A 57,671-nucleotide genomic window follows, 5' to 3' on the forward strand; every position below is an offset into this window, starting at 1 on the left:
TGCGAGTATCAATGAACCGACATTTACCTGGAACGGAGGCGATGTGGTTGATTCGCTGGATTTCAAACAGCATTGGGTAACCTTTTTATTAGAGACATTCGATAATGAAATTAGCCAGTTGAATAAATCGTTCGGAACTCGGTATCGCAGTTTCGAAGATGTAGCGTATCTTCCGCGCGTGGTTTATTCCGGTGCAAATCATACGCATTGGTCAGGCATTCCCGGGAAGGGATTCAATTCGAACTATGAAGTTATTAAAACTCGGTTTAAACATTGGCTAATGCGACTTTCATTTCAGCGGATGTATGAAGGGATTAAAGAGGTTTGTGGTGATTATCCCATCATGGTGAAATTCAACTGGCTCAATATAGATACGATGGCGAAACAAGGGTCCGGCGCATATCTCGCTGCAGGGTCACCGTGGATTGATATCATCGGCTGGGATATGTATCCGTTATCATTAGGCATATCCGGTATCCCAGCGATTTGCGGTTCGAACGAAGTTGAAACGAAAGGAACGAACCCTGCGGATTATGTCCCAGCAATGACCAGTACCGCAGCGTCAGTTGCTCTGCTTGGGAAAGCGTATGCTAAACCGGCATGGGTTGCAGAAACTGCGTGTGGTTGGCGGAAGAAAGATGAAAACTTAATCGCTCAAATTACTGCAGCGAGTTTTCCGCTGATACTCGATATGGGAATAGACCAGATTCATTATTGGGCGGTTGCACCGTATCAACGTCCATCAGGTTCACCGCCGTATAACATGCAGGAGAAAACGAAATCCGCTAGAATTCGACCGGTTGGGAAAGTACTGGCAAACATTACCAAAAGATATCAGAATAAGAAACGGAGCGAATTTCCGCAGTTCGATGTTCTGTTAGCGTATCTGGAAGATAATGTTTTTCTCTATAACGCTACGGATGATGGCGCTTCTTGGGTAATCTGCAGGACGATTTGTGAACGATGCCATCGTGTAGGAATATTTGCCGTCGATGAAATGTTAACTCCGACGTTATTACCGCATGTAAACGCGTTAATGTTTTATGATGGATATTATGTAAGTGAACAGGATAAAACGTTAATAGAATCGTTAGAGAAACCGATTTTGGTTCTCGGTCATGCGTTTCCAACCAACCCGCTATTCGGGATGAAGTATGATTCGAAACCAGAGAAAGGAACTGACCCATATCGCGTTGAGAAGCCCCAGATGGTTCATTTACCTAATGGAAAGAAATTGATAGCAACCGAATTTTCGTTAATTACGCCACCGGAAGGAGCCGTGAGTTATCTCCGATGCCGGTATCGAAATAAAACCTACTATCCTTTTTTCAGTCTCGGGAATCGTATGGTTTTCGGATTCAAACTCGCTAATCCGATGGAGTATGGAGAAGTTATCCGGTGGTGGTGGGAAAATATCTCGCAGTAATACTTCAATGGAATATTCATGGGAAAATAGTTCAATGAGTTCCAGAAGTTAAATAGAGAGAAAATCCATTTTCAGCTTTTATTATCTTAGTGGAGGTAACAATATGCTTTATCCTAAAAAAGAGGTTGTTAAACGGTATCCGAAGAATCCGATTCTAACCCCGGCAGATTTACCGTTCGCCTGTTCTGGGATTTATAATTCTGGGGTAACGAAGTTTAATGGTAAATATCTGATGTTATGTCGAGTAGAAAGTATTGATATCCAGAATTATTTTTTTGTTGCGCTGAGTGATGATGGATATACGTTTAAAATTAACGAGAAACCGATTCAATTGCCAGACGACCCGGAATTTAAAGAGTATACTGATGAAATGATATATGACCCGCGCATAACGTTGTTAGAAGGGAACTACTATATTTGTTTTGCATGTCATAGTTCACATGGAGTACGGATAGGGATGCTGAAAACCGTTGATTTTGAACAGTTCGAGTGGTGTGGGTTTATCTCCGAACCGGATAACCGGAACGCGGTGTTATTTCCGGAAAAAATTAATGGACTATATGCGCGCCTTGACCGACCGATAGTGCCGAACGACCATGGTGATATCTGGATATCATATTCGCCGGATTTAAAATTCTGGGGATTATCGAAATGCGTTGCGCGGCATGGAAAACATGGTTCATGGCATTGGCTGAAAATCGGTGCGGGCGCAGTTCCGATTAAAACCAAACAGGGATGGCTAGAAATCTGGCATGGAGTCCATATACTTGCCCGGTATCAGTATGTCTATCATCTCGGGGTGATGCTTTTAGATTTGGATGACCCGAGTAAAGTTATCGCTCGGGCAAACGCCCCGATATTATCGCCAACTGAACTCTATGAACGGGTGGGATTAACATCGAACGTGGTATTCACCAGCGGAGCTATTGTTGAAGATAATGGTGAAGTTAAGATATACTATGGTGGTGCGGATACGGTGCAGTGTGTGGCAACCGCGCAACTCGATGATTTAATTCAAGCTTGCTACGAACGATAAAGATAAAAATGCTTTTCTTGCAAAGAACTCCAAGATACCGTATATCGCATAATATATCTTTTTATGTTTCGATATAAATCGTTGTTAGGTATCCTAGTTTATCTTGTTTTGACCGGGTGTATCGCTGGGGTTAGACTGTATCCTGCAAGAAATCACTATCGCGTGCCGGAAATTGCGGTCTGGATGCCGTTCTGGGATTGGGAACGCAGTTATGCGACTTTGCGGAAACAAGCGCAAGCGATCGATATCGTTATGCCGTTCTGGTATGATGTTAGTTCAACGGGAAACATTATCCCGGCGCAGGGGATCGCGGAAATGACACAAGCTGGAAAACTTAACCTTGATATGAAGCAATTTACCCGCTGGGCGCATCAGCATCAGATTAAAGTTATGCCGCTGGTGAGCAACGAGTTTAACGGGCAATTAATTCATCAGATATTAAGCGATGAAACACTGCGGAGTCAACATATTCAATCTCTGCTTGAGTTAGTTAAACAGAATAAGTTTGATGGACTCGATTTGGATTATGAAGGGATGCTTGCGGTAGATCGAGAACTATACCCTGCTTTTTTACGGGATTTAGCAGCGGAATTGCATCGGGAAAAAAAGAAACTATCCGTTTGTGTTCATGCGAAAACGTCTGAGCCTGGAGGTTGGGATGCGGTAATTGCGCAGGATTATCAAGCGATTGGGAAATATGCTGATATCGTTCGGATTATGGCGTATGATTTCCATTATGCGAGCGGTGAGCCCGGACCGATATCTCCGCCGGATTGGATAACCAAAGTGCTCCAGTTTGCTGTGACCCAGATTCCGCGAGAGAAAATTTCACTCGGTATCGGCATATATGGAATCAACTGGGCGAGTTCACCAACCGGATTCCGTGAGAAACCTGAATTGAAAGATGAAGAAGCGATGTATCTCGATGCGAAAAACCTAGCGAAAAAAGAACACGTACAGATAAATTTCGATTCGACCTCGCAAGAGTGTTGGTTCAGCTATACCGATTCGAGCACCGGGGTTCAACGAACAGTATGGTTTCTTGACCATCGCGGGTTCAAATCCCGCTGGCAGTTAGCGAAACAATATCGAGTTGGTAGTGTTAGTTTATGGCGCTTGGGTGGGGAAGACCCCTATCTATGGCGATATATTCGTGCGGATAAATTTATTGGGTTTAATGATTCTAGCGAATTCTGGCTATTCGAAATGGATAGACCATCACATACCCGTTTCGGATTAGAAATCATCTTCGGGAAATAAGATTCGTTTCGGAATGCAAAAGTTATACCTGGCGTATCGTTAACAAACTCAACTCACTTCCGCTATGAATAAACTAAACTTGCTTATAAAATATACTACCCAATTTGAGTTTAATTATTTAACTATCATATTGTTCGGTACGTATACAAGCGCGGCCTTCAAGCAGGATGAGATATCGCTACTTGAGAAGGTAAATTTTCGAACAGTATAATATCCAATGGCAATACTATATCGCTATAAAACGCCTAAGGTTATATGGCTGAGCAATACCATTAAATATGTTTAACAGTATTATTAGGCTAAGTTGTATAATGTTAGCGGTTTGTATAGTTATTTCGTTTACGATCTGGTTAATCTTGCACGAGCAAAAAATTGTGCAGCTAGGTGATAAGTATGGTAAATTGCAAGATGAGATTGAATATATCGAATCGCTCCCTATTAATGATCCCCGATTAGCTGAAGTTAGCAAGTTACAAGATGAAATTATCGAACTAGAAGATAAATATATTGAAACGGAACTTCAATTCGATGAATTCCATATTCGCGGTAAAATTATCCGTCGTTATGGTAATACGTTAGAAATCAGAGGAACAGCGAGACCGTTTCCGACAACAGGAAAACCAATCAAGGGGACTCTTTTCCAAGAAGGAAATATTCTTGTCAGGAATGCTAAACAAGAATTTATTCATGGTTCTCGGTATTTCGGTATTTGGGAACATTATTTTGTTGGAGAAACATATACGACTAACTCCACCGGTGGTAAAACTACTTTCTATGTTTTCACTCCTGAAAAGCCGTATCAACTGAAGAGGATTCGTAAGCTGATTGATGAAAAATGGCATCAGGTAGAAAACCAAAAAAATATAGTTTACCAAGAATACCGTTTAGACCAAAAACTAGAAAAATTAAACCGTGAATTAGAAAATGTAGAGTTCCAATTACATCGAACATTACCTACACGTCTTTTTAGAGAGTTAAAGAAGAATGATTATGTATATCGTTTATACTATTATATAGATTATTATCGAAATTTGAATCAGGTTCCATATTTAAAGCCGATGTTTTTTGAAATATTTTATAAAGGAAAACTAATTTATTCAGAATCCGCAGAACCATTTGGATTTATGGAACCATGTGGACTATGTGAAGAAATTAGAGATATTAATAACGATGGTATCCCGGAACTTGTCCTAACTCAAACACTGGCAGGTAATCCTGGCGGGACAGTACTAGAAATATTTGTGTTAGGGAAACAGTTAGAAAAATTATCTTTACCGTATGATGGTATAGCAGCAGGTTTTGCTACTATTTGGCTTGAAGATAGAGATGGTGATAACATTGATGAAATAATTATAGATGATATCCCAGAACCTTTTACATTTTTCGGAACGTGTAGGGCAGACAGTATAGCAAAAGTGGAACAAGTGTTTCGATACAAAAATCATACGTATTGTTTAGCGCCAGAGTTAATGAAAAAACCACCGCCTACCGTAGAAGAATTTCAACAGCATCTCGATGCAATAAAAAAAGAAATGATTCAGCCATCATGTGATTACTCAATCGGGGGTGATATTCCCGGTGTTCCTACCCCGTTCTGGAGTTATGTGGTAGAACTCATATACTCCGGTAATTTACAGGCAGCCTATGCTTTTTATGATCTAGCTTATCCTTTTATGGGAGAACGCAAAAAATATAGTTGGTTATTTTTCAAAACACAACTTGCTGAAGATCCATATTGGCCTACTCTTTGGGAATATTTAATTAGGAATAATTATGGTATTCTGCAAGCTCGTATTGATAGTGGAGTAATATTGGATTAGGGTTAAGGTAATTGACTATTACGTTGATTCCTCTCCCAAACAGGTAAGGATATTGTACCGCTTAGAAATAATTCAGAAATAATTAGGATTCAACGGTTCTGTTCCAAGTGGTATCTTGCAGTAGGGATTTAGTTGAACAAACCCTGCCCATAATCACTCAACGTTTCACGTATTGACTTCATTTTAATAGATTTTACTTGCTAACTAGGGGTTTTTTATGCTATTGTATTAAGTGATTAAAATTATGGTTACTCAATAAAAGAGTGGGACCAGAAAACCCACTCTTTTTTTTGTCAAGAACTACGATAGCGATATTCTATATGCCCAAACCGGAACCACAAGAGCTTGAATCGTGGATAATCCCGTTGGTTGAAGATATGGGGTTAGAGTTGGTAGATTTAGAGTTTGCCCGAGAACCGAAAGGATTCATCCTACGGGTATATATCGACCGACCGCAAGGAGGTGTAACGATCGATGATTGTCAAGCGGTCAGCGAACAGCTGAATTTCCGGTTGGATACTATCGAAGAATATAAACGATATAATATCTCATTGGTAGAAGTTTCATCTCCCGGACTTGACCGCAAACTAGACTCGGAGAAAGATTTTTTGCGAGAACGAGGGAAACAGATTCGAGTGATTGTTAAAGAACCGATTGGTAAGCAGAACACATTTTCTGGTATACTAAAAGATTATCGAAATGGACAAGTTTTACTCATTGAGCAGAAATCGAACCGAGCTATTGAACTAGCGATAGAAAACATTGCGGTAGCTCAGCTGGAAGTAGATTGGCGAACGTTATTTAGAAAGAAATGATTACCCCGAGTACGTAAACCGATTAGAGCGAATTGAATCTGTGTAATCTTCGCTAATAAATCTGTGTAATTGTGAATTGATGAGGTAAATTATGGAAGGATTAGTACAAACGATACGACAAATCAGCGCGGAACGCGGTATCGATCCCGAGACCATTTTTGCCGCAATCGAATCCGCGATGGTAGCAACCGCGCGGAAAAGTCTGCCACGCATGCGGAATCTTCGCGTTTCCGTTAACCGGGAAACTGGAACCGTACAGGTCTTCTCGACGAAACGCGTCGTTGAAGAAGTGAAAGATTATTATACCGAGATAAGCGTAGCGGAAGCGAAGAAAAAACTCGGCCGGAAACCGAAAATCGGTGAAGAAATAGAAGATGAAGTAAATCCGGATGTGCTAGGTCGAATAGCCGCACAGACCGCTAAACAAGTGGTCATCCAGCGGATCCGAGAAGCACAACGGGAAAATGTTTATGAAGAATATAAAACCAAAATTGGAACCATTGTTAGCGGGGTAGCGCTTCGTTCGGAAAAAGAAGGGACTATTATTGATTTAGGCAGAACTGAAGCGTTGCTACCGATTAAAGAGCAACCACGGGGTATGCGGTTACGACAAGGGGACCGGATTCGATGTTTAGTGCTTGATGTACGTCCATCCGCTAAGGGACCGCAAATCATTTTGTCGCGAACGCATCCGGATTTGATTCTCCGCATGTTCGAACAGCAGGTGCCGGAAATTGTTGATGGGATTGTTAAAATTCGTGCAATTGCACGGGAAGCAGGCGATCGGACGAAAATTGCGGTTGAATCTACAGATAAACAGATAGACCCGGTAGGCGCATGTGTTGGAACGAAAGGCGTTCGAGTCCAGGATATTGTGAAAGAACTGGTTAATGAAAAAATTGATATCATTCATTATAGCGATGACCCGAAAGTGTTTATCACGAATGCAATTAGCCCAGCAAAAGTTATTGATGTTAAAATAGATGAAGTGAATCATACCGCGTTAGTCATCGTTGCGGAAGACCAGTTATCATTAGCTATTGGGAAACATGGGCAGAACGCACGGTTAGCTGCACGATTGACTAACTGGAAAATAGATATTATCAGTGATAAAACGTTGCAGGAACATCCGAAGTTTCTTGAACCATACGAACGACAACCAGTTTCTGAATCATCAACTAAATCGGTTGAAAATTCTGAGATTAACCAGCTTGTTGGTCTCGGACCAAAACTGACAGAAAAACTTATTGAAGCGGGATATACAACCATTACCCAGTTAGCTGAAAGTTCGGTTGAATCATTAGCGCAAATCCCTGGTATCGGCGCAAAAACCGCTGAAAAACTCATTGCTACCGCTAAGAAAGCATTGAAATAAAATAGTAAACAGGTTATACGGCAGGTATACGGAGATCATTCATCCGTTTATTCCTGGAACAAAGTATCAGAATCGTTTTCAATATGAGTGAGAAAATAAGATTGCATCAACTAGCAAAAGAGTTGGGAGTATCTAGTGCTGAAATTGTAGAATTTTGTCATAAACTCGGACTGAAAGATATTAAAACGCATGCGAGTACGGTTGATGAACAAACCGCAAACCAGATTAAAGCGAAATATAAAAAACCGCCGGTAAAAAAACCGTCGAAACCAACGGAACAACCGGAAAAAAAACCAGGTGTATCGCAGAAATCTGATAAAGTTAAAAAAGATGAAATATCACTCGCTGCACCACCAGTTAAACCTGTCGAGAAAACGATACCACCGTCGAAACCGACTCAACCACAATCTGAACCTTCCCGTGCGGAAGTTAAACCGATTTATAGTGCGAGACCGACATCTGTTCCGGAAGCAAAACCAGTGGTTGAACCGTCATCTAAACCACCGGTATCGACTCCAACACCACAGCTGACACCAAAGAAACCAACTCCAGCGGTTAAACCGAAGTATGTTCAAATCCCGAGAGCGGAAACGCCACGGACTGCGCGCAGAAAAGAACAGGTCAGAATTCTTGAACCCAAAAGACCGGTTCCGCCAGCCCCAGCTCCATCGCCAGCGCCGGTAATTACACCGAGTAAACCAGCGGTTGATGAGATACCACCAAAACCATGGAGAAAAGTACAAATCGGTCTATCGCCAACCTTACATCAACTCGCAACGAAACTTGATGTGAAAGTAAACGATCTGATTAAAAAAGCGATGCAGCATAAATGGATGATTTCGATCAACCAACGGCTTGATGAAACCACGGCGAAAACGTTAGCGAGTAGTTTTGGGGTCGAGTTAGAATTGATTGATACCGAAAGTGAAGATTATCTATTAACGGAAGAACTCGACGAAGCGGATGCGCAATACAGTGAACCGCGTGCGCCAGTCGTAACCATTATGGGTCACGTTGACCATGGGAAAACTTCGTTGCTGGATGCAATTCGAAAAACCAACGTTACCGAAGATGAGTTTGGTGGGATAACCCAGCATATTGGCGCCTATGATGTCAGTGTTTCCGGAAAAGATATTGTGTTCTTGGATACGCCGGGACATGAAGCGTTTACCGCGATGCGTGCGCGTGGTGCAAAAGTAACCGACCTAGTTGTGTTGGTCGTTTCCGCTGTTGAAGGAGTTATGCCCCAGACGGTCGAAGCGATACATCATGCCCAAGCGGCACAGGTTCCGATCCTCGTTGCAGTGAATAAAATAGATTTACCGGAAGCGAATCCGATTCGGGTAAAACAGCAATTGATGGAACATAATCTGGTACCGGAAGAATGGGGTGGAAAAACTATTTTTGTTGAGGTTTCCGCCAAGAAAAAAATCGGGATTGAGCAATTATTAGAAATGATACTATTAGAAGCAGAAATGCTTGAGTTGAAAGGGAATCCGCGTCGTCGTGCGGTAGGTGTTGTTATCGAGGCGCGGTTGGATAAAGGACGCGGGCCTATCGCGACGGTATTAGTCCAAAATGGAACATTGAAAATCGGAGATGCGTTCGTCTGCGGTCTGTCGCATGGTAAGGTGCGGGCGATGTTTAATGATAAAGGTCAGCCGATACATAAAGCCGGACCAGCGAAACCTGCGGAAGTTATCGGATTTTCTGCGGTTCCTGCAGCCGGTGACCGGTTCCAAGCGGTATCCGATGAACGAATTGCGAAAGCGGTCTGTGCGAAACGGTTACTCGAAAGACGAGAAAAAGAATTACACCAGCGGCATCATGTTACTCTAGATGATTTATATACCCGGGTTAAAGCAGGTGAAATAAAAGAATTATTGATTATTCTCAAAGCGGATGTCCAAGGGTCACTGGAAGCATTACAATCCGCGTTATTGAAACAAAGTACGGACGAAATTCAGTTACGGATTATTCACAGTGCGGTTGGTGCGATAACCGAATCGGATGTATTATTAGCCTCAGCATCCGATGCGATTATTGTCGGATTCAATGTTCGTCCGGAACCGAAAGCGGTAGAACTTGCTGCCCAAGAGAAGGTGGATATTCGCATATATCGGATTATTTATGAAGCGATATCCGAGATTCGAGCAGCGCTAGTCGGAATGCTTGAACCAGAATATCGAGAAGTAGTTCAAGGTCGGGCGGAAATTCGGCAGGTATTTAAAACACCGAAACTAGGAAATGTTGCCGGATGTTATGTCAGTAGCGGTAAAATTTCACGGAATGCAAAAATCCGATTGATTCGCGATAATGTGGTAATCCATGAAGGGAATATCGCATCATTACGCCGATTTAAAGAGGATGTACGAGAAGTAACTGAAGGATATGAATGCGGTATCCTGCTTGAGAATTATAATGATATCCGCGAAAAAGATTGGATTGAAGCTTTTGTTCTAGAAGAGATTCCGCGTAAACTTTAACGAACGGATGCAAACAGATACTCGCTGACGGAGTTCACGGCATAGAGGTCTAATCTGTTTGAATGAGTTTCCATCCGTTTGAGTCGTTTGTGATGCATATCGGGTTGCTTCGAGTAGAACTGTATCTGCCGGTAAACCATTCCCTGAAAGGTAAACGGCAGATACTCAAGAGTATTAAAGACCGAGTTCGTGCGCTAAATATCTCGATTGCAGAGGTAGCGTATCAAGATTCATGGCAGCAAGCGATGCTAGCGAGTGTAACCGTGGCAAATGACCAGCGATTAGTTCATCAGACGTTGATGCAAGTAGTGAAATTGATTGCTAGTGAACCGGACTGTGAAATCACCGCACAACAAATCGAAATGTTGTGAGGAACAGAGATACCGCGAGCTCGACCTAATCGGAATAAGCACAGGTTTGATACATTTGAATGTCGAGATACGAAATTAAATTATTATTGGGATTATTATGTCGCATCGTATAGAACGAGTTCAGGCAACGATTGCAGAAGAAATCAGTCTGATTGTATTAAACGAATTGAAAGACCCGCGGGTTGAACGCGTAACGATTCTTGATGTGAAAATAAGTCACGATTTACGCAATGCAACCGTATATTTCAGTGTGTTAAGTGATGAACGTGAAGATATCGAACAAGCGCAATTAGGTTTAGAACATGCCCGAGGGTATATTCGTCGGCAATTAGGTGAGAAGGTGCGATTACGGTATATTCCCGAGCTAATCTTTCGGTTTGATGATTCAATTACCCGCGCGGCACGAATAACAGAATTGCTCGAGCAGATTAAACACGACGAAGAACCATAGGTTGTCTACCTAGCTTTAGATAAGGGTTAATGGAACGTCAGTGGTTATCTGCGCAAGCGGCGTTTCCTTCAGCTGAAGTCGGGTAGAAAAAATTGAATGGCTACTCAGTTTGAATCGGTTCAGGATACAATCGTTCAGGTGTTCAAAGAGAAACAATCGTTTCTTATTCTTTCACATATTTATCCTGATGGAGATAGTCTCGGTTCCTCGCTGGGACTAGGTCTATTTTTAGCTGAAGGGATGAATAAACAGGTTGATATTGGTATTGACGGAGCGATCCCTCGGCAATATCAATTTTTACCAGGTCAATATTTATTAAAACAACATGATAATCTTCGCACCGAATATGAGACAACAGTTGTTCTCGAGTGTCCAGACAAATCCAGATGCGGTTCGGTAGCGGAGAACGTCCGTCGGTTCGGACTCACGATTAATATCGACCACCATGATACCAATGTAAATTTTGCTGATTTGAACTATGTGGATATTGCGGCAAGTGCGGTCGGTGAACAGATATATTATCTCTTAACAAAACTAGATAGAAACAAGATTTCACGCGAGGTAGCGATATGTCTGTATACTGCAATCGTGACTGATACAGGTCGGTTTAGTTATACGAACACTACCCCTGCTGCGTTGATGATCGTAGCGGAATTATTGACGTTAGGGGTTAGTCCTTTTGACATCAACCAGAAGATATATGAAAATCGGTCGTTAGCATTAACACAACTGCTCATACGAATGCTCGGTACTATAAAACTGGTTGACGGTTCGCCGGTAGCAATCGGCTACATTTCGCAGCCGATGCTCCAGGAGACAGGAACTTCACCCCGTGATACGGAAGGGTTTGTTGATTATCTTCGTGCACTCGAAAATATTGAAGTAGCGATATTGTTTCAAGACCCGGGAAACGGGAAAATTAAGGTTAGTTTTCGGTCGAAAGGAAAGGTTGATGTTGCCCGGTTAGCTGCAGAATTAGCTGGTGGCGGCGGTCATAAAGCTGCTGCCGGTTGTACGATTCCCGGTACCCTTGACCAAGTGATCGATCAAGTTGTCTCGTTTATTAAGTCGCGTCTACCCTTGCGATAGATACGTTACCAAAATGGTTATGTGATAGATACAACCATATTCTAGGTTTCGGGAGCGCCGTTCCCTCCCCGAAACTTGGATGATGGTGGATTCTCATAAGGAGGTGTACCTGATTTATGCCATTGCCGAAAGAACGGAAACAAGCGGTAATCGAGTCGAATAAAATCCACGAATCTGATACCGGTTCTCCGGAAGTGCAGATAGCGTTGTTGACCGAGCGGATTAATATGTTATCCGACCATTTTAAAGTCCATGTGAAAGACCATCATTCACGGCGTGGTCTATTAAAAATGGTTGGTAAACGGCGGCGATTACTGAATTATCTGAAGAAGAAAAGTCCGGAACGGTATATGAAGATTATCGATAAATTAGCGTTACGAAAGTAGTCAGAAGCAAATCAAATGATGGTGTATGATGGATTTTCTTCCTGCCTTTGTAGGAATGACCGTATTCTCGCAGAGGCGGGAATCGAAATCCCCTTTCGAAGAAAGGGTTGTATGGAATATAAAAGTTCAGTTTTACTCAATGGAATTGAATTGCAATTTGAAACTGGCAAAATGGCTAAACAAGCGGATGGCGCGGTAGTAGTTCGTTATGGCGATACGGTCATATTAGTCACGGCAGTTGCTGAAAAGGAACCTGCGGCGGACGTAGATTTTTTCCCGCTAACGGTTGAATATCGCGAACGGAGCTATGCTGCGGGAAAATTTCCGGGCGGATTTTTTAAACGAGAAGGGAAACCGAGCGATTTGGAAACATTAGGTGCGCGACTGATTGACCGCCCGTTACGTCCGTTATTTCCGGAACATTATTATTGTGAAGTACAGGTTATTGTAACCGTTCTATCGTATGACGGAGAAAGTGATCCGGCAGTGTTAGCGGTGAACGGTGCGTCTGCCGCATTATGTATCTCTGATATCCCGTTTTCGATTCCGGTTGGTGCGGTTAAAGTTGGACGAATTAATGGCCAGTTGGTATTAAATCCGACGTTTGCGCAGTTGGAGGAGAGTGACATAAATCTTGTGGTTGCTGGGACTGATACCGCGATTATGATGGTTGAAGGGAGCGCACGGGAAGTAGCGGAATCGGATATGCTTGCCGCATTAAAATTTGCGCATCAGTATATAGTGCAGATTATTGAATCGCAACGTGCGTTGATCCACCAGTGCGGGAAACCGAAACGAGAAGTGAAACCGATAGAACTCGACCCGGGATTGGTTGCTGCGGTGCGAGAAGTGGTTATTCCGAAATTGAATACTGCGATTCGAATTGCCGATAAAACGTCGCGAGAATCAGCGGTCGAAACAATCGTTAAAGATGCACTCGACCAATTTCTGCCCACTTATCCTGAGCAGGAGAAAGCAATTAAATCAATTGTTTATCAAGCGGAATACGAACTCGTTCGGAAAATGATTTTAGATGAAAAACGACGCGCTGATGGACGAGGATATACTGATATCCGTCCGATAACCTGCGAAGTAGGGATATTACCGCGAACCCATGGATCCGCATTGTTTACCCGGGGTCAAACGCAATCGTTAGCAGTAACTACGCTGGGAACCACCGAAGATGAACAGTTGATTGACGGGATTCTAGGCGAAACAACCAAACGGTTTTTATTCCATTACAATTTTCCGCCGTATTCAGTAGGGGAAGTGCGTCCGATTCGTGGGCCTGGTCGTAGAGAAATCGGACATGGGAATTTAGCGGAACGGTCATTAGAAGCGGTTATCCCCTCTGCGGAAGTATTTCCGTATACGATACGGATTGTTTCTGATATTTTAGAATCGAATGGGTCATCATCGATGGCATCAGTGTGCGGTGGGACATTATCACTAATGGATGCTGGTGTTCCCATTAAATCGCCGGTTGCTGGGATTGCTATGGGATTAGTTAAAGAGGGAGAGCGATATGCAATTTTATCCGATATTATGGGGCTGGAAGACCATATCGGAGATATGGATTTTAAAGTTGCTGGGACTCAAGCTGGCATAACTGGCTTCCAGATGGATATCAAGGTCAGCGGCGTAACATTTGAAATTATGGAACAAGCGATGGAACAAGCCAAATCCGGTCGGTTGTTTATCCTACAGAAAATGCTGGAAACGATTGCGCAACCCCGGCCGGATATTTCGATTTACGCACCACGAATTATCACGATGCAAATTAAACCAGACCAGATTCGGACAGTGATTGGTCCTGGTGGGAAAGTGATTAAAGATATCATCAGCAAGACCGGAACAAAAATCGATATTGAAGATGACGGAACTGTTAAGATTGCTTCCGTAGATGAAAAAGCAGCTCAGGAAGCAGTGCAGATGATTGAATATCTGACGGAAGAAGTTGAAGTCGGTAAAATTTATTTAGGGAAAGTAACGCGGATTCTTAATTTTGGCGCGTTTGTTGAAATTCTTCCTGGAAAAGAAGGGTTATGTCATATTTCGCAGTTAGATGATAAGCGGATATCGAAAGTTGAAGATGTAGTGCATGAAGGAGATACCATCCTGGTTAAAGTAATTGAAATTGATGACCAGGGTCGGATAAATTTAAGTCGTAAACTAGCGCTGCGAGAAAAAGAGAAATCCGGAACTCGCGGGGTCGAATCGCGAAAATAATAGCCATAATAATCACTACGTAATGCACGTGAACAACCGTAGCGCGTTCATCATTTACTACTAGTCATAACTATTTCGCTTCCTTTAAGATTCAAGATATAAAACGGGTAAGGGTTTCGGTTAGGTGACGTGCTGTCTAATATTCAATCATCGTTTAGTTTAGTTCGACTGCGATACCGTCATGATACCAACCTGCGATATAGTCGAATTGCGAAAACCGTTAACCGATATCCTATAGAATTGTTCTATGACTCGCGGGAATCAAACTATGTTCAATAAAACCGTGTTGGATAATGGATTGACGATTGTAAGTGAACGTATACCCCATCTCCGTTCGGTATCACTGGGGGTATGGATTCTTGCTGGGTCACGACAGGAAGAAGCGACTCAGAATGGACTTGCGCATTTTATCGAACATATGACATTTAAAGGGACAACGACGCGCAGCGCGAAACAGATTGCCATTGAAATCGAATCGGTTGGAGGAATGTTGAACGCATCTACCGACCGTGAATTAGCTTGTTTTTATGCGAAAGTTCTTGACCAGCATCTGCCGCTCGCGTGCGATTTACTGTCCGATATTGTACTCCATTCTAAATATGACCCGATAGATGTTGAAAAAGAAAAAAACGTTGTTATTGAAGAGATTCGCATGTATGAAGATGACCCGGATGAGCTGATTACCGATATTTTTGCAGCAACGTTATGGAAAGACCAGCCGTTAGGCAGACCGATTTATGGAACGAAAGACCTCGTTCGAACGTTTACCCAGAACGATATTTTCAATTATCGGAAACAACATTACCAGCCGGAAAATATGGTTATCGCAGCGGCGGGTAATCTTGACCACCAGCAGTTAGTTGATTGTGTCGCGACGCATTTTCATCTTATTCCGAATGGAAATAGTCCTGCCCCGAAGCTTTTAGAAAAACCGCAACCGTTCTATCAGCAAGTTACTATCGACCGTCCGTTAGAACAACTCCATTTCTGTTTAGGAACAGAATCTATTCCGCGGTCGCATCCGGATAGATATGCGTTAGGTATCCTCGGAACGATACTCGGTGGTGGGATGAGTTCGCGATTATTTCAGGAGATTCGCGAGAATCTCGGTCTGGTGTATTCCATCCATTCATTTGGAGTATATTTTCGTGATACCGGTTATTTTGCGGTCAGTGGCGCTACCGGACCGAAGAAATTAAACCGAGTTTTCCAGTTAGTGGATAAGGAATTGAAAAAAATGGTAGATGAATTGGTTACCGAAGAAGAATTCCGTAATGCGAAAGAACATTTAAAAGGTTGGATGATGCTTGCGTTAGAAAGCACGAGTTCTCGCATGACCCGAATCGCTGATCTCCAAATTTATTTCAATAAATATATTTCATTAGATGAAACTATCGCGCGGATTGATGCGGTGACCCCGGATGATGTAAAACGATTAGCGACCCAATTATTTGCGGATAGCAAACTGACTACTGTTGTCATCGGACCGATTGATAAAATCGAGTAAAATGGCTAACGTAAGCCTTAATAATGTCAAATTATAATATCCTAATGTCAAATAGATAACGTGGGAACGAAAGAATTGAAGAACCGCAACCTGTTCATGTATATATTTTTTGTTCCGTTTTTTCGTTCTTAGGTTGTTGTATTTGGCATTTGCGCTTTGACATTTGATATTGAACTCAGGGATTGCTCCTATATCTAAATCTCGGATAGTAGTATCTAAATCCGAGATCTATCTATTGATTCTCCTTATTCTAACGGTTTTCCTGCGTGTTTTTCTACTCCCAACGTATCCGCCTGGATTATGGTATGATGAAGCGATTAACGGATTAGATGCATTAACGATTTATTCTGGAAAAGCGTATCCGATATTTTTTGATTCTTACGGTCATCCGCGTGAACCGTTATTCCTCTATTTCATTGCAGTACTCTATTCGATTTTCGGAGTTTCGGCATTCACGTTGCGGGTCGCTGCCGCGATTATCGGTAGTATCACGGTTATCGTTTTCTACTATTTCATCCGCTATCTTTTTACCAATCGGATCGCGTTCATCGCTTCGTTTCTATTAGCGACCGCTAAATGGCATCTCATATTCAGCCGATTATCGTTTCGAACGATTCTAACCCCGCTGTTGCTCATTCTGGTTTGCTACTGTTTATTCCGCGCGTTCAATGAACGCAAACGAATCTGGTATATTTTAACCGGTATATTTTTAGGGATCGGAATGTATACGTATCTTGCGTTTCGATTAGCCCCGTTGTTCATATTGATAATTATTATGTATGCTTATGTTCAAGAGAAGAATACGATCGTACCTCGTAAATCTAACATTGCCATTATTTTCCTTGTCTGGTTTCTCGTCTTCCTCCCGCTATTGATAGATTATATCGTGCATCCGTTCCATTTCTTCGGAAGAACGGACGAAGTTACGGTTTTCCAGAACGGATTCGGTGAGGGAATTAAACATATTGTCGCGAATGCATTGAAAGTTGCAATGATGTTTTCGATTCCGGGGAAAGGCGACCCGGAACCGAAACATAATTTTCCAGGCGAACCAGCGTTACCATTCTTCTTATCAATTTTTTTGGTTATCGGAACCATCGTTGCGGTCAAAAAGATTCAAGATACTCGATACTTTACGCTCCTAGTATGGTTTATTCTTTTCCTAACTCCGAGTGTTTTCTCGATGGGTGCGCCGAATACGCTACGAACCACCGGCGCTCTACCCGCATTATATGCGCTGATCGCACTCGGGTTCGATTGGGTCTATACATTCGGATTACATAAACTCCTATCGCAAACGCATCGGGTGCTCAATATTATTGCAGTAATCATTTTACTTTATTGCGGGTCGGTTGGTGTATATCAATATTTCCGTTGGGCGAAATCTGACCGCACTTGGCTTGCGTTCAACACTGCAGAAGTTGAATTGGGTCACCAAATCAAATTATGGAGTTCGGATTCGAAATCCGCAATTTATCTTCCGAAAGTAGTTGCGGAACATCCGACGGTTATCTTCTCTGCATATCCATTTGATTATTTCTACTATGAGACCCTTGACCCGTTACCGAACACGATTTATATTATCATTGAACCGAGTATATTCGTCCAACTACAAACGCAGTTCCCAAACGGGAACATCATCCGCGAATTTAAACTGATTAACGGACAAACCTGGGCTATTGCATATAAAACCTAATCATTTTATTTTTGCTATACTCAAATGAATGCTCACATCAACCTTTGGCTAAAAACCTATCGAATTGAGTTCATACTTTTTTTCTTACTGTGGTTCACCTACGGCTATTTCATCCATCAGAACCCTGGATGGAATGTTACCACGCGGATGGATTTCATCTATGCCGTAGTTGACCAAGGGACACTTTCGATAGATGCTTATTACCATCAGCCGTCGAAAGAATATTATACCGGCGATGTTGCTGAATATAACGGTCAGCATTATTCGGATAAAGCGCCAGGACTCGCCCTGCTCGGCATTCCGGTCTATGCGGGATTTATCAACCTAGCCGATATAATCGGCTGGCATCCGAGTCCGTTAATTTCTCGATATATTGTCACCTTATTTACGGTCGGATTACTTTCCGCAACGCTTGGCGTAATCTTGTATCGGTTTCTAGCGGTTTTTGATGCGAATAACCAGAATCGGGTGATGGTGGTTTGCGCCTATGCGTTTGGAACCATTGCGTTTCCTTATTCAACCTTATTTTTTAGTCATATACCCGCAGCTGTATTTTGTTTTTTGGGATTCTATCTCATATTTACAAAAATAAGATATCAACCGGTAGAGGTTAGAAATCAGATGGGAGAAGCCAGAAAACAACAAAATCGAACTACTAGCTACTGGCTTCTAGCCTCAGGTTTTTTTGCCGGCTATGCGCTGATAACTGAGTATCCAGTCGGGCTCATCGTTTTCGGATTAGTCGTTTATTTATACCTCCAGCGGAAGAAAATACACGATGTTATTTTATTTCTTGTTCCTATATTTATTTGCTTACTAATTCCTGCGATGATCAATTATCTCCAGTTCGGAACACCGTTTGCGCTTGGGTATCAATATGAGAAACTGGATGAATTCCGCACCGGAATGAGTCGCGGATTGTTCGGGATAACTGTTCCCTCGTTAAAAACATTGTATGGGATAACCGTTCATCCGTTTCGTGGATTATTCTTCTGGTCGCCAGTATTAATCTTATCGCTATTCGGCTTCTATCATTTCTATCGGGAGAAGAAGTTCCGAAACGAGTTCTGGTTATTCCTTGTTATCGTCGTCGTATTTTTCTTGTTTAACATCTCATATTTCGCTTGGTGGGGCGGGTGGGCGACTGGACCACGGCATATCATTCCGATACTGCCGTTTTTAAGTATCCCGATGATCTATCTATTCTCTCGATTGAAAAAACTCAGTCTCGGATTGAGTTTGATTTCGATAGGTTTAATGATTATCGCTACTGCAGCTGACCCGCAGGTTCCACAATCCTATCTCTATCCGCTTTGGGAATTCGCGCTTCCTCGATTGATGTATGGTATTGTAACTCTCAATCTCGGTTCCCTCTTATTTGGATTACAAGGGTTAACAAGTTTGATTCCGTTACTTAGTCTCCTTATCCTCGGCATCGGATTACTCGTTAGAGTATCACAACAAGCATCTAAAACAACTTAATCGCAGAGAACGCAGAGTTTATCCTGCTTTTCATCCTCAAATAACTACTGATTATATTCCTTGCAGGGGAGTTGAATTAAATCGTATAATAATTAAAATCGAGTTTAATGAGTTAAATAAAATCATTACTACCAAGATACTAAGACATAAAGTTTTACAAATTCATTTTTTAGTGATTCGTGGTGGTTTTTGTGCCTTGGTAGCAGGTTTTGGTTTTCCAATTTAACCCATTTATCCATTTAACCATTTAACTGGGTTTAAGGTACGGAGAGATGTCCGAGTTGGTCGAAGGAGCACGCCTGGAGAGCGTGTAGGTGGGTAACTGCCTCGTGGGTTCGAATCCCACTCTCTCCGCCAGAGTACGCTAAACCTTTATCTAGCACAAGTAAAAGTTTGTTTTATATCGGGAGGGAAACAAAACAAACTGCTAAATAACCTAAACACAATATCAGTTCGAACTTTATTTTAACCAGCAGCGGTTTTATACTTTTTCATTGATTGATTTTATATTTTTTGTTAATATGAGAGAAGATGAAAATGCAAAAGTAAACAAAAAATATTGAGTGAAAATTTCGGCTTAACTCAAGACGATTTAGCCAAGAAAGTTAATATTAAATACACTACGCTTATAGAGCTCGAAAAGTGGAGCAGTTAATCAACCAAGTGTTTAAACAATGGCAAAAATTGACAAAACTCGCTGGGTGTTAGTATTGAGAAGTTAAATAAATAAACCTGGCCAAACATTATGCGATATTATATTGATTTATTTTCTCCAGAAACCGCAAAAGCTTTTGCAGATTCATCTCAAGATGTAACTGGGTTTCGTATTTCTCGAAAAACTTATGTAGAAAATCAAAAAATCGGCCTTGGCGACAGATTTATTTGTTATGTTACGAGGATACAAAGATTTATAGGTGTATTAGAAATACAAAGCGATCCTTATATTGATAACATACCAATACTTACTGCGGAAAACGATCCCTTTGTGTTAAGGTTCAAAGTAAAAACGCTTGTTTGGTTACCATTAGAAAAGTCTATACCTATCCATATTGATGAATTATGGAATAACCTTTCTTTTACAAAAGGGCTTGCTAAAGACAACCTTAGATGGATATTTATGGTTCGTGGTTCTCCTAAGCTTTGGCCGCAGAAAGATTGCGAGCTTATTGAAAAAGCATTGTTGGAACAATCTAAAATTCAGAAAGATTACAGCTTTTCCGAAGAAGAATCTAGTAAATTAAAACCTCAAAAAATAAGAGTAAGTGATAAAAAAGAAATAATAGTATCGGTACCAGAGGAAGAAGTTACAGAAGAAATTGAGATTAAAGAAGAAGATAGGAAAGCAATCGCTATTCAAGCTAAACTTGCGGAAATTGGAGAAAAACTCGGCCTGAAAATATGGTTACCAAATAGCGATAGAGTTAAAGTTTTAAGCATTTGGAAACCTAAAAATGAAGACATACTATTAAACGAATTACCCTTAGTCTTTGATGATACAACACTTAAAACAATAAGAAATATAGATGTTTTATGGATAAAAGGACGTTCGATCGTTAGAGCTTTTGAAGTAGAACATACGACTTCAATATATTCTGGGATTCTAAGAATGGCAGATTTATTGGCACTTCAACCTATGCTCAATATTAAAATTCATATTGTAGCGCCTTCTGAGCGTAAGGAAGCTGTTTTCAGACAAATAACAAGACCGGTTTTTTCTTTAATCGGCGAAAACTCTCTTTCGGAAGTATGCTCTTATATTTCATATGATTCGATTATAGAATTAGCTCAGGAAGAAAGATTAGAGTTTATGAATGATACAATTGTAGATGAGTATTCTGAGTTTTTTGGTGAACAATAATCTCGTTTTATCTGTGGCAAGTTTAACCGTTTATTTTATTCCGCAGAATTAACTTCTACAATCAATGCATCCTATCCCAGTTTTTGATGGGCATAACGATACGCTCTATCATCTTTTCCTGCCAGAAAAAAGTAAAGGACGGACTTTTTTCGTCGAAAGTTCGTTCGGGCATATCGATTATCCGCGCGCGAAAAAAGGCGGACTAATAGGCGGGTTCTTCGGGATTTATACTCCACCGCCAAAATCTACTTTGGAACCAGTCACGCAGTTCAACGCCCAGATGACCGAATCGGAATATAATGCCCCGCTACCACCACCGTTAAATTATGATTATGCACATACGTTTGTTCATTCAGTAATCGATTTCGCTGAACAGCTAGAACAGCTATCTGCTGGGAAAGTTAAAATTGTCCGGCGGTATTCCGAATTACAACAGTGGATTGAAAATGATATCCTTGCGTTCGTCCTCCATATCGAAGGAGCGGAAGCTATTAATCCGGATTTATCGGATTTACCGGAGTTCTATCAGCGTGGGGTTAGGTCGCTCGGATTAGTCTGGAGCCGGCCGAATGCGTTCGGTTCCGGTGTTCCGTTCCGATATCCGAGTTCGCCGGATATCGGTCATGGACTGACTCAGGCAGGGAAAAACCTAGTCGCAGCGTGTAATGAATTAGGGATTATCCTAGATTTATCGCATCTGAATGAACAAGGGTTCTGGGATGTAGCGAAACTATCGAAACATCCGTTAGTCGTCAGTCATACCGGCGTGCATGCGATATGTCCATCAAGTCGCAACTTAACTGATGAACAGATTGATGCGATCGCTGATTCTGGCGGAGTTGTCGGGATAATGTTCCAACCGGCACATCTGCAATTTAGCGGTAACAAGGACCCTATGCCGAATGATAATGTTGCAATAACCGATATTGTTAAACATATTGATTATATTAAGACGCGAATTGGAATAGAACATGTTGCGTTCGGATCGGATTTCGATGGCGCTCAAATGCCGAAAGAGTTAAACGATGTTTCAGGGTTACAGAAATTGATTGAGGCACTTCGCCAAGCGGAATATGCGGATAAAGATATCGAAAAGATTGCGTATAAGAATTGGTTTCGAGTTATTCAAGAAACGTGGATACGTGGATAGATGCGCAATAGCAAATGTCGAATGTATCAAATGTGATATCCCCTAATTTTCTGATAACAATATTGTACTTCACTGAGGCAAGCAAGTTCGCCATTGGAGAACTTGCTCCATCGTTTATTTCATTCGAGTTAGATTTGTTAACACATCGCTAACTTGTCGTTTCCAGTTAGCAGATAATATTTCATATAATTTACTGTTTAAAGAAGCATATTAGCAGATTCTGCATTAGAAAATCTGCTTTTTCTGATATGATATTATAAATAGTATCGTATGACGTGGCTCGTATATACTCTCATAGCAACGTTGTTAATTTCGATAGTAAATATTATTGATAAATATCTGATATCGAAACTAGGGGTTAAACCGCTCGTTCCGGTGATGATATTAGGATTAATCGGAGCGATTTCAGCGGGAGTCATTCTTGCGATTGAAGGGTTCGTCATTTTAGCTCCGGTTCATTTATGGTTAGCGTTCATTTGCGGGATTCTGTTCATCTTGAATGTTTATTTCTATTTTGAAGCGGTGAAAATTGAAGATATCTCTCGGATTGTTCCGCTGTATTATCTCTCGCCGATATATATTCTGGTTATCGCTTGGTTCTTTCTCGGAGAACGGTTCTCCGCATCGAAATATATCGGAATCCTGCTGATCGTTTCGATGGCAATCGTTATTTCGATGAAAGATTTTAAATCGTTCCGGATGAGTAGAGCGTTTTGGTATATGATCTTAGCATCGGTGGCGGTAAGTATTGTGCAAGTTATAACCAAATATCTCTTAAATTCAAACGAGTTCTGGCCGGTATTCGCATATATCCGGCTAGGAGCGTTTGTCGCATTAATTCCGGTATATTGGACGAAATATCCGGAATTGAAAAGGCAATATCAGACCGCTGGAAAGAAACCGTTTGGGATAATCGTTGTGAATGAAACCGTAACCTTATTTTCGTTAATACTCTACACTGCAGCGATTGCAGTTGGATTTGTAACTCTGGTTAACGCGTTATCCGCAACTCAACCATTATTCGTTTTAATGTTCTCGGTGTTGCTGAGTCTATGGTATCCGCAGATTCTCAAAGAAGAACTTTCTAAATCTGGGATATTGATTAAGCTGGTTGCGATCATCCTGATGTTTATCGGTATCATGCTCATCAGATGAAAAAAGAGTTGGTTTGTTCCGTCATTTAAGAAACAACTTTTTTAATTTGCTCTTTTTGTAGTACAATATATAGTTAAATAAATCAATGGTTATGGCGGCGTAGCTCAGATGGCTAGAGCATGCGGTTCATACCCGCACTGTCAGGGGTTCGAATCCCTTCGCCGCCACCATAGTCATTTCACATTGAGCAGATACAACGCCGGGATGGTGGAATTGGCATACACGTACGTTTGAGGTGCGTATGGGGAGACCCGTGCGGGTTCAAGTCCCGCTCCCGGCACCATATTTAATCTCACATTTCTTTCTCGTCATATGTTTCATCGTGTTCTCTTTCGTCTTCATCGAGTGAACCTCAGTGATGTTTCCGATTAAACGCCGGTTAATCAAACGCAATTGTTATCCGAACGAATGAAAACCAACCGAACGAGCATAAATTTTATTCGAAACAATTAGTTTTCCCCTTGACACTCTACTTAAATAGAGATACAATCGTAAGGCAAATTTATTTAACGAGGAGCCACATTATTGATATGAAACTCTTTATTTCTGCGGATATGGAAGGTATCTCCGGAATTGTGCATAACGACCAGCGGAATCGTGACGGTCGGGATTATGAGAAATCACGCAAATTGATGACGGAAGAAGTGAATGCGGCTATTGACGGTGCACTAGCTGCAGGAGTTAAAGAAATCGTGGTTAACGATTCGCATGATACGATGCGGAATATCATTCCGGCAGATTTACATCCCGCCGCTAGTCTCATCTCCGGAGATTATAAACCATTGTCAATGATGCAAGGGATAGATAGAACATTTGATTTTGTTTTTTTTATTGGCTATCATGCGAAACGTGGAACCGCTGGTGCGGTAATGGATCATACCTATACCGAAAGCGGGGTATATCGACTCCGAATTAATGGAAAACCTTACGGCGAAACCGGAATAAACGCTGCGGTGGCTGGATATTTTGGTGTGCCGGTTATTTTAGTTTGTGGTGATGATAAATTAGCGCTGGAAGCGAAAGAAACCCTTAAAAACGTGGTTACGGTAACCGTAAAATTCGGGCAAGGGAGAACATCAGCGCGGAATCTCCATCCGGAAAAGGTTAAACAACTCATTAAATCGGCAGCGATTGATGCGATTCAGCGCCGGAAAGAATTTCAGCCATTTAAATTTACTCCGCCAATCGTTATGGACCTCGATTTTGTCTATACGCATTACGCTGACCGGGCTTGTCGCATACCAGGGGTGAAACGGACCGGTGCAGCATCAATTCGATATATTAGCAGAGATTATCTAGAATTGTTCAAAGTTTTCCTAGCCGTAATGTAACCTAATAGTTGAATATTTGATTTTCTTATGTTATTCTTAAAGCTGAAATTTTAGTAATGCTGGATTCATATTATCGTTGAGGTGTGGTATAAGTATGAACTTGCGCTTGCCAAATTTCATCTTATTGTTAATAGTTTGTCTTTGTTTAGCAATACTTATTACCGGCTGCGCTAAAACCAGAGTCGCTAAAAAACCGATTATCATCGAACCAGCCGAACCTGTTCCGCCACCAGAACCTCCTCCAGCACCACTACCGCCACCGCCGCCGGAACCTGAATCAGTTACTCCAGCGCCGCCCCCGCCCCCTGAACCAGTTGTAGTTATCCCATCAGTACCACCATCACCGCCGCCCCCGCCACCAAAACCTGTTGCACCACCAGCAAAAAAACCAGCGCTACAATTCGCTACGGTTACCGTTCCCCCAATAAGCATTCTAGGCAAAAAAATATCTACCGTTGATATTCTAACCGCACCGGGACCAAATAATCCTGTAGTTGCTCAGGTTTCAGATAAAACTCGGGTACAAATTATTTCAAAAACCGCAAATAACTGGTATAAAATCAAATTGCCTGACGGGCGAGTTGGTTGGATTTCAGGGAATTTTCTAATCATCCCGGTTAAAACCAGTCCGTGATAAAGTGTATACTGGTATAATAACTTGGCAATAGGTTATCTTATGAAATCCTGTCCTGCGTGTAAATATCAGAATGAAGATGATGCAAAGTTCTGTAAAGGATGCGGTATTCCACTCAAATCCGCGCCGGTAACCGTTGCTGCGGAAGAGACAGAGAAACAGCCGATTAGTGCAAAGACGGTATTCCAAAAAGTTGACAAAGAAATTGATGGTAATAACATTGAAATAAAAACTATCCGATGCCCGAACTGTGGAAATGATACGCTGCCTGATTTTGAAACCTGTACGCAATGCGGGAGACCATTGATTCCGATTGCGGTTCAATCGTATATGCAATCGCAGAAACAAGAAGCATCGGAAAAATTCAATCTCGAAAAAAAACGTATCAATGGTAACGAAGAGATAAAAAATCAACCGCAACCGCCAGCGGAACCGTTCAAGGAAGAGTCGCCCGATGAATCATGGGAAGTGGTTTACTGTCCAGTTTGCGGAAGGAGAACGCGAACCAGTTTTGGATATTGCCTGAACTGTCGGGTCAGTTTAAGTCCACAATCGCAACTGGCAACAGGCTCTGATTCCGCTAGTATTACCAGCCGCCCAGTAGAACTTCAACCTACTGAAGCTAGAGGTTTACCACCGGCGGATATCGCCGGAGAAAAACCGAAACCAGCAATTCACAAGAATCGGTTACGAGCTATTATTCCGATAATTATTGTGATTTTTATTGTCAGTATAATATTCCTAGGGATACTGTTATTCGTTTATCGTTCGCATCGTTCAGAACGAATTGCACTAGAAGAAGAACTGGGTTCAGTTGCTGAAACAGGAATAACGGCGGAAATATCAGCGGTTGTTGCAGTTTTCGATACCGTCCGTGATGCAACGCTGGCGAAAGATACCGAGTTGCTCATGAGCTGTTATTCCGCTCAATTTCCGGATTATCAGCAAAAACTTAAGGATACTGAAGAAACGATTCGAACCTATGATATTGTTTCCTTAACCTATGTGATAGATAGTTCGGCGATAAAAATTACTCCGGATACAGCGGAACTACCGATACAATGGCAGATTAAATTGCGTAAATATGATGACGGGTCGACTATCTCCGCTACCGATTCGAATTATGTTGTTCTGACTAAAGAAAATAACCGCTGGAAAATTGTTCAAGTGTTCCAGCGGTAGACATTATACAAAATTGGAAATATGTTATAATTCCTGATTTGCAGATTTAAGTTCAGCGAGTTGTTCTTTTGATATTCCGGGGTAATGATAGATCACTACACCATCCGCTCCTGCTGCTTTCGCTGCTTGCATTCCGAGTCGAATCTCACCAGGTTTCATCTCTTCTATTGGATATCCGAATCCGGCATAATAGTTACATTTCCCTTTCATTTCTTTAAGTCCTAATTCGGTAGCTTCTTTAACCCAGGTGATAGGTTTACCCCACTGTTTTTGCGCATAAATCATCGTGCAAAGGTGGTCGAGTTGGTCTGCAAACGATGGCCAATCTTGCAGAACATTTTTTCGCGCAATATCCGGTGTCGGAAATACTGCAGCTGAAAGTTTTAAATTTGGCGGGATTTGGTTTCGTATCTGGCGAACAGTATCAGTTATCGTTTGATATCGCCATTGAGTCCACTGCTGATATAATGCTGACTTCGGGTCGAGCGGAACATCCACCGGATCAACCCCAGTTTCTTTCATATATCTTCCTCGACAATTCAAACAATAACAGAAACTATATTCTGGCACTTCATCACGCGGAATTGCTAATCTACCCTGAAACGCAAAAATATCTGGATATCGGATAAAATCTAGATGGAGTCCATCACATCCGGTTTCCGCAACTTTCTTTTGTACCCGCTGTAAATAATAGTTCAAATAATGCTTATTATCCGGGCACCACCAACTATGTTTACCCCAAAGTATCTTCTGGCGGGTATTATATCCTTCACGGCTGACCGCAAGCCAATATGGCCGTTCATTCATAGTTTTCCGGACTTCGTTATCCTGTGAAACCAAATTATTTATCATCCAAGCATGGAATTCAAGTCCAACTTGATGTGCCTGTTCAACGAGTTTCGATATTTCTTGCGGAGAAGCAGTTTCTACAAGAACCCAAACTTTTTCTGCACCGACCTCTTTCATTTCAGCACAAGACCGAGCGAAATCCATATCTGAGTTGTATATAACCCAAAATCCTTGAAGAATCATAATGGTGCACTAACGAAACTAGGTAAAACGAAATAAACGCAAACTCGTAGAAGGTGTAATTCTAACGTTCTTTCGTTTTTACGATCTTACGTTTTACAGTTACTTTTTCATCCATTTTTGGAGTTTACCTCCTAACGGACCGTAATCCATAATCAGAATGTATAGGGTATGTCCGTTATCGGTAAACGCTACTCCACGGGGATGCGTTACCGGCGGCGTTCCACCAACCAAATCAGCAATGTGTTGTTCATGCGTATTGAAAACATGCACGCAATTCAATCCATAATTGCTAACATAGATATTTCCCTGGCGATCAACATCGACGGCGCCGGAAGCATCCTGAACTTTAATTAAATCTTCTTTCTGTTCATAGTTAGCAATTCCTTTTTTTATTCCGCCAACCCATTTATGAATTGCGCCACTCGCTTCATCAGCAATATAAACCGTTTTCCCATCTCGAGTTACTCCGATTCCACGATTGATATGTATGGTTTGCGAAGTCACATCTCCAAACGGACTCCCTGGAACTTCTTTTCCCTCTGGAGTATAGATATGCCATCGGTTATGCAGTTTTTCCACCACATAGAGATATCCCGCATCAGAGATATCCAAATCCCCAGGAACATAGGGTAACTCAAATCCGGGGAATGGTTTTCCATCTTTCGCGCGGAATTTTAGAATCCGACCGGTAGTATCGCAAGATACATAAACGTATCCTTTCCGGTCAACATCAATTCCAGATGGATTCAGTATCGGGACTTCTCTTCCGTGCGAATCGAGTCCAACACTGATTTTTGAAAATGCGGATTCTAATCCATTCGGTTCAAATATCCGAATATTCGGAGGACGCAGTTCGGTCAACCAGACTTTTCCTTCCTGGTCACAGACCGCATATTGTCCAACCTTATAACTGCTACCAAAATCGCCTCCTTGAATATAGTTGCCTGATGGATGATAGATATGAATTCTGGTATATTCACTTTCACCGAGATTTTCTGCGGTATCGTACGCACGAACCCGCAGATATATTTTCGTTTGTGCGGGTAGTGCAGGGATAGATTCTGCAGTGGTAAATATATCGCGCGTTTGCGGATCGCGAATCATTTTTAGTTCTGCGATGTTTTCTGTTCCATCAGGTGAATAAATGGTGTAACTGAGTGAAACGGAATTTTCTTCGATACCCGAACCATCAGTAATTTTGCAGGCAACCCGAAATGGTTCGCCAGCTCGAACAATTTGTGGTATAGTTCGTAGTTCGGTGATTAATGGACCTACCACGTCAGCTTTTGTTGAAGTTTTCCACCACATATCTTCTATACCAGGAGCAATAGCTGGTTGGGCAAACGGACCAGCAATAAGCGCTTCCGCAAATTTTGTTCGATTCTGTTTTGAAAAAAGCGTTAAATAATCGAACACCGTTATTCCCCGGATTCTATCGTTTTTCGCCTCCTCGCGAGCTATTTCAATCTGTTTAACCAAATCCTCTGCGGTTTTCAATTGATAAGGACCGGTGCCAGGATAAATCAGCCGTTGATGTTGATTCTGTAAATGCCGTTTCGCCCAAGCGCGATATTGTTCGTTATCTGGTGTATACATCATCGGACAGATGAAATCAATAATTCCTTCTGCAAGCCACCGATGTGAATCCTGCAGATAGTAGGTATATCCATCATCATAGTCTCCCCAAACTGATGCGGATAACATGAGGTTCGGTTTAACCGATTTTATTCCCTGATATGTTTTACGAACTAATGCGGTAACCTGTTCTCTGCGGAATTCGTTCCAGAGTTCAGGGTTTTCATCTGGGGTAGCATTCGTCTGGTCATAGAATCGTTTCAAACTGACCGAATCGAATGAATAACTTGCACCGTAGTACCTGACGTAATCGAAATGGAGTCCGTCAATATCATATTTCTGGATAATTTCCATAAAAATGTTATACAGATACTCCTGCACTTCCGGATGCGCAGGATTTAATACTACATATTCATTACTGAGTTCCATTTTTTTGCCATCGCGAGTATAACAGAACCATTCCGGATGAGTATGCCAGATATGCGCTCGTGATTTCGGTGGAACTTTCCCACGCCATGCAGGATAAACGTTTACCCACGCATGAAGTTGTAATCCGAGTCGATGCGCTTCTTCAACCGCGATAGCTAAAGGATCCCAGCCCGGGTCATTCCCATCCGGACTGATTTGTTCTGCCCACGGTTCATAATCTGATTTATAATACGATTCCGCCTGACCACGAACCTGGAATATCACGATATTAAAATTGGTTTCTTTAACGTTTTTCATTATCATTTTAATGTCTTCTGGTGAATTATAACTCCATCGCGATATCCAGATAGCGCGCGCTTCTTTCACCAGCGGTTCATTTTCAGCAAAAGTTATTTGGATACTTAGTAAAAAAATGAAACACCAGAGTAGTATGAGCGAATGAATGAATTTTGCGTGTGCCATATGTTATAAATAATCCTTTCGATATAAAATTGGGATTTTTATTATAGCAGAAATAAGTAATAATGAGGAAATAAATGAGGAAATTAGGTTAAACGAGAAAACAAAATCCGGTATTATTATCTCGTTTACGCATAGTAAACGCAAAATATTTAATAAGGCAAACACACTGTTTTAGAATGAACGTATATTAGAAAATTGGCAGAAATAAGATTATAAAATGCTGGTGAGGAAGTCTTATAAAGTTATCGAATGAATTTTAGCGGATTAACGGGAGTACCATCTCTATGCACTTCAAAATGTACGTGCGGACCGGTTGACAGACCGCTACTACCAACCCGAGCAATCGGTTGTCCTTTTTTAACATAATCTCCCGGTCGAACGAGTAAAAATGAACAATGTCCGTATATGGTTTCGTACCCTCGATTATGACGAATCACTACGGTTTTCCCTAACAGTCCGTTCCAACCGGATTCAATAACCCGACCACTTTCCGCAGCAACAATCGTTGCGCCATACGATGCTGCAATATCTATCCCAGTATGGAGTCGAGCTCCGCCACCCATTGGATGGGTTCGATATCCGAATCGGGAAGTAATTCTCCCTTGCACCGGTAATCTGAATCCAGTTCCAGTTTGATTTCCAAGCGCAATTTGAATCGCTTTCTGCCCAGGTAGAAAAATCCGAGTTCCGGATTTAACTTCAGTTGCTGAAGTTAATCCGTTTACCAATAGGATATCTTCAACTTTTATACGATATGTTTTTGCGAGTGAGGTTATTGATTGGTTTTTAGTGACTGTGCGAAACACTCCAACTTGATTCGGGACTTTGATAATTCTTCCCGGCTGGAGTGCGTGTGCGTCTAGAGAAGGATTCTCTGCTAGAATAGTCTGCGGGGTAACTCCATATTTTTGGGCAATGCTCCAAATTGATTCCCCGGAGGAAATTCGATGATGATAAACCACAACTTTATTCGTATTCGGTGGCCGTTCTGTTGCATTCGTTGATTCACCCGCATGTGAAATGGTTTTTCCAGCGTTTTCTACAGACTGCTCTGGAGTAGCAATCGGCGTTGAATTTGATGTCGGTTCATTGATTGCGATAGTATTTTTCGGAGATTTAACTTCGGAAGGTGTTGGTATCGTCGCAAAATATAGCCGGCCAATTCCTGCGAACATTATTGCAATTGTAATTACAGTGCTAATCAGAACCGAATATGGTATTTTACTGTTGCGCTCTCTGTTTTTTTCTATCATTATTCAACCCTAGAATCCTAAAAAAATAAATCCTGTGCGAAAATAGTATAACGATAACTCTATAAAATGTCAAGCAAAATCTTGCTATTTTTGTAAAAAATAAAAAAATAAAATACACCTTACTTTATTTTAAGGCATAACATTATACTTTTTCGTATCTCGCATATAAAATAAATTTTGCAATTATTATACCATAACTAGCTACATTGTTTGTTTCCTTTCGATGATATATTTCACGTTGTAACTAATCGGACAACCAGTAATCGTTGCGATTTTTTCGGTAGAGAAAATCGCAGATTGTTGAACGGTAAAAAGAATATTTCTATTTTGTAAAAACGTTAAAACGCTCTCTAAGCAGTAAAATAAAGAACGAATAACGAAAAACCAATACATTACCTTGCCGCATTTCGCTATAATATTTACAATATTTTGCTTGACATTTTTCTCAATTCCCAGTAGTTTGATTGAGTGCTTATGATAATTGCTAATCGACAAACTTCATTGCGATATTTATTTTTCATACTTTTTTTTATAATTCTTACTCAACTATTATTTGCACAAGAGCCTCCTATAACCTATACAATCCAAACTATCGGGTTTATAGGAAATCAGGAAATTCCATCAAGCGAATTAGTGCAAGTGGTTCCGATACGTGCTGGGCAAGAATATAGTCGTGATTCGGTCATTGAAGGAAAATATAATATACTATCATTTTATGGAGAACATGGTTATATTTATGCCAAAGTGAAAGAATTACTCTATGTGAATGAAACCACCGGTGATATCGCGTTAACCTATGAAATTTCTGAAGGGAAAAAAGCCTATTTCGGGAAAATTAGTCTGGTCGGCAATACCAAAACACATGACCGTGTCATCTGGCGAAAACTCACCATTCGTCCGGGAGAAGTATACAATCGGAAAGAGGTGTTTACGTCACAACGGAAATTAATGTTATTAGGATATTTCGATGAAGTTAAAATTGAACCAGCGAATCCGACTGTGGAAGAAGAAATTGTCGATTTGATTATTTCGGTGAAAGAGCGGCAGACCGGATTGATCAGTTTGGGAACCGGATATAGCACGGAAGAAGGGGTTCGTGGCTATGCGCGATATCGGCAGACGAATTTGTTTGGAAAAGGGCAGCGGTTTGGAGCGAGTGTCTATTTATCCGAACAAGGTGATTTAGTCGAACGTGGCCGAGAGGTCAATCTCGATTTTTATGAACCGTATTTGTTTAATACCATGAACGGATTCGGTTCGAACATTTATTTCCGACGAGAAAATCTAGAAAATTATAGTCTTCGACGTCGTGGCGGAAAGATGTATGTAGAACGGAGTTCAGCCGATGGTCGAATAAAATATTCGGCTCAATATCGATTGGAAGAAAATCAGATGTGTTATATCAAAAACACTGTTGACCCAGAAATCATTGCGCTGGAAGGAACGAAAACTGACCTCGGAGTTTTCAGTGTTAACCTTACAAAAGATACCCGGGATAATTTAGCGAATCCACACCGGGGACAACTTCAATCGTTAACCGCAGAATTAGCGTATCGCTGGCTAGGGTCAGAAGCAGACTATTATAAAGTGTATGCAGATTTACGGACCTATTTCCAATTATTCAAATCGGAATGGATATTAGGGTTCCGAACCGCTGGCGGGTTTGCTGAACCGTTTGGTCACTCCGACTCTATCCCAATCTACGAACGATTTTATGCGGGTGGCGGCGAATCGGTTCGTGGGATTAAAGACCGGTATCTCGGTCCAAAAGATTTAGATGGTTATCCCGTTGGTGGCGATGCGATATTATTATTGAACGTAGAATTGCGCTTCCCGATCTATAAACAATTCGGCGGGGTCGTTTTCTATGACTACGGCAATGTTTGGGAGAAACTCTCTGATGTTAATCTAAATGATATGCAATCGTCGGTTGGTATTGGGTTCAGGTATCAGACGCCAATCGGTCCATTCCGCATTGATTATGGTATTAAAATTCCGAAAGAAGATAATGGCCGATTCCATATTAGTGTGGGTCAGACGTTCTAAGATAGAGCAGAATAAGAATCGAGAAATAGTGAAATAATTGTTTCTAAATATTCTGGTATAAGTTTTGCATAATTAGGTAGTAGTTATGCAATTCTATATGAAACTTTTTACTATAATCCAAGTACTGTTGTTGCTGGTTAGTCTTAACATTGCTGGATATGCCCAAGTCCATCCACTACCACCACCTACCCAACCAGCTCCTGTTCCACCTCGATATATACCGAAGCCATCTCCCATCGTTCCTGCGGATAAACCGATGCCGATAGATTTAGCCCAATTGCAGAAAGTGTATCAAGACTTGCGCACGGAACGCGACCGGCTTGAAAAAGAAATTGATATTGCGGTTGGGAACATTCGGCAGTTGAAAAATGACTTGCGAAATACCGATAACCCGGTCAGTAAATTTTTTTATCGACGGCAGTTAGAAACCCAATTTGCTGCGTTTCGTGAGAAAGTTGAACAGCTAGAACTAGTTGAAGAACGGCTTACCGGGATAATTCGCGAATTCGGCAAACGGATTAGTCTAGAACCTACCGGAATTCAGCCGACACCACCACTTCGCCCAATACCATTCCAGAATCAACCCTCTCCATTACGACCGGATTTTTCATCAGAACGAACCTTTGATCCGGAACCAGTCGTTATTCCGCCGGATTTCGACCACTGGCCTAGAATAGAAAAAACGAAATATCTCCAGCAGCAAATCCAACGGATTACTGCGGAGAAAAAACAACTTGAAACCGCTATTCACCAGTATCAAACTGATTTAGCTAAGCTGAGAAAGTTGCTTGACCAAGAAGCTAATCCGAAATCCGAAACGCTCAATGCCAACGAGTTCTTGGAGCGCGATGCTGCACCTAGCAGTCGAAACCCTCATCCATAAACAGTAGCGGAGGGCGACCCTGCTCGAGTGAGTACAGGTTTTGTACAATTTGGTGCGATTATAATCAGGATTGAGATGAAAAGGAGGAAAATTAATGATGGGAAACTATCATAGATTCATACAAACCATACCCCTAGAAAGATGGGTAGCTCTTTTTATCATTGTTATCGGACTTACGATACCAAGTTATGCTAAAAAAGAACTCGAATCTGAACACATTATTGCGTTACGGGAAGAGATTCAAATTTTGAATTTGCTAACTAATTTATATTTAACCCCAACCCAAATGCACCAATTGATTCCCAAAATCAAACAAGCGGAACAGGAGCGTAACCGATTGCAGAGCTATTTAAAATCAAATGAAGCACAAACGATTGCTGCCCTTAACCAATTGCGCGCAGAACTCATTGCTGGTAAGGATATTTCGCCGGATACCGAACGGAAAATCAATTCAATCCAGGGACAAGCAAAAAAAGAACTCTATACAATGAAACAGCGTATTGATGCGATTGCTGATGAGGTCAGGAATATCTTGAATCCGAATCAGCGAGTAGTATTAGTTGAATATGTCCCCTGTTTAATCCCAGCAAAAGATATTCGGCATCCTGCATTGGTTGGACAAGCGGAAAATGATGAGCGATTAGAACAAATGTTACTCCGCATCCGAAAGATGCCGCAGCCAGTTTATGAAAAAAATCGGGAGAACATCGTTGACCGTTTTCTCGAGCATAAAAAACTCTATCTGAAACCAGAAGAACTCGAGCAAGAAAAACGGCAGCTTTTACAGGTGCTCGATGAAGCGTATCGGTTGAATGAAACAGATTTTACGGTTAAAAAAAGCGTTTTGCTAGCCAGAATGAAGCCGATTAGAAAACATCCGACCAGTATCGAGTTTGAACGCGACCGAGTTAAATTATTTCTCCTTGACCCGAAACTTATCCCTATCCTCGAGAGCCGACTGGCAAGCATTGCTAAATAATCTGATTACCGAGGGCGACTTCTATGTCGCCCTGGTTTTTTATGTTTTTCATCTTACTATTTCCACCGCACTATCTCAATATTTCATTCAAATTATTCGTTGATTGGTAATACTATGGGTCTGGGGTGACTACGAACGAGATATTATCTCGTTCGTAGTCACCCCAGACTATCTCGTTGCGGTTATCTTGGATATAAGCATAGCGTATTGAGTGGACAAGATGAACAGCGGGGTCGTTTGGTGCATAGGTTTTTCCCAAGAGCAACAAGAAGCGCATGGTATTCATTGAATAGTTTAGGATTAGGCGGTAGATGAGACATAAAAAGCGTTTGCAATTCGCTATAGGTTACCTTAGGGTTGACGAGACCGAGTCGGGTGAAAATCCGTTTGGTATAGGCGTCAATAACGAAAATGGGCTTATTCCCCGCATACAGGAGAATCGAATCAGCAGTTTCTTCTCCGATTCCATAGACCGATAATAATTGAGTTCGTAGTTCTAATAACGGTACCGCAAACATTTTGTTCAGGTTTCCGTGATATCGCTGATGGAAAAAAGTAACGAATGCTTTGAGTTTTTTCGCTTTGGTATTGAAGTAGCCAGAAGAACGAATCAGTTGTGCGAGTTTTTTTTCATCGATAGTTACTAAACTCTGGCAATCAAGTAACCGTTCGTGTTTAAGATTAGCGATAGCTTTTTCAACGTTTTTCCAAGAGGTTGATTGGGTTAGAATCGCTCCGATAATAATTTCGAATCTAGTTTCTGCAGGCCACCAATGCTGGTCGCCAAAATGGTTATGCAATCGGTGAAAAATATTGAGTAGTAGGTTAGTCGTTCTAGATTTCTGTGGATACGTCATTGTAAAAGTATATTTCTTGCAACGACCGCTTGATGAAATGCCCAGCGTCGATTTTCTACTATCGTAAGAATGACGTCAAGCCTGACGGTACATCCTACCATAAAATTGAAAACCTGAAAAACTTCGATAACCAGATTCTATCCGTTCGTCCACTCGATGGTTCCATTTCATCACGGCATCTTGGCGGATACTCGAGTTGAAAATATGGAATATAGGAACAAAAATTATTTGACAGCATTAACCAAAGAATACTACAATTATCGTACCTATTTTCTTTAGATTCGTTTTACGTTATGAGCGAAAAAAACCATACTACGCATAACCATGAATTGAATTTTACCCGGTTACATAAGCTCATTGAACAGATTCATACATATCCTGATACCGAAAAGTTAATTGAGCAGATTCCGTTGATTTTCTGTCAATATGCCGGGGTGAACCGTTGTGTGTATTATGCGGTTCAGGAGAGGAAATTGCGATTATTATCTGCTTATTGTACCCATAATACGCATTGGCGAAAAGAGATTGCGCAACATCAATTAGAACAGGTTAATATCGATGGACACTCTCCGGAAGCGCAAGTGGTGCGAACTGGCAAATCCGTGGTGACAAACCATACCAGAAAAGAATTAACCTCATCTATGGAACAATGGATATTTCGTGATGTAACTGCATATATTTCTTTACCGATACTGTCTCGCAATAAGGTGGTTGGGTTAATTCTCTGTCTTTATACCGATCCTGAAAAGATGATTGAAACTCACGAACAGGAATACCTCAATCTCGCTGCGCTCACGGTAGGCTGCGCGTTAAACACTACCCAAGTTATTCAGCGAATGAATCAGAAGGAAAACGAACTTGCTGCATTACATAAATTCAGCCAACTACTCTCCAGTGGGAAAGGATTTTCGGAAATATTGCCAGTAATAGCGCGCGAGACGGCAAAATCGTTGCAAACGAAAATCTGCATCATCCGTTATCTTGAAGGGGATGAGATGGTTCTCGGCGCAGTAGTTGGAATGGAACCAGCCGAACTATCCGAACGATTTCCAGCGCATGTTGGTCTTTCAGGATGGATGGTGAAAGAAAAGAAAATTCTTGTCGTTAAAGATTTAACTACTGACCCGCGAGTTGAAAACCGAGTATTGATTTTTTCGCGAAAACAAGGATTACGGTCGTTCATAGGTGCACCATTATACTTTCGAAATAAATTGGTTGGTTTAATAGCAATTTATACCACCACCCCAAGATATTTTACGAATGAAGAAAAAGAATTATTAAGTCATTTTGCTACCGAAGCTGCGATAGCAATAGAATTAACTAAGGAGAAGTAATGAATAGGGAAACTTAGGACGAAACCGCATCAGTTAAGTAGATAATGCGTCGATAATAAGGTTAGATTAATTAGGTGTTTGCGTTCTTAAGTTTTTTGGTTTTTTAGTAATTATGGCAACTATATTACCATTTCGAGGATATCAATATAACCGAAACAAGGTTGGGAATATCCAGGAGTTAGTAACTCCGTTGTATGATTTAATCTCAACTGCAGAACAAGAACAGCTTTATCAGGTTAGTGAATATAATATGATACGGTTAAATCTTGGTAAACAATTTCAGAGTGATACAGCTGAAAATAATCGATACACCCGTTCTGCAGCGACATTACAAGCATGGATTAACGAACAGATACTCATTCCCAGTCCGGAGCCATCTTTGTATATTTATACCATCCAACTTGCCGGGAATCCGGTACCGTTAATCGGGTTTATGGGATTAGTTGAATTAGCTGAATTTGACCAGAAGGAAGTCCTTCCGCATGAGAACACGCTCCGGGCACCAGTCGAAGATAGGGTAAATTTAACTCGAGCTTGTCATAGTTATTTCGACCCGATTTTTGGCTTGTTTCAAGGGAATCATGGGCATGTTCGCTCGATCCTTGAACGATGGATGAACGACCATACACCAGAAATATCTATCTGGGACGCCAATGCGGCAATGCATAAACTATGGACGTTAGATGACCAACACGTAATCCAGCAGATCGTTGAATCATTAAAACCAAATCCGATTTTGATTGCCGATGGACATCATCGATATACCGCAGCGTTACAATATCGCCGAGAACGAAAACAAGCTAATCCGAACCATACTGGCAAAGAGCCGTATAACTATACCTTAATGCTACTAGCGGATTTAGAAGACCCGGGGATACTGATTCTTCCGACACATCGGTTGATCAAAAATCTCGCAGAAGAGAAATTAGCGCGAATTCCGGCGATATTTTCTGAAGATTTTAGTATTAACGAAATCCCATGTCTAACGGGTAACCGCAGAGAAATGCTTGAGCATGTAATCTCCAAAATGAAGGAAGCCCGAAATCAGAATCAGGTAGTATTTGGACTCTATACGGGAGGAGATAAATGCTACTGGTTAACTTATAAAGGACAAACTCCTGAAGGCGAAATCGACGTGCATATCTTTAATGCAAAAATATTAAATCAAGCGTTAGGAATATCGCAAAACGATGTTTTTTCTGGTGATTATCTTCGGTATACGAAAGATATTGCTTATGCATTACAATCCGTAGATTCAGGGAAAGTCCAACTCGCATTTTTCCTCAACCCTGTAACTATCGAACAGGTCAAACAGATTGTACTACGCGGAGATAAAATGCCACAAAAATCTACTTATTTTATCCCTAAACCTATGACTGGTTTGGTGATATATTGTTTTGGTGAATAGCTATGGTAATATCGGGATGCTGATAGAGTAGGATAACGTTTGATATTCTCGAGATTATAGGTATTATTGCATCTCCAAGAAAAAGTGAAAAGAATTACAAAAAAATATTGATGACAAATAAGAACCCCCGTAGCTCGAATATATTGACCTACGGGGGTATTTTATTTTCTTCTCCAGTTCAATCTCTTCTCTAGCGTTACTATGGTGAAAGCTATAGAAACCCGCAAATCAGATTGGGCAGAACACTCTATTTCTTTTTTTTCTTATCCGCAACCGCAGCACGCGCGGCAGCAAGTTTCGCGATCGGAACTCTAAATGGTGAACAGCTAACATAATCCATCCCAACTTTATAACAGAATTCAACGGATGCAGGGTCACCGCCATGTTCACCACAGATACCGACTTCTAAATTCGGACGAGTAGCACGACCGCGCTCAATTCCGATCTTTATGAGTTCTCCAATACCTTCTTGGTCAATCGTCTGGAACGGGTCATCAGGGAGAATTTTCTTTTCGATATAGTGATGCATAAACGCGCCGGTATCATCGCGCGAAAACCCGAATCCCATCTGGGTTAAATCGTTGGTTCCGAACGAGAAGAACTCTGAACATTGGGCGAGTTTATTTGCCGTTAATGCGGCGCGAGGAATTTCAATCATCGTTCCAACCATATGTTTGATTTTCTTGAGACCAAATTTTTTCAATACGTCAGCATAAATTTGTTTAACCAGAGCAAATTGATGTTCGAGTTCTGTTACCGTACAAACTACCGGAATCATAATTTCCGGAAACGCATCTTTTCCTTCTTTGATCAATTCCGCCGCAGCTTCAAAAATCGCCCGAATCTGCATTTCCGCTATTTCCGGATAAGTTATTCCGAGTCGAACTCCACGATGCCCCATCATCGGATTGGTTTCATGTAATTTCGCCGCACGGGTTTCAAATTCATCGAGGTCAATTCCAAGACTGTCCGCAAGTTTTTTCCGCTCATCTTCGCGTTTCGGAACAAATTCATGTAACGGCGGGTCGAGCAATCGAATGGTAACCGGTAGTTTTCCCATCACTTCTAGAGTCGCTTTGATATCTTTCTTAACAAAGGGATAAAGTTCCGCTAATGCCGCTTTCCGTTCTTCAACAGTTTTTGAAATTATCATTTTCCGTAATAAAAATAATGGTTCTTCTGACCCTTTGCCATAAAACATATGTTCAGTTCGGAATAAGCCGATACCTTCCGCACCGAACGATAACGCTTTTTTCGCGTCATCCGGTGTGTCTGCATTAGTGCGTACTCCAAGCGTCCGAACTGCATCGCAGAGTTTCATAAATTTCTGGAAATAAACATTTTCTTCTGCAGATTTAATCATCGGCAGTTGACCAAGATACACATATCCTTTAGTCCCGTTTAAGGTAATCCACTCACCTTCTTTAACCGTGACCTCACCGGCGGTAAACAGTTTAGCTTCTAAATCAATATGGATATCACCCGCGCCTACAATACAACATTTACCCCAACCTCGGGCGACTAACGCTGCATGACTAGTCATTCCACCTCGAGCAGTGAGAATCGCTTGTGCTGCACGCATCCCTTCAACATCTTCAGGATTGGTTTCTTCCCGGACAAGGATAACCTTTTCCCCGCGTTTCGTCCACTCAACCGCATCGTTCGCAGTGAAAACGACTTTCCCGCTTGCCCCGCCAGGACCCGCTGGTAATCCTTTTGCAATCGGTTTAACCGTTAACTCTGCTTTCGGATCAATAATCGGATGTAAGAGTTCATCTAATTGCGACGGGGTGACCCGCATGACCGCTTGTTCTTTCGTAATCAATCTTTCATTATACATATCCACCGCCATTTTTACCGCTGCGGGACCATTGCGTTTTCCAACCCGACACTGTAACATCCAGAGTCGTCCTTCCTGAATGGTGAATTCGATATCCAGCATATCTTGATAATGTTTTTCCAGTCGTCTGCGAATTTGATCAAGTTCTTTATATAATTTCGGCATCGCAACTTCTAATGAAGGTAAATGCCGCGATTGTTCGGTTTTACCAGCTTCATTAATCGGATTAGGTGTGCGGATACCTGCGACAACATCTTCTCCCTGTGCATTTGGTAACCATTCGCCATAAAATACGTTATCGCCAGTCGCTGGGTTTCGGGTAAATGCTACGCCAGTCGCTGAGGTATCTCCCATATTGCCGAATACCATCGCTTGAACGTTAACTGCGGTACCCCATTCTTCAGGAATTTTCTCGATTTTTCGATATGCTACCGCTCGTTTCCCCATCCAACTCGCGAATACTGCACCGATTCCACCCCAGAGTTGTTCCATCGGATCCTCCGGAAAAGGTTTCCCAAGCACTTCTTTCACTTTCTTTTTATAGATATCAACCAATTCTTTTAAATCATCTGCGGTCAATTCGGTATCATTTTTAACCCCGCGTTTCTCTTTCATTTTATGGAGTTCCGCTTCTAATTGTTGCCGAACTCCTTTCCCTTCCGCAGGTTCAATCCCAGCTGCTTTTTCCATAACAACATCGGAATACATCTGAATCAACCGCCGTTGCGCATCATAAACGAACCGTGGATTATTGGTTTTTTTGATTAATCCTTCCCGAGTTATATCATTTAATCCGATGTTAAGTACAGTTTCCATCATTCCTGGCATTGAACTTCGTGCTCCCGACCGAACGGAAACTAACAACGGATTTTCCGGGTCACCAAATTTCGCTCCCATAATCTGTTCAACCCGTTTCATTGCGGATTCAACATCTTTTTTTAATTCCGGTGGATATTTCCGACCGTGCTTGTAATAATAGGTGCATACTTCAGTAGTGATTGTAAAACCGGCTGGAACAGGAATTTTTAGATTGACCATTTCTGCTAAGTTTGCTCCTTTACCACCGAGCAGTTCTTTCATAGCGCCGGTTCCTTCCGCTTTACCCGCACCGAAAAAATAAACATATTTCTTTTTCTTCTTAGCCATAGAATGTTATGCTCCTTTCGAAAAGATTTTAATGGCAATAGTTAGCTGGTTACATTAAAAAAGCCGAACCACAATGTTGTTCATTTTTGGTTCAGCTCGCATATTAGTATAATTATAAATAAGATACCTGACAATGGGTTTGCTTGTCAAGGAAATTTGCGGTATATTGACTAACGTTAAATGAAAATGGTGTATCAACAAAATTTTCTGCTAACGGTTGTTTCAATATACTCAGCATTAAGTGGTATAATATCACTAGGTAATAAATCCGATTTTATAGGTGTATGTTTGTTATAAGAAAGGGGGGATAATCAACTATGTTGAGAAAAGTCGGGTTACCTATCATCTTATCGATAGTATTTGCGAGTTTTGTTTTTGCCCAGCGTATTGAGTTCGAAGGCAGATATTGGATGCCAGAACTAAGCGGAAAAGCGCAGGTTACTGAATCTGGGCTCGTTGGAACAGAAATAGATTTGGTTTCAGACCTTGGTTTTGAAGACCAGGATTTTCCGGAAGCTAGAATAACGTGGTCACCGGGTCCACGACAGAAAATTCGGATTGCCTTAACCCAATTTGATTATGATGGCGATAAGGTTATCACGAGAAACATCAATTTTAATGGCGAAACGTATCCTGCTGGAACTCGAGTACTATCTGATGTAGAACTACAATATGCGCGATTCGGCTGGATATGGAATTTCATGCCGCCAGAAGAAGTTTTTAAGCTCGGATTGATGTTTGAAGTGAAAGGATTTTGGATCGATGCTGCGCTCGATGCGCCGTATACTGTTCCAGCAATCTCAGAAAGGGAAGAGGTGGTGGTTGGTCTACCGACAATTGGTATGACCGCAGAATTAGCGCCGATTCCAATGTTCAGATTGTTCGGGGAGGTTTCCGGGATTCCGAAAAATGATTACGGCTATTGTTTAGATGCAGAAGGCGGAATTAAAGTTTCACCTCTCCCAAATGTTAGTATTCTTGGTGGGTATCGCGTGCTTGATGTTAAAGGTGAGGACGATGAGAATGATGATTTTGCACGAGTGAAATTAGACGGTGTATTTTTCGCCGGCTCAGTGAGATTTTAACCCGCATGCGAAACCAATGAGACTCGTTCGATGTTTTAAGCCACAGAAACAAGTAGAGATAAAATTTGGGTTTCTGTGGCATTCTTTTAGGGTGAAACTATCCGCACCTTTCTTCCATCGACTCGGATACGGTTCTCGCTATACCATTGGATGACTTGCGGGTATAACCGATGTTCAATAGCGTGGATTTTTAATTCCAGCGTTTCGAGAGTATCGTTATCGTCGATTCGCACCACTTCTTGAGCAATAATTGGTCCGGTATCGACGCCTTCATCAACAAAATGTACCGTAACCCCGGTATATTTAACTCCGTAATCAAAAGCATCTTTGATTCCGTGAGTTCCTGGAAATGAGGGAAGAAGTGCCGGATGAATATTGATAATTCGTAACGGATATCGACCAATGATGTATGGAGATAGAATCCGCATATACCCTGCTAAAACAATCAATTCAACACCGAGCGGGTCAAGATGTTCAATGATTTTCTTTTCATGTTCTTCCCGAGACGGAAACTCTTTTGCAGAAAGATACAGCGTTGGAATCGAATGTTTTTTTGCCCGTTCTAAAGCAAATGCTTCTTTTTTATCGCTAAACACAATCGCAATTCGGGCATCGAGTTGTTTCGATTCAATTGCGTCAATAATCGCTTGAAGATTACTGCCATATCCGGAAGCGAATACCGCTATCGTAACCATAGAGAACCTCCTATCAATAAACATTGCTGAATGTCAAAATCCAAATGGTAAATCAATGGCAAAATGCTTTATTAACGATAGTATTTGAATCTTGACATTAGTTACCACTTTGCGATTTTGCGATTAGACCTTGAGCATAAATTAATATATAACTTTCATTAAAAACAATCCTTGCGCCGGAACCGTCATTCCAGCTCGTTTTCGCTGTTTACTTTGTATAATTGCTCGTACATCTTCTGGTTCGAGTTTTCCACGACCAACCTGCAAAAGTGTTCCAACCATAATCCGTACCATATTATGTACAAATGCGTTTCCTTGAATGGTAATGTAAATCCAATCATGCTCGCGTTTAATGGTTAGTTTTTTTATTGTACGAAAAGAATGTTTCATTATGCTTGGACTAGCATTAAACGCAGTGAAATCATGCGTTCCAATAAAATATTTTGCTGCTTGTCGCATCCGGTGGATATTGATTTTATACGGATAATGGTATACAAAATTATGGTTGAATACATCCGGGATCTGCCGGTTTAATATTCGATATTGATATATGCGCCATTTAGCATCACGTCTAGCATTGAATGAATGCGGGACTTCTACCGCATCTTTAACAGCGATATCGTTCGGTAACAGCGTATTCATCGCGCGAATAAGATTTTGCGTCGGAATACGACTATGGGTTTTGAAATTAGCGATTTGGTTCAGCGCATGGACTCCAGCGTCGGTTCGTCCAGCGACGATAAGTTTTACCGGATGGTTAAGTATTTGCTGCAAGGTTTTTTCCAGTACTTTTTGGATGCTCATTTGCTGCGGTTGAATCTGCCAACCGCAATAGTTCGTCCCATCGTATTCAATGGTTAACTTAATATTTCGGGTATCCATTTTTTATTTATTGGATTGTAAAGACGTATCAATTGAATTCGGCAATACCGGCAACCGTTGGGTAACATTTGGTGGAGTTGGTGGTAGAATATTTTTAATGCGCGGTTTGGTGATATAGGTGAATCCAATCACAATCAAAAGGAATAATCCGATAAAAATAAATGTTGTCCGAATATCGTTCGGTTTAAATTCCAATAACTTCCAATTTACCCACAGAAATGCTGCTGCCATAAACGGTATAACCGGGATACCTTTACCACTTAAAATTGAGAGTAGAATCGCTATAACAAACGAAAGTATCAATCCCCAACCGGTTGCGCGAACCCGTAAATTAAATCGCGGAATTAACGTTAAAAATAGTGATAGAAACGCGAAATCGCCTAAGCCAAGCATAGGGGTGAGAAATTCACTGCCGAACGTAGGATAGTGGATGATAAATCGATGGTAATACAGTGGTGTTTCGATAATTCTTGCGGTAGGTCCAGCAAATACACTCCATACATCTGCAACGGCAGCAACTAATGCTAATGGGACAATATAACTTCGTTCAGCAACAAATAATCCAATCAATTTTCCAAGATTACACGCGATTCCAAGAATCGCTAGATTGACAATAAAACTCGTGGTTACCGTAGCTGGTTCAATTTGATTAACATAATGATTGATAACAGTACAGACCAAGGTCAATCCGAATAAACTTGCAATAGATAGAGAATATCGAACATATACATCTATTAAATACAGCGTCGAAGCAATTAGAATCATTGCTGAAAGAAACGTTAGATAATCTTCAGCCCAAAAGAATAAAACTGTTTCTTCTGGGTTAGGAATAAGTCGCGAACAGTACACCATTGCCCAAAACAATGCACTCCAAACCCCGATGGCTAATAATAATTGCCAATAACCTGTTGCTTTTCGTGGTAGATCGTTCGTAAATATCATGGTAAATTTCCGTGATCTCAATTATGAGGTTTCAATTAACCAATGTTATCGCATCAAATGATTGATCCAGATGTTTTTCAATGATTGCGATTGAATACCGCGCTGAGTCACCTGTTGCAGATACGGTTGTCGGATATAATATGGTCTTGTCTCAAATAGCGGAATGACCGGCAGTTCTTGTTGAACTAGGTTAAGTGCTTGTTGTAAAAATTTATCCCGTTCTGATTCAGTTTGTGACATTCGTGTAGAATCGAGTATCGGTTCGAGTTGCGGATGGTAAAAATAGGTTTGGTTTCCTTCCACCCCGCAATTCTTCTGCAGGTATAACGAGCGTAATATTATTTCTGGATCCCAACTCTCAGCGAAATATTGCGAATAGAACATATCGAAATTACCGGTTTTAATCCGTTGGATAAAATCTACTGTCGGGAGTTCTTCAATTTGAATCGGATACCCTGCTTCGATGAACCCTACTTGGATCCGTTGTGCGATATATTTTGCTTCCCAATCTGAACGATTAACTAGCAACGATAATTTACGCTTTGCGAATTGGCGAAACAGTTCTTGAGCGGTAGTCAATGAGTAAAAATATGCTTGTTCTTCACTGGTTAACCTATGAATAGCTGAAGAAGATAATATTCCGTGATTGTTTAAAACAAATTCAAGAATACCTTGTCGATTCAACGTAAATGCTACCGCTTGCCGAAACTTAATATCGGACATCGGGAATTTAGTTAAATTGAAACCCAGATAAGCTAGGTTCGGAATATTAGTTTGGACTAAATACGGTTTTAACGCTGGATTTTCAGTCACCCTATGGAATTCTTCTTCAGGAACATACACAAAATCAAGATTACCTAACTCAAACTCGAGCAAATCAGCAGTCGGCATTTCACTTAGGATAAAGTTAATTCCATCGAGATAAGGTCTTCCTTCCCAGTATACTGGATTGGCAAGCAATCGCACTGCATGTAGAGTCTGTTCTAAAAAGATAAAAGGACCGCTCCCTATCGGTTGAATATCAATATCTGCTATCTTTTCAGGACAAACAATACTCGCCGCCGGATGGGCTAATGCATACAACAATTTTGGATACGGTCGCAGGAGTCGAAATCGAACCGTTGTTTGGTTAACAGATTCAATTCCGGTAATCTGATTATTTTGCCCTGTATTATATTCCCGATACCCGCTAAGCGAAGAAAAAAGCCAACTTTTAGGCGAGCGCAATGATGGTGAAACCAATCGTTCGATAGAGTATTTAACATCATCTGCGGTAACCATTCTACCGGTATGGAATTTTGCTGTAGTGCGTAGGTGAAATGTCCAGGTTAATCCGTCAGGAGAAGTTGACCAAGATTCAGCTAATGATGGTATCGGTTTATTTTCGCTGTCGAACTCAACTAATCGGTCGTATAGATTGAGAATAACCGTTCGTTCTGCTGGGGTAATAGCTATGGCAGGATCGTAGGTTGTTGGTAGTACAGGGATAGGTATCCGCAACGTACCACCATACTGTGGCAGAATTACGCTAAACCCAAGCTGTGCAAATAAAAAAGTTATTAAGATACCACAAGCAGTTCGGGAGAAACGATGAACGATGGTATATGGTACATGTAAAATGTAAAATGATAAAGGTATAAAAACCATAAGTGCCTTAAATTCAGAGCGTATTTTTTTTCTTCTTATTTGATTTCGATGAACGATATTCTTCTAATAAAGACTCCGCATGGTGTATTGCGGTCGGAGTAATTGATTCTCCGCTAAGCATTCGAGCGAGTTCGTTGGTTCGCGCTTGACTATCAAGATGATGGATAGTCGTAAACGTTTTGGTTTTGAGTTGTGTTTTTGTCACCCGATAATGGTTATGTGCCGCGGCAGCAATCTGGGGGAGATGAGTTATCACAATTACTTGACGGCTCTCGCTCAGCTGTCGGAGTTTTTTCCCAACAACTTGTGCCATAGCACCACCAATTCCGACATCAATTTCATCGAAGACCAATGTCGGGATATCATCTATTTTCGCTAGGATAGTTTTTATCGCTAACATTACCCGAGATAATTCACCACCAGATACGATTTTAGCTAGCGGTTTTAATTCTTCGCCCGGATTAGCGGAAAATAAAAATTCAATTTGGTCAATTCCAGTAGCCATAACCGCAATTTTTTCGCCCTGATATTCTAAAATACCGTTCGGATTGGTTTTTTGGTTGACATCAACCTGAAACCGGGTTTTGGTCATTCCTAGTTCATTTAATTCAGAGGCTATCAACTGCGCAAGTTTTTTCCCAGCTTGGTTTCGTTTGGCGGATAACTGCCATGCGAGATCTGATAAGGTTTTTTTAGTTATATCTAATTGCTTTCGTAACGCAGCTATTCGTTCTTCTTGATGGGTTAAATTATATAAATTTTCTTCCCAATTTTTTTTCAATACCATGAGTGCTGAGATAGACTCGCAGGCATATTTTCGTTTCAATTTTTGAATTAACGCCAATCGTTCTTCAACCCATTCGAGTCGATTCGGGTCTATCACAATATTATCGCGATATGTTCGAAGAGCACGATATAGTTCATCTAAACCAGATTTAATCTGTTCTATGTCTGCAATGAGAGACTGTTGCGTTGGATCAAGCTGGGCAAGCTCTTCGATAGCTAATCGCACCCGATTGATTCCGGACAATAACCCGCCGAAACTTTGGTATTCACTACCGTAGAGTTCATCTACTGCTTTTGCAGCTAGTAGTTGCCGCTTTTCCGCTTGACTAAGTAACTGTCGTTCTGCAGATAACTCTGGTTCTTCGTTTTCCTGTAATTCCGCATTTTGTACCTCAGCAATTTGATATTGTAAAGTTTCCTGCTGCCGAATCATATCTGCCTGCGTTTGCATCAGCGCCAGCAGTTCTTGTTCTAAAGAACGATACCGCACTAACGTGTTTTCGAACTCGTTCCGTAGAGATAGTAAACCTGCAAAATTATCAAGCAAATCCAACTGTTTACTCGGGTGCAATAGTGATTGATGTTGATGCTGACCATGGATATCAACTAACTCAGCCCCGATTTTTTGCAGGAGATTTATCGTCACAATGTTGTTGTTCACCCATGCCCGAGTTCGACCGGTTCGCGCTACTTCCCGACGCACTAAAAGTTCAGATTCACCATCTGCTGCTAGCCCTGCGGTAGCGAGTAATTGCTGCAGGTGCTGATTCGCACCGATATCAAATACCGCTTCGACTACCGAAGTTTCCGCATCAGTGCGGATATTACTTAAATCCGTTCGTTCACCAAGAACTTGAGCAAGCGCATCGATTAGAATAGATTTACCGGTTCCCGTTTCCCCGGTTAAAACGTTTAATCCTGGTGCGAATGATAATTCAAGGTTATCAATTAATGCGAAATTAGTTATCTTAAGTATCTGCAACATGAGTAAAATGTAAAAGGAACGTTATTGCTGATATTCCCATTCATTTATTCATTTAGAGGTCACGAAATCCGAGCTTATCAGCGCCAGCTAGATTTACAAAGATGTTATACACTTTCGGACAGAGTTTCATTGTTTTTTGCACGATGAAATCAGTATCGAGTGGTTTTGCCAATAGATGTTCTGCCGGTAACGAATAATGGAGAAAAACCAAAACTACACTCGCAATAATGATTCCTTTCATTGTGCCGAAAATAGTGCCAATAATTTTGCTCGGCATCGTATATAATTCAACCCGACGAATTTTCCCCTGAAGATAGAGTGTAGTGGTACTAAATAACCCGCGCACGATAATAAAAATCAGACCGAACGCAATACCTTCAGGTAATGAGGTGGTTGCCGTCCAGTATTCTCTGAAAATATCCGCAAGCCATTCGTAATTAGTTAAAGCCGCGAACGCTGAAATAATCGATGCCATGAAATTGAATGATTCGAGTAACGCGCCATTTAAGTGCCCGCGATGCCCGAGAATAAAAATTAAAATAATAATATCGAGGATATAAATAAACCGAATGACCAATTCCATAATAAATAGTGAAATTGTATCTTTTGTAACGCATTGAACGTCCTCAACGGCATTCGAATAACCGTTTACCGTTAAAGATTCCGTTCGTTCCCCTATCAGGGTTATGCGTGCATGTTATGTGGATATCGCTTGAGCGACTTCTTCTAACGTGGTTGTGCCACGCTTTGCTTTAATGATTCCATCTTCAGCCAAAGTTTGCATCCCATTTTTTATTGCCGTCGAACGAATAATCACTGCGGATTCTTTTCGGTCAATCATTTCTCGGATCATATCATCAATAATCAGCAATTCAAATATCCCGGTTCGTCCACTATATCCGGTATATTTGCAGAGTTCGCATCCTTTTCCAGAGAATAATGGTGTATTGAGTGGGAGATTGAATTCTTCCAGTAGTTCTTTTTTCGGGGTATGCGGTTCTTTACAATGTTGACAGATACACCGCACCAGACGTTGCGCCATCACGGCGAGCAACGACCCTGAAATAAGATACGGTTCGACCCCGATATCCATCAATCGGATAATTGTGCCGACCGCATCGTTGGTATGTAACGTTGAAAAAATCAAATGACCGGTTAACGCTGCTTGAATTGCAATTTGTGCGGTTTCCGCGTCGCGAATTTCACCGACCATAATCACATCCGGATCCTGGCGGAGAATAGAACGGATTCCACTCGCAAAAGTGATATCCGCTTTCGGATTAATTGGAATTTGGTTGATACCATCGAGTTGATATTCGACCGGTTCTTCGATGGTAATAATGTTTTTCGATTTCACATCGAGTGCGGATAATGCAGAATATAGCGTCGAAGTTTTTCCACAACCGGTTGGTCCAGTAACTAGAATCATTCCTTGCGGTCGTTCGATAAGACGTCGGAATTTGGTTAATACTTCCGGTTGAATTCCTAACGAATCCAGTGCTAGTAAATATCCTTTTCGGTCTAACAGGCGTAACGCTAGTTTTTCACCATAAATAGTAGGAGACGTGCTGACGCGGATATCAATTCTCGTATCATTGAATTCGACTTGGAACCGACCATCGAGTGGTTTCCGCCGTTCAGCAATATCCAAATCTGCCATAACTTTTATACACGGAATTATCCCAGATTGCAATTCTTTAGGCGGACCGACAATTTCGTGTAGTACACCATCTATCCGGTAGCGTACCCGCAACGATTCTGCTTCCGGTTCGAGATGGATATCGGTTGCTCGGTCGAGAATCGCATTCGCGATGAGCATTTTCGCTGCACGAATTGACGACCATTGATCTTCAATGCCGGGGATATCCGCTTGAGTCATCATTTCTTTTCCGATAATCCGGAGACTACGTTCATCAAATTTTCGTAAGGAGTCAACGAAGATATTGCTCACTACCGCTGCAGATAATGGATGATGACATTTCGGACAGACAGCGAGTTTTGTTTTAGTTCGCGGAAGTTTGTATCCACAGGTCGGACACCGATTTTTCGATTCTACTTTCGAGAGAAGATACATCACATAACCGACCGGACCGGTGAAGAGCGTGATGGTATTCCAAAAATGCGGTTTCTGTTTTCGTTCGAGTTGGTCAGCGTTAACCCAGCAAACGAACCACACCCAACCAATGGTTACCGTGGCGAGTATTCCGAGAACAATATTGATAAAAATAATTTCGTCCATAATAGTTAATCAATTCTGATTATACCGAAAAATGTTGGTTTTCGTCTAATAATTTTCCCACTTTTATTTTCAGCTAAATTGTCTGAATGGGTAAAAAAACGGTTTGATTCCTATATCGCTCGTGTCTAGTTCATCATTCAACCACGAACAAAGACCAATTAGCCATAATTGAGACCATACAGTTCATTTAGTTATTTTTCTACGCTAATCATACACTCAATAATTAAGGATACATACCCGAATTGAACCGAACAATTCCGTATCTACTCCACTGTTTCCCTGAAACATCAGTGTCATAAAAGACAACTCATACAAAATAGGGTTTTAACCCTAAATCGCTTGATTCCGCAAGGTTGGACATAAGAATCGAATATCGCCTATGGCAAAATTTGGGTTAAATTGAGGGTAGGCTAAAAATTGTGTAGAATAAATAAAAAACAGTTTAATTTTATGAAATGTTATGGTAAAATTATGTATATATACAGTTAAGCTTATGAATGAAACCAATCGAACCTCCGTCAAATTCGGAGGTTCATTTTTGAGGTGAAATGTATGTTGATGATTAGAACGGAAAATTTATCGAAAGTATATCTGGTGAAAAAGTTTGCGCTTGCGATTAAACCGAAAAAGACAGTGGCATTAAATCGGTTGAATTTAGAAGTTCAATCCGGTGAAATTTTTGGTTTCCTTGGTCCGAATGGTGCAGGGAAAACCACTACGATTAAGCTTATCCTTGGTCTTTTGTTTCCGACTGAAGGGCAAACCTGGTTATTTGAGCAGCCAGCAACGAGAGTTGATGTGAAACGAGAAATCGGGTTTTTGCCGGAGAACCCCTATTTTTATGATTATCTTAAAGGGGAAGAAATCCTGCATTTTATGGGTCAGTTGTATGGAATTAATAAATCTGACCGTGTGCGGAAAGTAGATGAATTACTCAAAAAAGTCGGGTTAGAAGAAGCTCGGTCGATGCCATTACGCAAATATTCCAAAGGGATGCTCCAGCGGATAGGACTGGCACAAGCACTGTTAAATGATCCGAAACTAGTCATTCTTGATGAACCGTTAACCGGTCTCGACCCGATCGGCAGAAAAGAAATCCGCGATTTAATACTTCAACTGCGGGATGAAGGGAAAACTGTTTTCTTTAGTACCCATATCTTATCAGATGCAGAAATGATTTGCGACCGGGTAGGGATGCTTATGAAAGGGAATTTGACGAAGGTTGGAAAACTCTCAGAGTTGCTGAATCCGCAGGTTAAATCAATTGAAATAGTTATTGCTGGTCTTTCAGCGGAGGGAAAACAGCAGGTACAGAAATTTGCGAACCGAATGAAAGATTTAGGGAATGAATTGGTAGCGAATTTAGCAGATGAAAAATCAGTTCCAGCACTACTCGAATTAATTAAACAAGAACAAGCGAAACTGGTTTCACTAATTCCGCAGAAAGAATCGCTCGAAGAAGTATTTATGCGTGAAGTAAAAGAAAGCCAAGAATAACCGGCATATCCAACATACAAAAATAAATGTTAAAGAAAAAACTTTAAATGCCAAAATAAAATCAAAAACCATGAAAACGCGAAAATTGACCATTATGGAATAAAGTTGGTAATAGGGTATTTCGATTTTCGTGATTTCGTGGAAGGTGAACTATGCTCAAACGAATCAGTGCAATTGCAGTGAATACGTTCCGGGAAGCAATCCGGAATAAAATCTTGTACATCCTATTAGTTTTTGCGATGGTGTTAATTTTATTTTCGGTTATCCTGGCGATCCTCTCTATTGGTCAGGAACAGAAGATTATTAAAGATGTCGGGCTATCCGCGATTCTGTTTTTTGGTGTGTTGATTTCAATTATGGTGGGTATCGGACTGATATATAACGAGCTGGATAAACGAACGATTTATGTTATCGTGTCGAAACCCATCCATCGGTATGAATTTGTACTCGGGAAATTTTTCGGACTTCTCCTGACGTTAGCAGTGAATGTTATTCTCATGTCAATCGTCTTTTTTCTGCTGGTGATATTCCGTCAACCGGTGACCACGATTATTGACCAAGTCATCTTCTGGCTTGGTCGCGTTACCCCACACCAGATGTGGTTGATGGTTAAAGAAGCCGCGTCAACCTTTACAACCGCATTGAATAATCTACCGGAATTATTGCCGTTAACTAAAGCTATCGCATTCACGTTTCTCGAGCTGACTGTTATCACGGCATTAGCGGTTATGTTTTCATCGTTTTCTACGCCGATTCTCTCGGCGGTATTTACCTTCATTCTATTCATTGTCGGACATTTAACCCAGGATTTATTAATGCTGGCAGATAACTTGATTAAGAAAGGAACCGGCATCGCATTAGCTATCGCCTATTTTGCAAAAATATTCGCATATCTCCTTCCGGATTTAGAAGTGTTAAATATTCGGAACCATGTGGTGAGTAATGTGCCGATAACCTGGAGTTTAACCCAATCAGCGGTTTATGCGATTTTCTATACTTGCTGCGTGTTAATTATTGCCGTGTTAGCGTTCGAACGGCGAAACTTTAAATAACATATACCGAAAAATAATTGAACTTAAAAACGAAAGAACAACGGCGAAGTGAATACTTCGGTTCTTTTGTTCTTTCGTCCTTAGGTTAGTCCATGAAGTTAGGTAGAAATCCGTTTATTATCACCGCACTAATCTGTTTGCTCATTATCGCTATCGGAGTGCATGCACTGCATCTGCATGTGCGGAAGAACCGAGGGCAGAATCCGTTCCAGGAATTATTGTATCTTCCTTCAGGAAAATATCTTAAAGTTGTTGTTCTCGGGTTCGATAATGTTATTGCCGATATTCTCTGGCTACGCGCTATTCAATATTTTGGCGGGCATTTTATGGGCGATAAAAACTATGCGATGCTTGACCGGATTTTTGAAGTGACAACCACGTTAGAACCAACCTTTATTGATGTATATCGGTTTGCTACGATGGCACTCGGTGAAGAAGCACGGAGATATACCGAAACCACGACGCTGCTCTGGAAAGGAATCGAACGTAATCCGACCAGTTGGGAAATCCCATACGACCTCGGATTTTTCCTGTTGTATACGGTTAAAGATTATGACCAGGCATTGCTTGCCTATTCGATCGCAACGTCGCGTCCGAATTGTCCAGATTTCGTCCATCGAATTATTCCGTTTATCTACTCTGAAACGGGCCGAGAACAGATTGCTATTGAGCGGTGGCGAGAAATATATCGAACTGCAAAAGATGACATGACCAAAGAAATCGCTGACCGAAACATTAAACTCATATATCTGAAAAAAGCGCTTAAACCCATGCGAGAAGCGTTACTCGCGTATAAGAAAAAACATGGTCGGTTCCCACCAAATATTGAAACGTTAGTCCAGGAAGGATATCTCCGAAAAATTCCACCGGAACCATATGGTAGTGGCTGGGCGTATGATCCCCAAACCGGTTGGCTGCGGAGTAAATTTCGTCCGGAATATTAACGGACGATAATCCGGAAACTTAAATAGTATCCGTGGATTACCCTTGAGATGAACGGCTACTAACCGAACTCATTGGGGTACATCTACAGATCATTCTGCTCTCCTATGCGCCAAGCGAATATTCTCGTTGTCGATGATGAGAAAAATATTCTAACTACATTATCGCGCGCGTTAACCAACTTGGGTTATGCCGTAAAAACGGCTACTTCTGCTGAAGAAGCGCTAGAATTAATTCGTGAAAATGGATTCGATTTAGCTATTATTGACCTTTGCTTGAAGAAGATGGATAATAATGAAGGATTGGAATTACTGAAACGAATTCGGGAACTCGAACCGGAGATAATCACGATCATGATGTCAGGCCATGGCACTATGGGGATTGCGGTGCAGGCGGGGAATTTTGGTGCAGTTGATTTTATTGAAAAGCCATTATCGCTGGAAAGGATTCAATTTTCCGTTGAAAAAGCATTAAAACTGAATCAACTTGAACGCGAGAATATCGAACGGAAACAAAAAGAAGAAGCTGAATATCAACTGATCGGAACCAGTAAAGTTATGCGGGAACTCTACAAAAAGATAGAAGTCGTTGCGCCTACGAATGCGCGGGTACTGATTTGCGGAGAGAATGGAACTGGGAAAGAATTGGTTGCGCGAGCCATCCATTATAAAAGTCCTCGGAAAAATCAGCCGTTTATTAAGGTCAACTGCGCAGCGATTCCAGCAGAGTTGATTGAAAGTGAACTGTTCGGTCATGAAAAAGGAGCGTTTACTGGCGCAACGGAACGACGTCGTGGGAAATTCGAACTCGCTGATGGTGGAACCATTTTTCTCGATGAAATCGGGGATATGAGTTTGCCGACGCAAGCGAAAATTTTGCGGGTTTTAACCGATGGATTGATTGACCGAGTCGGCGGAAGTAAACCGATTAAAGTCGATGTTCGAGTGCTAGCGGCAACGAATAAAAATCTAGAGCAAGAAATCCAACGTGGGAATTTCCGGGAAGATTTATACTATCGACTGAATGTTATTCCATTTCACGTTCCGCCGTTACGTGAACGGAAAGAAGATATCCAACTATTAGCGGAACATTTTTTAAACCGATACTGCGAAGAAGCGAGAAGTAATGCTCGAATATTTACTCCGGTCGCGATACGGCTATTAATGCAATATGATTATCCTGGAAACGTTCGAGAACTGAAAAATATCGTGGAACGGGCAGCCATTTTGATTCCTGCTGACCGTGATGAAATTACTGAGAAAGATATTGCGCCACTATTACCAACCTCATTTCGACCGGTTGAGTCGGATATACCGAGCAGTTCGCTTAATCTCGGAATAAATGAACGGCTCCCGTTGAAAGAAGCAAGTGAACAATTCGAAAGAGCGATGATTATTTCTGCGTTAGAACGGAATGAATGGAATGTTAGTAAAGCGGCACTCGAACTGCAGATTGAACGGAGCCATCTCTATAAAAAGATGAAAACCTACGGTATCGAAAGAAAACTTACCTAGACACTAAAATCTAAATCCCAAATTTCCGATTCCAATAATTTCTGCCTGATTAACGTTACCAATTTATTCTGCAATGTTACGGTTAACCATGATGTTCCTTGCGAGACATACCTTCTGACATTTGCATTTTAGTTGCGTCGTTATATCAGCATCCTTTCCCGAATCAGTTTCAAGGGAATTGAACCGTAACTTAACAATTTCGTATGAAATTCTTTTAGATGGAATTGCGAGCCTAGTTTGTGTTGATAGTCTTCGCGTAGTTTCATAATTTCACGTTTTCCGATAAGATAACTCATCGGTTGCGTTGGGGTTTGGGTATACCGTTGCACTTCCCGGATCGCGTTAACTTTCTCTAAGCCAGCAATGTTAACCAACATATCTACCGCTTCACTAAACTTCATCTGTCCGGTATGGAGTTGGATATCAATTACTACTCGACATGCGCGCCATAATAAATCTTTCAACTGAAATAACCGTATTGCTGGTTCGAGATAAAATCCCTGTTCATACATCAATTCTTCACAATAGAGCGCCCAACCTTCCCAAAATAACGGGGTACCGAATTGTTTTCTAACGTTCGATTGCACCTGGTTATTATATAAGAACTGCAAATGATGACCGGGATATCCTTCGTGGAGTGCAGTTATCGGAATCGAATATCGGCAATGTCCTTTTAACTGCTCGATTTGTTCTTCTTTCGACTTGTTCATGTCGACTGGGGTAACCCAGAAATACCCGATTTGCTTTTCTTCAAATGGCGCTGGAGCGATATACGCAGCATACGGGGTTGTCGCCCGTTCGAATACTGGCGTTTCAATAACCTGCAACGATTCATGCTCCGGAATATCAAGCAAATTCTTTTCGAGAACGAACGTTCGGGTCGATTCCATCGCTTGGGTATATACGGCAAGGAGTTCTTCCGGTTTCGGATGTTCATTTTTCAATTCTGCGATAACCGTTTTCCAGGTATTTAACGGGTCGATGAGTTTCGCGGTGCGATATATTTTCCCTTGTGTTTCCTCGATAGTTTTCATACCGAATTCAAGGAGTTGGTCGGTCGTATAGGGCAGCAGATGTTCGGTCTGTAAAAGGAAAGTAAACAAGGTTTTGCCAATAGCGAAATTCCCGTGCGATCGTGCAGTCAACGTGTGGTTCAAGAAATGTTGATATTCATTGAACGCATTTAGTGCTGCGGTATTAGCGGTCAACATTTCATCTTTCAGCGATGGGAGTTGTTCGGCGACCGTCGGGATAAACGATTTACAGAACTCGATTCCGCCTTGCGTAACCTCTTTCGCAATCTGGGTCCATACTTCAGGTATGTTATCCGAATCTACAAGATTCTTTTTCCCTTCTTCTAATAACCGAGGAACTTGTTTCAATCGCGCTACCGCCCGCGATGCCCGCTCTTCAAACGGCGCA

At 41.4% G+C, this 57,671-nt stretch carries 45 protein-coding genes and 3 tRNA genes (1 of these 48 running past the window's edge); 35 read left to right on the plus strand and 13 right to left on the minus strand.

Going from position 1 to position 57,671, the window contains the following annotated elements; genetic code table 11:
• The 25 genes from N3A72_05950 to N3A72_06070 all read left to right on the plus strand — a co-directional run.
• Nucleotides 1–1,426, plus strand: a 1,426-nt coding sequence (locus N3A72_05950; protein MCX7919143.1) for a hypothetical protein, incomplete at its 5' end; no start/stop codon positions are given.
• A 103-nt stretch (nt 1,427–1,529) separates the two neighbouring features.
• A complete protein-coding gene (locus N3A72_05955) occupies nt 1,530–2,462 on the plus strand; it encodes a glycoside hydrolase family 130 protein (GenBank protein ID MCX7919144.1) in 933 nt (310 codons plus the stop codon).
• A gap of 63 nt (nt 2,463–2,525) precedes the next feature.
• On the plus strand, nt 2,526–3,722 hold the full coding sequence (locus N3A72_05960; protein MCX7919145.1) for a glycosyl hydrolase family 18 protein: 1,197 nt from the start codon (nt 2,526–2,528) through the stop codon (nt 3,720–3,722).
• Between the two features lie 374 nt (nt 3,723–4,096).
• Entirely contained in the window at nt 4,097–5,542 is a 1,446-nt protein-coding gene (locus N3A72_05965) for a hypothetical protein (protein MCX7919146.1), read from the plus strand.
• A 320-nt stretch (nt 5,543–5,862) separates the two neighbouring features.
• Nucleotides 5,863–6,357: a ribosome maturation factor RimP gene (locus N3A72_05970; GenBank protein ID MCX7919147.1), complete on the plus strand. Its 495-nt coding sequence runs from the start codon at nt 5,863–5,865 to the stop codon at nt 6,355–6,357.
• A gap of 91 nt (nt 6,358–6,448) precedes the next feature.
• Nucleotides 6,449–7,732 carry a transcription termination factor NusA gene (gene nusA / locus N3A72_05975; GenBank protein ID MCX7919148.1) on the plus strand — a complete coding sequence of 428 codons (1,284 nt, stop codon included), beginning with the start codon at nt 6,449–6,451 and terminating at the stop codon, nt 7,730–7,732.
• An 83-nt stretch (nt 7,733–7,815) separates the two neighbouring features.
• Nucleotides 7,816–10,218 carry a translation initiation factor IF-2 gene (infB, locus tag N3A72_05980; GenBank protein MCX7919149.1) on the plus strand — a complete coding sequence of 801 codons (2,403 nt, stop codon included), beginning with the start codon at nt 7,816–7,818 and terminating at the stop codon, nt 10,216–10,218.
• 92 nt (nt 10,219–10,310) lie between these two features.
• On the plus strand, nt 10,311–10,589 hold the full coding sequence (locus N3A72_05985) for a DUF503 domain-containing protein (GenBank protein MCX7919150.1): 279 nt from the start codon (nt 10,311–10,313) through the stop codon (nt 10,587–10,589).
• A gap of 97 nt (nt 10,590–10,686) precedes the next feature.
• A complete protein-coding gene (gene rbfA, locus N3A72_05990; protein MCX7919151.1) occupies nt 10,687–11,040 on the plus strand; it encodes a 30S ribosome-binding factor RbfA in 354 nt (117 codons plus the stop codon).
• Nucleotides 11,041–11,136: 96 nt separating this feature from the next.
• Complete coding sequence (locus N3A72_05995; GenBank protein MCX7919152.1) at nt 11,137–12,129, plus strand: DHHA1 domain-containing protein; 993 nt, start codon at nt 11,137–11,139, stop codon at nt 12,127–12,129.
• A 116-nt stretch (nt 12,130–12,245) separates the two neighbouring features.
• A complete protein-coding gene (gene rpsO / locus N3A72_06000) occupies nt 12,246–12,515 on the plus strand; it encodes a 30S ribosomal protein S15 (GenBank protein MCX7919153.1) in 270 nt (89 codons plus the stop codon).
• A 111-nt stretch (nt 12,516–12,626) separates the two neighbouring features.
• Entirely contained in the window at nt 12,627–14,744 is a 2,118-nt protein-coding gene (gene pnp / locus N3A72_06005; GenBank protein ID MCX7919154.1) for a polyribonucleotide nucleotidyltransferase, read from the plus strand.
• Nucleotides 14,745–14,873: 129 nt separating this feature from the next.
• Nucleotides 14,874–15,023 (plus strand): hypothetical protein, encoded by a 150-nt coding sequence (locus tag N3A72_06010; protein MCX7919155.1) that lies wholly within the window; start codon nt 14,874–14,876, stop codon nt 15,021–15,023.
• Complete coding sequence (locus N3A72_06015) at nt 15,013–16,251, plus strand: insulinase family protein (GenBank protein MCX7919156.1); 1,239 nt, start codon at nt 15,013–15,015, stop codon at nt 16,249–16,251. Before N3A72_06010 ends, N3A72_06015 begins: the two co-directional genes overlap by 11 nt.
• 235 nt (nt 16,252–16,486) lie before the next feature.
• Nucleotides 16,487–17,947, plus strand: a complete 1,461-nt coding sequence (locus N3A72_06020) for a glycosyltransferase family 39 protein (GenBank protein MCX7919157.1) — start codon at nt 16,487–16,489, stop codon at nt 17,945–17,947.
• A 24-nt stretch (nt 17,948–17,971) separates the two neighbouring features.
• Complete coding sequence (locus tag N3A72_06025; GenBank protein ID MCX7919158.1) at nt 17,972–19,429, plus strand: hypothetical protein; 1,458 nt, start codon at nt 17,972–17,974, stop codon at nt 19,427–19,429.
• 266 nt (nt 19,430–19,695) lie between these two features.
• Nucleotides 19,696–19,786: transfer RNA gene (locus N3A72_06030), tRNA-Ser, on the plus strand.
• A 388-nt stretch (nt 19,787–20,174) separates the two neighbouring features.
• Nucleotides 20,175–21,287, plus strand: a complete 1,113-nt coding sequence (locus tag N3A72_06035) for a hypothetical protein (protein MCX7919159.1) — start codon at nt 20,175–20,177, stop codon at nt 21,285–21,287.
• Nucleotides 21,288–21,351: 64 nt separating this feature from the next.
• Nucleotides 21,352–22,437 (plus strand): dipeptidase, encoded by a 1,086-nt coding sequence (locus tag N3A72_06040; protein MCX7919160.1) that lies wholly within the window; start codon nt 21,352–21,354, stop codon nt 22,435–22,437.
• A 270-nt stretch (nt 22,438–22,707) separates the two neighbouring features.
• Nucleotides 22,708–23,592: an EamA family transporter gene (locus tag N3A72_06045; GenBank protein ID MCX7919161.1), complete on the plus strand. Its 885-nt coding sequence runs from the start codon at nt 22,708–22,710 to the stop codon at nt 23,590–23,592.
• A gap of 93 nt (nt 23,593–23,685) precedes the next feature.
• Nucleotides 23,686–23,762, plus strand: a tRNA-Met gene (locus N3A72_06050).
• Nucleotides 23,763–23,790: 28 nt separating this feature from the next.
• Nucleotides 23,791–23,875: transfer RNA gene (locus N3A72_06055), tRNA-Leu, on the plus strand.
• A 247-nt stretch (nt 23,876–24,122) separates the two neighbouring features.
• Complete coding sequence (locus N3A72_06060; GenBank protein ID MCX7919162.1) at nt 24,123–24,923, plus strand: M55 family metallopeptidase; 801 nt, start codon at nt 24,123–24,125, stop codon at nt 24,921–24,923.
• 94 nt (nt 24,924–25,017) lie between these two features.
• On the plus strand, nt 25,018–25,557 hold the full coding sequence (locus tag N3A72_06065; protein MCX7919163.1) for an SH3 domain-containing protein: 540 nt from the start codon (nt 25,018–25,020) through the stop codon (nt 25,555–25,557).
• A 42-nt stretch (nt 25,558–25,599) separates the two neighbouring features.
• Nucleotides 25,600–26,739: a zinc ribbon domain-containing protein gene (locus N3A72_06070; protein MCX7919164.1), complete on the plus strand. Its 1,140-nt coding sequence runs from the start codon at nt 25,600–25,602 to the stop codon at nt 26,737–26,739.
• Between the two features lie 24 nt (nt 26,740–26,763).
• On the opposite strand, the gene N3A72_06075 is transcribed toward N3A72_06070, so the two are convergent.
• The 3 genes from N3A72_06075 to N3A72_06085 all read right to left on the minus strand — a co-directional run bounded on the left by N3A72_06075 (nt 26,764) and on the right by N3A72_06085 (nt 31,412).
• Entirely contained in the window at nt 26,764–27,771 is a 1,008-nt protein-coding gene (locus N3A72_06075; GenBank protein MCX7919165.1) for a family 10 glycosylhydrolase, read from the minus strand.
• A 99-nt stretch (nt 27,772–27,870) separates the two neighbouring features.
• Nucleotides 27,871–30,237 (minus strand): family 10 glycosylhydrolase, encoded by a 2,367-nt coding sequence (locus N3A72_06080; protein MCX7919166.1) that lies wholly within the window; start codon nt 30,235–30,237, stop codon nt 27,871–27,873.
• Nucleotides 30,238–30,479: 242 nt separating this feature from the next.
• Nucleotides 30,480–31,412 (minus strand): peptidoglycan DD-metalloendopeptidase family protein, encoded by a 933-nt coding sequence (locus tag N3A72_06085; protein MCX7919167.1) that lies wholly within the window; start codon nt 31,410–31,412, stop codon nt 30,480–30,482.
• A gap of 552 nt (nt 31,413–31,964) precedes the next feature.
• Here N3A72_06085 and bamA point away from each other — a divergent pair.
• The 3 genes from bamA (at nt 31,965) to N3A72_06100 (ending at nt 35,398) form a co-directional block, all read left to right on the plus strand.
• Nucleotides 31,965–33,536 (plus strand): outer membrane protein assembly factor BamA, encoded by a 1,572-nt coding sequence (bamA, locus tag N3A72_06090; protein MCX7919168.1) that lies wholly within the window; start codon nt 31,965–31,967, stop codon nt 33,534–33,536.
• Nucleotides 33,537–33,633: 97 nt separating this feature from the next.
• Complete coding sequence (locus N3A72_06095; GenBank protein ID MCX7919169.1) at nt 33,634–34,419, plus strand: hypothetical protein; 786 nt, start codon at nt 33,634–33,636, stop codon at nt 34,417–34,419.
• A 94-nt stretch (nt 34,420–34,513) separates the two neighbouring features.
• Nucleotides 34,514–35,398, plus strand: a complete 885-nt coding sequence (locus N3A72_06100) for a hypothetical protein (GenBank protein ID MCX7919170.1) — start codon at nt 34,514–34,516, stop codon at nt 35,396–35,398.
• A 182-nt stretch (nt 35,399–35,580) separates the two neighbouring features.
• Here the strand turns inward: N3A72_06100 and N3A72_06105 are convergent, their stop codons facing one another.
• On the minus strand, nt 35,581–36,255 hold the full coding sequence (locus tag N3A72_06105) for an endonuclease III domain-containing protein (GenBank protein ID MCX7919171.1): 675 nt from the start codon (nt 36,253–36,255) through the stop codon (nt 35,581–35,583).
• Nucleotides 36,256–36,548: 293 nt separating this feature from the next.
• On the opposite strand from N3A72_06105, the gene N3A72_06110 reads away from it, so the two are divergent.
• Together N3A72_06110 and N3A72_06115 are read left to right on the plus strand one after the other, a co-directional pair.
• Nucleotides 36,549–37,589 carry a GAF domain-containing protein gene (locus tag N3A72_06110; GenBank protein ID MCX7919172.1) on the plus strand — a complete coding sequence of 347 codons (1,041 nt, stop codon included), beginning with the start codon at nt 36,549–36,551 and terminating at the stop codon, nt 37,587–37,589.
• A gap of 112 nt (nt 37,590–37,701) precedes the next feature.
• Nucleotides 37,702–38,997 (plus strand): DUF1015 domain-containing protein, encoded by a 1,296-nt coding sequence (locus N3A72_06115; GenBank protein ID MCX7919173.1) that lies wholly within the window; start codon nt 37,702–37,704, stop codon nt 38,995–38,997.
• Nucleotides 38,998–39,244: 247 nt separating this feature from the next.
• Here the strand turns inward: N3A72_06115 and ppdK are convergent, their stop codons facing one another.
• Complete coding sequence (gene ppdK / locus N3A72_06120; protein MCX7919174.1) at nt 39,245–41,983, minus strand: pyruvate, phosphate dikinase; 2,739 nt, start codon at nt 41,981–41,983, stop codon at nt 39,245–39,247.
• A gap of 317 nt (nt 41,984–42,300) precedes the next feature.
• Here ppdK and N3A72_06125 point away from each other — a divergent pair, with 317 nt between their 5' ends.
• Nucleotides 42,301–43,068, plus strand: coding sequence for a hypothetical protein (locus N3A72_06125; GenBank protein ID MCX7919175.1), 768 nt, complete (start codon nt 42,301–42,303; stop codon nt 43,066–43,068).
• Between the two features lie 86 nt (nt 43,069–43,154).
• On the opposite strand, the gene purN is transcribed toward N3A72_06125, so the two are convergent.
• The 7 genes from purN to N3A72_06160 form a co-directional block, all read right to left on the minus strand.
• Nucleotides 43,155–43,763 carry a phosphoribosylglycinamide formyltransferase gene (purN, locus tag N3A72_06130; GenBank protein ID MCX7919176.1) on the minus strand — a complete coding sequence of 203 codons (609 nt, stop codon included), beginning with the start codon at nt 43,761–43,763 and terminating at the stop codon, nt 43,155–43,157.
• A 141-nt stretch (nt 43,764–43,904) separates the two neighbouring features.
• Nucleotides 43,905–44,645 carry a tRNA pseudouridine(38-40) synthase TruA gene (truA, locus tag N3A72_06135; GenBank protein MCX7919177.1) on the minus strand — a complete coding sequence of 247 codons (741 nt, stop codon included), beginning with the start codon at nt 44,643–44,645 and terminating at the stop codon, nt 43,905–43,907.
• Between the two features lie 3 nt (nt 44,646–44,648).
• Nucleotides 44,649–45,587, minus strand: coding sequence for a hypothetical protein (locus N3A72_06140; protein ID MCX7919178.1), 939 nt, complete (start codon nt 45,585–45,587; stop codon nt 44,649–44,651).
• Nucleotides 45,588–45,632: 45 nt separating this feature from the next.
• Nucleotides 45,633–47,234 carry an ABC transporter substrate-binding protein gene (locus N3A72_06145; protein ID MCX7919179.1) on the minus strand — a complete coding sequence of 534 codons (1,602 nt, stop codon included), beginning with the start codon at nt 47,232–47,234 and terminating at the stop codon, nt 45,633–45,635.
• 13 nt (nt 47,235–47,247) lie between these two features.
• The gene (gene recN / locus N3A72_06150) at nt 47,248–49,005 is read right to left on the minus strand and encodes a DNA repair protein RecN (protein MCX7919180.1); all 1,758 of its coding nucleotides are present in this window, start codon (nt 49,003–49,005) and stop codon (nt 47,248–47,250) included.
• A 52-nt stretch (nt 49,006–49,057) separates the two neighbouring features.
• On the minus strand, nt 49,058–49,588 hold the full coding sequence (locus N3A72_06155; GenBank protein MCX7919181.1) for a CvpA family protein: 531 nt from the start codon (nt 49,586–49,588) through the stop codon (nt 49,058–49,060).
• A gap of 114 nt (nt 49,589–49,702) precedes the next feature.
• A complete protein-coding gene (locus N3A72_06160; GenBank protein MCX7919182.1) occupies nt 49,703–51,244 on the minus strand; it encodes a GspE/PulE family protein in 1,542 nt (513 codons plus the stop codon).
• 552 nt (nt 51,245–51,796) lie between these two features.
• On the opposite strand from N3A72_06160, the gene N3A72_06165 reads away from it, so the two are divergent.
• The 4 genes from N3A72_06165 to N3A72_06180 all read left to right on the plus strand — a co-directional run bounded on the left by N3A72_06165 (nt 51,797) and on the right by N3A72_06180 (nt 56,249).
• Nucleotides 51,797–52,741 carry an ABC transporter ATP-binding protein gene (locus N3A72_06165; GenBank protein MCX7919183.1) on the plus strand — a complete coding sequence of 315 codons (945 nt, stop codon included), beginning with the start codon at nt 51,797–51,799 and terminating at the stop codon, nt 52,739–52,741.
• Nucleotides 52,742–52,893: 152 nt separating this feature from the next.
• A complete protein-coding gene (locus N3A72_06170; GenBank protein MCX7919184.1) occupies nt 52,894–53,793 on the plus strand; it encodes a hypothetical protein in 900 nt (299 codons plus the stop codon).
• A gap of 92 nt (nt 53,794–53,885) precedes the next feature.
• Nucleotides 53,886–54,737, plus strand: a complete 852-nt coding sequence (locus tag N3A72_06175) for a hypothetical protein (protein MCX7919185.1) — start codon at nt 53,886–53,888, stop codon at nt 54,735–54,737.
• Between the two features lie 105 nt (nt 54,738–54,842).
• Entirely contained in the window at nt 54,843–56,249 is a 1,407-nt protein-coding gene (locus N3A72_06180; GenBank protein ID MCX7919186.1) for a sigma-54 dependent transcriptional regulator, read from the plus strand.
• A gap of 140 nt (nt 56,250–56,389) precedes the next feature.
• Here the strand turns inward: N3A72_06180 and N3A72_06185 are convergent, their stop codons facing one another.
• Nucleotides 56,390–57,671 carry the 3' portion of a DUF885 domain-containing protein gene (locus N3A72_06185; GenBank protein ID MCX7919187.1) on the minus strand. Its footprint extends 359 nt past the window's final position, so only the last 1,282 of its 1,641 coding nucleotides appear in the window; its start codon lies beyond the right edge, outside the window; it ends in the stop codon at nt 56,390–56,392.

The sequence above is a fragment of the bacterium genome (assembly GCA_026416715.1).
Lineage (GTDB): Bacteria > UBP4 > UBA4092 > JAOAEQ01 > JAOAEQ01 > JAOAEQ01.

What these genes read in the sequence shown, in the direction of transcription:
- N3A72_05955 (MCX7919144.1), top strand. Translation starts at nt 1,530, where the DNA reads ATGCTTTATCCTAAAAAAGAGGTTGTTAAACGGTATCCGAAGAATCCG.
- N3A72_05960 (MCX7919145.1), top strand. Translation starts at nt 2,526, where the DNA reads ATGTTTCGATATAAATCGTTGTTAGGTATCCTAGTTTATCTTGTTTTG.
- N3A72_05970 (MCX7919147.1), top strand. Translation starts at nt 5,863, where the DNA reads ATGCCCAAACCGGAACCACAAGAGCTTGAATCGTGGATAATCCCGTTG.
- nusA (MCX7919148.1), top strand. Translation starts at nt 6,449, where the DNA reads ATGGAAGGATTAGTACAAACGATACGACAAATCAGCGCGGAACGCGGT.
- infB (MCX7919149.1), top strand. Translation starts at nt 7,816, where the DNA reads ATGAGTGAGAAAATAAGATTGCATCAACTAGCAAAAGAGTTGGGAGTA.
- N3A72_05985 (MCX7919150.1), top strand. Translation starts at nt 10,311, where the DNA reads ATGCATATCGGGTTGCTTCGAGTAGAACTGTATCTGCCGGTAAACCAT.
- rbfA (MCX7919151.1), top strand. Translation starts at nt 10,687, where the DNA reads ATGTCGCATCGTATAGAACGAGTTCAGGCAACGATTGCAGAAGAAATC.
- N3A72_05995 (MCX7919152.1), top strand. Translation starts at nt 11,137, where the DNA reads ATGGCTACTCAGTTTGAATCGGTTCAGGATACAATCGTTCAGGTGTTC.
- rpsO (MCX7919153.1), top strand. Translation starts at nt 12,246, where the DNA reads ATGCCATTGCCGAAAGAACGGAAACAAGCGGTAATCGAGTCGAATAAA.
- pnp (MCX7919154.1), top strand. Translation starts at nt 12,627, where the DNA reads ATGGAATATAAAAGTTCAGTTTTACTCAATGGAATTGAATTGCAATTT.
- N3A72_06015 (MCX7919156.1), top strand. Translation starts at nt 15,013, where the DNA reads ATGTTCAATAAAACCGTGTTGGATAATGGATTGACGATTGTAAGTGAA.
- N3A72_06025 (MCX7919158.1), top strand. Translation starts at nt 17,972, where the DNA reads ATGAATGCTCACATCAACCTTTGGCTAAAAACCTATCGAATTGAGTTC.
- N3A72_06035 (MCX7919159.1), top strand. Translation starts at nt 20,175, where the DNA reads ATGCGATATTATATTGATTTATTTTCTCCAGAAACCGCAAAAGCTTTT.
- N3A72_06040 (MCX7919160.1), top strand. Translation starts at nt 21,352, where the DNA reads ATGCATCCTATCCCAGTTTTTGATGGGCATAACGATACGCTCTATCAT.
- N3A72_06045 (MCX7919161.1), top strand. Translation starts at nt 22,708, where the DNA reads ATGACGTGGCTCGTATATACTCTCATAGCAACGTTGTTAATTTCGATA.
- N3A72_06060 (MCX7919162.1), top strand. Translation starts at nt 24,123, where the DNA reads ATGAAACTCTTTATTTCTGCGGATATGGAAGGTATCTCCGGAATTGTG.
- N3A72_06065 (MCX7919163.1), top strand. Translation starts at nt 25,018, where the DNA reads ATGAACTTGCGCTTGCCAAATTTCATCTTATTGTTAATAGTTTGTCTT.
- N3A72_06070 (MCX7919164.1), top strand. Translation starts at nt 25,600, where the DNA reads ATGAAATCCTGTCCTGCGTGTAAATATCAGAATGAAGATGATGCAAAG.
- N3A72_06075 (MCX7919165.1), bottom strand. Translation starts at nt 27,771, where the DNA reads ATGATTCTTCAAGGATTTTGGGTTATATACAACTCAGATATGGATTTC.
- N3A72_06080 (MCX7919166.1), bottom strand. Translation starts at nt 30,237, where the DNA reads ATGGCACACGCAAAATTCATTCATTCGCTCATACTACTCTGGTGTTTC.
- N3A72_06085 (MCX7919167.1), bottom strand. Translation starts at nt 31,412, where the DNA reads ATGTTCGCAGGAATTGGCCGGCTATATTTTGCGACGATACCAACACCT.
- bamA (MCX7919168.1), top strand. Translation starts at nt 31,965, where the DNA reads ATGATAATTGCTAATCGACAAACTTCATTGCGATATTTATTTTTCATA.
- N3A72_06095 (MCX7919169.1), top strand. Translation starts at nt 33,634, where the DNA reads ATGAAACTTTTTACTATAATCCAAGTACTGTTGTTGCTGGTTAGTCTT.
- N3A72_06100 (MCX7919170.1), top strand. Translation starts at nt 34,514, where the DNA reads ATGATGGGAAACTATCATAGATTCATACAAACCATACCCCTAGAAAGA.
- N3A72_06105 (MCX7919171.1), bottom strand. Translation starts at nt 36,255, where the DNA reads ATGACGTATCCACAGAAATCTAGAACGACTAACCTACTACTCAATATT.
- N3A72_06110 (MCX7919172.1), top strand. Translation starts at nt 36,549, where the DNA reads ATGAGCGAAAAAAACCATACTACGCATAACCATGAATTGAATTTTACC.
- N3A72_06115 (MCX7919173.1), top strand. Translation starts at nt 37,702, where the DNA reads ATGGCAACTATATTACCATTTCGAGGATATCAATATAACCGAAACAAG.
- ppdK (MCX7919174.1), bottom strand. Translation starts at nt 41,983, where the DNA reads ATGGCTAAGAAGAAAAAGAAATATGTTTATTTTTTCGGTGCGGGTAAA.
- N3A72_06125 (MCX7919175.1), top strand. Translation starts at nt 42,301, where the DNA reads ATGTTGAGAAAAGTCGGGTTACCTATCATCTTATCGATAGTATTTGCG.
- purN (MCX7919176.1), bottom strand. Translation starts at nt 43,763, where the DNA reads ATGGTTACGATAGCGGTATTCGCTTCCGGATATGGCAGTAATCTTCAA.
- truA (MCX7919177.1), bottom strand. Translation starts at nt 44,645, where the DNA reads ATGGATACCCGAAATATTAAGTTAACCATTGAATACGATGGGACGAAC.
- N3A72_06140 (MCX7919178.1), bottom strand. Translation starts at nt 45,587, where the DNA reads ATGATATTTACGAACGATCTACCACGAAAAGCAACAGGTTATTGGCAA.
- N3A72_06145 (MCX7919179.1), bottom strand. Translation starts at nt 47,234, where the DNA reads ATGGTTTTTATACCTTTATCATTTTACATTTTACATGTACCATATACC.
- recN (MCX7919180.1), bottom strand. Translation starts at nt 49,005, where the DNA reads ATGTTGCAGATACTTAAGATAACTAATTTCGCATTAATTGATAACCTT.
- N3A72_06155 (MCX7919181.1), bottom strand. Translation starts at nt 49,588, where the DNA reads ATGGAATTGGTCATTCGGTTTATTTATATCCTCGATATTATTATTTTA.
- N3A72_06160 (MCX7919182.1), bottom strand. Translation starts at nt 51,244, where the DNA reads ATGGACGAAATTATTTTTATCAATATTGTTCTCGGAATACTCGCCACG.
- N3A72_06165 (MCX7919183.1), top strand. Translation starts at nt 51,797, where the DNA reads ATGTTGATGATTAGAACGGAAAATTTATCGAAAGTATATCTGGTGAAA.
- N3A72_06170 (MCX7919184.1), top strand. Translation starts at nt 52,894, where the DNA reads ATGCTCAAACGAATCAGTGCAATTGCAGTGAATACGTTCCGGGAAGCA.
- N3A72_06175 (MCX7919185.1), top strand. Translation starts at nt 53,886, where the DNA reads ATGAAGTTAGGTAGAAATCCGTTTATTATCACCGCACTAATCTGTTTG.
- N3A72_06180 (MCX7919186.1), top strand. Translation starts at nt 54,843, where the DNA reads ATGCGCCAAGCGAATATTCTCGTTGTCGATGATGAGAAAAATATTCTA.